A 57,338-nucleotide genomic window follows, 5' to 3' on the forward strand; every position below is an offset into this window, starting at 1 on the left:
GTATTGCAACATCGGCTTGAGCAGCGCCGGGCTCTGGATCTGCAGGCGGATCTGTTTGTGGCAGCACGGCGAGCACATGATGATCGAAGCGCCGGAACGAATGCCGGTGTGAATCGCATAGTCGGTGGCGATGTCGCAGGCATGCAACGCGATCATCACGTCCAGCTCGCTCGGCGCGACGCTGCGCACGTCACCGCATTTGAACACCAGCCCCGGATGCTCCAGCTTCGCGGCGGCGGTGTTGCACAGGCTGACCATGTCTTCGCGCAGCTCGACGCCGGTCACCTCGCCCTCGGCCTTCAGGGTGTTGCGCAAGTAGTCGTGGATCGCGAACGTCAGGTAGCCCTTGCCCGAGCCGAAATCCGCCACCCGCACGGGTTTGTCCAGCGCCAGTGGCGACGAAGTCAGCGCATGGCTGAAGACTTCGATGAACTTGTTGATCTGCTTCCACTTGCGCGACATCGCCGGGATCAGCTCATGTTGCGCGTTGGTCACGCCGAGGTCTTTGAGGAACGGCCGGCTCAGGTCGAGGAAACGGTTCTTCTCGCGGTTGTGCTCGGCGGACGGCACTTCGCGCAATTGCTGAGGTTTGCTCTTGAACAGCGAAGATTTACCCTTTTTGCTGTATTCGAGCTGGGCTTCGTCGGTCAATGACAGTAAATGCGCATTTTTGAACGATGCGGGCAACAGCGCGGCAATGGTCGCCAAGCCTTCCGTAATCGGCAGGTTCTTGGTGATGTCGCGGGTTTTGTAGCGGTAGACGAAGGACAGGCACGGCTGATCCTTGACCGTCAGTTGCTTGATGATCAGCCGCTGCAAGTCCGCTTCGCCACCGACGTACTTGGCCAGCACCAGTTTGATGAAGGCGTTCTGATCGAGGCTGGTTTGCAGCAAGTCGATGAACTGGGCGTGATGATCCGGCGCGAGGCTGGCGGGAGTGGCGGTGACAGACATGGGAAAAAACGGCCTCGGGCGGTGCGGATCGGGGAATGGTGGGTATTTTAGGGGGGATGGCCGTTCGGGACACGCAGTTATTTGCTGAACGGCGCGAATCCTGAGGCCAGTGAGCTCTTTGTGGCGAGGGGGCTTGCCCCCGTTGGGCTGCGAAGCGGCCCCCATGTGTCTTCAGTCGCACCGAGTTCTCTGGTTTGACGACTGCTTCGCAGCCGAACGGGGGCAAGCCCCCTCGCCACAAAAGCAGGTAGGAGCTGCCGAAGGTTCGGGCCGCGTTCGGACGATCTTTTGGTTTAGCTCAACACCACCAACCGATTCGGCAACTCATTGCGCACATGGGTCACCGGCACATGCACCTTGAGCAACTCGCCGCATGCCTCGATGCAAGTCACAAACCCCTGCAAGGTTTGCCCCTGTTTCACCTGCTGCGTAAACGCCGCCACAATCGCGTCCCAGTTCTTGTTGTCCAGTCGCTTGGAAATGCCTTCATCCACCAGAATCTCCACATAGCGCTCGGCCTCGGAGACAAAAATCAGCATGCCGGTGCTACCCACGGTGTGGTGCAGGTTTTGCTCCAGGAACTGCCGGCGCGCCAGGTTCGACGCCCGCCAGTGACGGACCGAGCGCGGGATCAGGCGCGTGGTGACTTTCGGAATACGGAACACCAGGCACAACACGATGAAGCTGAGCCATTGCACCAGCAACAGGCTGTGCATGGTCAGCCAGCCCGTCAGGTAATGCACGATACCCGGCACCACCAGCGCCAGCAGGCTGGCCCAGAGCAGCGGGATATACGCGTAATCGTCGGCGCGGGCCGCAAGCACCGTCACCAGTTCGGCGTCGGTATCGCGCTCGACCCGGGCAATCGCCTCGGCGACTTTGCGTTGTTCGTGTTCAGTCAGTAATGCCATGTTTATGAATGCCTGCTCGCTATTGTTGTTTTTACCTGCAGTATCACCAGCCGCCCGACGAACCACCACCCCCGAAACTGCCCCCGCCGCCGCTGAAGCCCCCGCCGCCGCCACCGCCAAAACCTCCGCCGCCCAAGCCCCCTCCCGAGCCGCCACGGCCTCCTCCGCTTGGCAGAATACCGAACATCTGGCCGATGAAGATCGTCAGGATAAACAGCAACACCAGGAACACGAATAACCCCGGATGCCGCCCAACGAAATCACTCTCCTGATCACCGCGCGATTCATACACTGTCGACGGCTCGTCCAGCGGATTGCCGCCCAGCACCACCAGCATCGCCGCGACGCCATCGCTGATGCCTTTGCTGAAGTTGCCAGCCTTGAACGCGGGCGTGATCACCTGATGGATGATCACCGAACTCTGCGCATCGGTCAGGCGCCCTTCCAGGCCATAACCGACTTCGATCCGCAGCTTGCGCTCGTCTCGCGCAACGATCAGCAGCGCGCCGTTGTTCTTGTCCTTCTGGCCGATCCCCCAGTAGCGCCCCAATTGATAACCGAAATCCGCGATGTCGGTGCCCTGCAAGTCCGGCAACGTCACCACCACCAACTGCTCGCCGGTGGTTTTTTCGTGGGCGTTGAGCTGTTGCGTCAGTTGCTCGCGCACCGCAGGCTCGATCATCTGGGCGTTGTCCACCACCCGCCCGGTCAATTCCGGGAACTTCAACTCGGCCTGGGCCGTCAGGGCAAACACCCAGAACAGCAGCACCAGGCCCACTTTCAACACGCGCATTGGCAACCTCATCCTTGGTGACGCTTCTAGCCCGTTCCGGCGCTTACTGGAACTTCACTTCAGGCGCTTTCTCGGCACCGGGGCTGGTGGCCTCGAAGGTTTCGCGGATTGGCAGATCGCTATACATCACGGTGTGCCACAGGCGACCGGGAAAGGTGCGGATCTCGGTATTGTATTTCTGCACCGCCAGGATGAAGTCGCGACGCGCCACGGCGATGCGGTTCTCGGTGCCTTCAAGTTGCGATTGCAGCGCCAGGAAGTTCTGGTTGGCCTTGAGGTCCGGGTAGCGTTCGGACACCACCATCAACCGACTCAGGGCGCCAGTCAGCTGATTCTGCGCCTGCTCGTACTGTTTGAGTTTTTCCGGATTATCCAGCGTGCTGGCATCCACCTGAATCGAAGTCGCCTTGGCGCGGGCTTCGATCACCGCGGTCAGGGTTTCTTGCTCATGCTGGGCATACCCTTTGACGGTTTCCACCAGGTTGGGAATCAGGTCGGCGCGACGCTGGTACTGGTTCTGCACCTGGCCCCAAGCGCCCTTGGCCTGTTCGTCGAGGGTCGGGATATTGTTGATGCCGCAACCGGCCAGCAGTGTTGTCAGCAACATCAAGGCTGCAACCTGCAGGCTCGACTGATAATGGTGTCGTACATTCATCTGGTTGATGCTCCCTTGCACATTCCGTTGATGAAACAACCTGCGAACTTTGAACCCGGCTCTTGGGGCATAATCTGCGCCGCTACTGGATTGCAACGAGCCAATGGGCTAAAAGATGGGCCCAGCGCTGACACACTGCACAAGTGTGTCTGCATTTACCTGAACAACAATAGTCGCTCCCTAAATTTTGGCTGACCGGCGCGTATTCACTGCCGTTTAGGCTTTCGAGAAAACTATTCATGAAGAAGCTGTGTTTGCTGGGCCTGTTCGTCAGCCTGGCCAGTCATACCGTATTGGCCGCCACGACGCCCGCACCTATAGAGAACAAGGACGCCTTCATCAGCCACCTGATGAAGCAAATGACCCTCGATGAAAAGATCGGCCAGTTGCGCCTGATCAGCATCGGCCCGGAAATGCCGCGGGAGATGATCCGCAAGGAGATCGCTGCCGGCAATATCGGCGGCACCTTCAACTCGATCACCCGCGCCGAAAACCGTCCTATGCAGGACGCGGCCATGCGCAGCCGGTTGAAGATCCCGATGTTCTTCGCCTATGACGTGATCCACGGCCATCGCACCATTTTCCCGATTCCGCTGGCCCTGGCCTCGAGCTGGGACATGGACGCCATTGGTCGCTCCGGGCGCATCGCCGCCAAGGAAGCGGCGGCTGACAGCCTCGACATCACCTTCGCGCCGATGGTCGACATCTCCCGCGACCCACGCTGGGGTCGCACGTCCGAAGGCTTCGGCGAAGACACCTACCTGGTTTCGCGGATCGCCGGCGTAATGGTCAAAGCCTTCCAGGGCACCGGTGCGAACGCGGCCGACAGCATCATGGCCAGCGTCAAGCATTTTGCCTTGTACGGCGCGGTCGAGGGCGGTCGCGACTACAACGTCGTCGACATGAGCCCGGTCAAGATGTACCAGGACTACCTGCCACCGTACCGCGCGGCGATTGACGCCGGTGCCGGCGGGGTGATGGTTGCGCTGAACTCGATCAACGGCGTGCCGGCCACCGCCAACACCTGGTTGATGAACGACCTGCTGCGCAAGGAATGGGGCTTCAAGGGCCTGGCGGTCAGCGACCACGGGGCGATTTTCGAGCTGATCAAGCACGGCGTCGCCGCTGACGGTCGCGAAGCCGCGAAGCTGGCGATCAAGGCCGGCATCGACATGAGCATGAACGACACCCTCTATGGCAAGGAATTGCCAGGGCTGTTGAAGGCCGGTGAGATCGAACAGAAAGACATCGACAACGCCGTACGTGAAGTACTCGCCGCCAAGTACGACATGGGCCTGTTCAAAGACCCGTACCTGCGCATCGGCAAGGCCGAGGATGACCCGGCCGACACCTACGCCGAAAGCCGCCTGCACCGTGCCGAGGCCCGTGATGTGGCGCGCCGCAGCCTGGTGCTGCTGAAGAACCAGGGCGACACCCTGCCGCTGAAGAAAACCGCAAAAATCGCGCTGGTCGGTCCACTGGCCAAGGCACCGATCGACATGATGGGCAGTTGGGCCGCTGCTGGCCGTCCCGAGCAATCGGTGACTTTGTTCGACGGCATGACCAATGCGCTTGGCGCGCAGTCGACGCTGATCTACGCCCGTGGCGCGAATATCACCAGCGACAAGAAGATCCTCGATTACCTGAACTTCCTCAACTTCGATGCGCCGGAAGTGGTGGACGATCCGCGCCCGGCCAACGTGTTGATCGATGAAGCGGTGAAAGCTGCCAAGGATGCCGATGTCGTGGTTGCCGCGGTTGGCGAGTCCCGAGGCATGTCCCACGAATCGTCGAGCCGTACCGACCTGAACATTCCGGCCAACCAGCGCGAGTTGATCAGGGCTTTGAAAGCCACCGGCAAACCGCTGGTATTGGTGTTGATGAACGGCCGGCCGCTGTCGATTCTCGAAGAGAACGAGCAAGCTGACGCGATTCTGGAAACCTGGTTCAGCGGCACCGAAGGCGGCAACGCCATTGCTGACGTGCTGTTCGGCGACTACAACCCGTCGGGCAAACTGCCGATCAGTGTTCCGCGCTCGGTGGGTCAGATTCCGACCTACTACAACCACCTGAGCATTGGCCGGCCGTTCACTCCGGGCAAACCGGGCAACTACACCTCGCAGTATTTCGAAGACACCACCGGGCCGCTGTTCCCGTTCGGCTTCGGCCTGAGCTACACCCAATTCAGCCTGACCGACATGGCCCTGTCTTCAACCACACTGAACAAGACCGGCAAGCTCGACGCCAGCGTCGTAGTGAAGAACACCGGCAAGCGTGACGGCGAAACCGTGGTGCAGCTGTACATCCAGGACGTGACCGGTTCGATGATCCGCCCGGTCAAGGAGCTGAAGAACTTCCAGAAAGTACTGGTCAAGGCCGGCGAACAGAAAGTCGTGCACTTCACCATCACCGAGGATGACCTGAAGTTCTACAACGCCCAGCTCAAGTACGCCGCGGAACCGGGCAAGTTCAACGTGCAGATCGGCCTGGACTCCCAGGACGTGACGCAGCAGAGCTTTGAGTTGCTGTAATTAGTCATACGCCACAAAACCTGTGGGAGCGGGCTTGCCCGCGATGAGGCCATAACATTCAGCATCTCTATTGATCGTTCCCACGCTCTGCGTGGGAATGCCTCTAGGGACGCTCCGCGTCCAGTGACGCGGAGCGTCACGGGCTGCATTCCCACGCAGAGCGTGGGAACGATCTGATGTAAGGCCGCCATCGCGGGCAAGCCCGCTCCCACATTAGGTTTAGGGTGTTGCGAAAATTGGGCTCAACCCCGCCGATCCAGCAGATTCACCACCAGCCGATCCACCCATCCCCATACCCTTTGCTTGACCCGCCGCCACAACGGTCGGCGCTTCCATGCTTCGAGGCTGACTTCCTGGCTCAGGGCAAAATCATTCTCGAAACTCGCCGCCACCGCCCGGGTCAGCCCGGGGTCCAGGGCTTCGAGGTTGGCTTCCAGATTGAAACGCAGATTCCAGTGATCGAAGTTGCAGGAGCCGATACTCACCCAGTCATCGATCAACACCATCTTCAGGTGCAGGAAACACGGCTGGTATTCGAAGATCTTCACCCCGGCCCTGAGCAATCGCGGGTAGTAGCGATGCCCGGCGTAGCGCACCGACGGGTGATCGGTGCGTGGTCCGGTCAGCAACAAACGCACATCGACGCCACGAGCCGCCGCCCGACGCAGTGAGCGGCGGACTTTCCAGGTCGGCAGGAAATACGGCGTGGCCAGCCAGATTCGGCGCTGGCCGCTGTTCAGCGCACGAACCAGCGATTGCAGAATGTCGCGGTGTTGACGGGCATCGGCATAGGCGACCCGGCCCATGCCCTCGCCCATGGCCGGCACTCGCGGCAGACGCGGCAAACCGAAGTGCGCAGTGGGTTTCCAGGCACGCCGATGACGGTTGGCGATCCATTGGCGGTCGAACAGCAACTGCCAGTCGATGACCAAGGGACCGGTGATTTCCACCATCACTTCGTGCCATTCGCTGGTGTCTTCGCCCGGGGTCCAGAACTCATCGGTGACCCCGGTGCCGCCGACCACCGCCAGGCATTGATCCACCAGCAGCAACTTGCGGTGGTCGCGATAGAAATTGCCTACCCAACGGCGCCAACTCAGGCGGTTGTAGAAACGCAACTCGACACCGGCGGCCATCAGGCGCTGACGCAAGGTCAGGGTGAATGCCAGGCTGCCATAGTCATCGAACAGGCAGCGCACCCGCACACCGCGTTCGGCAGCCTGAACCAGTGCCTGAACCATGGCCTCGGCGCAGGCTCCCGCCTCCACCAGGTACAGTTCCAGTTCGACTTGTTCTTCGGCGCGGGCAATCGCCACCAGCATTCGCGGAAAAAACTGCGGGCCGTCGATCAGCAGTTCAAAGCGATTGCCTTCGCGCCACGGGAAAATTGCGCCGCGCATCTCAGCGCGCCGTGAAAATCAGCACCGCACCCACCGGCACCGACAGACTGATGGCCGACAAACCGGCGACCTTGCGCAGGCTTTCCAGGCCCGGGGCCAGGTCGAAGTCTTCAGCGTTGATCACCAAAGGTTCGAGAGTCACCACTTGGAAGCGCCGGTCATCAAGACGGGTCGCCAGCAGTTCGGCGTTGTATTGGTGTTGTTTGCCATGCAGGTTGACGGTCAGCGGCAAGCGCAACTCCAGTTGCGCACCGGGCGCCAAGTCGTTGATCGGCCGTAGATCGATTTGCGTGGTGATCAGCGCTTCAGGGAACGTCTGGATATCGAACAGTTCCTTGCGCATGCGTTCGTCACGCAGCGGAATGCCGCTGTTGACCGACTCCAGCTCAACCTCTACCTCGGCCAACCCTTTGGGATCGACCTTGCCGTGCAGTACCAGAAAGCGCTGCACTTCGGAGATGTTGGCATTTTTAGTGCTGATGAACGACAGCCGCGAGGACTCGCCATCCAGGTACCAATTGGCCTGGGCCGACACGGTGACACCGGCCAGCAGCAGGGAGGCGAGGGTTTTAGAGAAGGACCGCTTGAACATAGAAACTCGGGGGCAGATAAACTTGCACGAACCTTAACTGGCCTGAGGCAGGTTGCAAACTCTAATGCCCCGGATCTTGAATCAAAGACATTCCCCTGTGGCGAGGGGGCTTGCCCCCGTTCGGTTGCGCAGCAGCCGCAAAACCTGTGTATGTGGACTGATTTTGGGAGTGCTTCGCCCTCCAACGGGGGCAAGCCCCCTCGCCACAAAAGCTCCCTCGCCACAAAAAAACTGACCGCTGTCAGGGCTGCAACCGACAGCCCTGCCGTTCACCAACCCAAACAGCGCTGTTGCTGCGCCCCATACCACCAACCGTCACGCGCTTGTTCGCGGCGTCATCGACGAACCCGCTGGTGGGCAAATACTGCTTCACATAGCCCTGGCAATACTCGGCCGGATTGTTCATCACATAACGGCACGAGCAGTATTCCTTGGCGGTGTAGGCGCTGATGATGTCCGGGAAAGCCCATAGCGCCACCCGCTCCTGCCAGCCCCAGCCAAGCAAGGCGATCAGCAGCACCAGCAACAGCGTGCTGAACGGCCGACGGCGAATAAAGCTGCGGCGGCTCATGGCTGCACCTGCATGGCAAATGCCTTGAGCGCGAGTCTGAGCAATTCGTTGTGCCGATAACTCCCATCGCGATCATCGCCGTAGCGCACGATCACCAGGTTTTCGCTGGGAATCACGTACATCGCCTGACCCCAATGGCCCAGCGCGGCGAAGGTGTCGACAGGGGCGTCGGGCCAGGGTTGTGTCGCGCCATCCACTGCGCGATTGAGCCACCAATGCCCGCCGGGCACGGCTTCATCCTGGTTGGCCTGATAGCGGGCGAAAGGCTCACGACTGAAGTCGACCCAATCCTTGGGCAGCAATTGCCGCTCACGCCAACGACCGTCGCGCGCCATCAACAGGCCGACCCGCGCCAGGTCCCTGGCAGTGAGATAGGCGTAGGACGATGCGACAAACGTGCCCGTGGCATCCGCTTCCCACACCGCACTGCGAATCCCCAAGGGTTCGAACAGCGCAGTCCATGGATAATCCGGATAACGGGCCGGGCCGACGATGGTTTTCAGCGCGGCGGACAGCAGGTTGCTGTCGCCACTGGAGTAGCGGAATGCCTGACCGGGTTTGGCGTATTCGTCGTGGTCGGCAGTGAACGCGGCCATGTCGCGGTGTCCACGGGTGTAGAGCATGGCCACCACCGAGGACTTCAACGGTGCGTATTCATAATCTTCCTGCCAGTCCAGTCCCGAGGCCCAGTGCAGCAGGTCGGCCATGGTCATGGCGGGGTGTTTTTCCAGCGGTGGATAGAACTTCTGCACCGGATCCTGGAGTTTGAACAGCCCTTCGCCATAGGCCACCCCGAGCACCGCGGCCATGAGGCTTTTGCTGATCGACCAGGTCAGGTGCGGCGTTTGCGCAGTGGTCGGGCCGGCGTAGCGTTCGTAGATCAGTTGGCCGTCGCGGATCACCAGCAAGGCATCGGTGCGAATGCCTTGGTGAGTGGCATCGTCGCGGGGTGGGAATGCGTAGTTCTCTAAAGCTTGAAGTGTCGGGCCAGTGACCTTCGGGCCGGGCGACCATTGCTCGGCCGGCCAGTTTTCGGCCTGGGCCGTGAGGCTGAGCAGCAACATGAAAATCAGGGACAAGCCTTTGAACATGAGGGGCGCTCGGAGGGATTAACCTGCAGAGCCTAGTCGAGCTAGATGACAGTTTTGGAATTTGCGTCGTCCCAGAGATCGCCTTCGCGAGCAAGCCCGCTCCCACATGATCTGCGTCGTACACAATATTTTGCACATCAGAGATCCTTGTGGGAGCGGGCTTGCTCGCGAAGGGTCCCTTCAGCCTTACAACAATCCCGCCAACGCCTTGGCCAACCGCTTGCCCCGCGCCCCTGCCGCCAAATCCATCACGGTCTGATCGCGCTGCCACATCGCCGCCCATTGTGGCGGGCCATCGGCCAGGGCCTGATTCACTTCAGCCTTGAGCCCGTCGAACTGCGCAAACAACCCGCCCAGCAACACATGCCCGGCCGGATTGTTCGGCGCCTGGCGGCTGACTTCCGCGCACCCGGCCAGCAGCGCCAGCAAGCGCAGTTGCAAGGTTTGCGGCCAGTCGCTGTCTTGGCCAACGCCAAACAGCCACGCAATCATGGCGCTCAGCACATAGATGTCTTCCAGGGTGCGGAACGGTTTGACGTAAGCATCCCAGCCATCCCCCGCCAGCAATTCACATAGCGCGTTGTCGAGAAACAACCGGCCGTGGCCTATGTCCGGCATCAGTGGCATGGGCGCGAGCTTTTCCAGACGCACACCCGGTTCGCCGGGGTAAACCACCGCAAGGTTCAAGCGCGGCACTTCGCCGGGCTCTTCACTGCGAGCAGCGACCAATAGCCAGTCGGCGGCATCGCCGGCGGTGACGAAATCCTTGCGCCCGTTCAGGCGCAGATCGCGCAGCCGGGTCTGCATGTCCGCCACCCGCAAACTGCGCTGTTCGGTCGCGCACAACGCGCCGAGGCTCAGCGGCGCGCTCGGCCAGAGCATGCGCAATGCCGCCTGATAACCCACCAGAAACGCCAGCCCCGGCGTCGCCATCAGCCGTCCGCCGGCCACCGCCAATTCGAACGGCGACACCGCACCCAACTGTTGCAACAAGGTGGCAAAGCCTTCACCCAGGTCAGGGTCGGCGGGCAGGCGATCGCGGCGTTTCAACAGGGATTGCCAGGGCATAAGAGGCTCCTCAAAGGCTGTCATATAAGCATCACCAAAGCTTCATGGCGATGACACCGGGGCTACATAGCCTGACTTTGCACAACACGGCTGCATAAAGAAAGTCGATCGGCTGCAACCCAAGACGGGTGGCCAGCCCGCACGGAGACTCACAATGACTCAGATCGCCCGCATCAGCGACACCGGCAATGAACGCCGCCTGCAAGCCGAACGCCTGGTGGGCGCCGAGGCGTTGCAGGAAGCCCAGGCCTTGCGCTTCAACGTGTTCAGCGGCGAATTCAACGCCAAGCTGAAAGGCGCGGAGCTGGGTCTGGACATGGATGACTATGATGTTCACTGCGCCCACATCGGCGTGCGTGACTTGAACACCGGGCGCCTGGTGGCGACCACCCGTTTGCTCGACCACACAGCGGCCAGCAGCCTGGGCAAGTTCTACAGCGAAGAAGAATTCAGCCTGCATGGCCTGGTCCATCTGAAAGGCCCGATCCTGGAAATCGGTCGCACCTGCGTCGACCCGGCCTACCGCAACGGCGGCACTATCGCTGTGCTCTGGGGTGAACTGGCCGAAGTGCTGAACCAGGGCGGCTACAGCTATTTGATGGGTTGCGCGAGCATTCCAATGCAGGACGGTGGCATCCAGGCCCACGCGATCATGCAGCGACTGCGCGAACGCTACCTGTGCACCGAACACCTGCGAGCCGAGCCGAAGAAGCCATTGCCGACGCTCGATATTCCGTCCAACGTCATCGCCGAAATGCCGCCGCTGCTCAAGGCCTACATGCGCCTGGGCGCGAAAATCTGCGGCGAGCCGTGCTGGGACGAAGACTTCCAGGTGGCCGACGTGTTCATCCTGCTCAAGCGCGACGAGCTTTGCCCGCGCTACGCCAAGCACTTCAAGGCGGCTGTGTAATGAGCCGCTTGCGGGTGTACGCGCGAATTGCGCGAGTGCTTTTGGTGGTGACGCTGGGCTTGAGCATGGCCAGTGTGTTCGGGTTGTTCGAGCGACTGGGGATTGCCCATTCGATGGTCCGTCGCCAGCGCTGGTCGCGGTTTTTCATGGCGCGGCTGAGCAATGCCTTGCCCTTTCGCGTCACCGTCCATGGTGAATTACCAAAGGCGCCAATGCTCTGGGTCAGCAATCATGTGTCCTGGACTGACATTCCGTTGCTGGGCATGCTCACGCCGCTGTCGTTCCTGTCCAAGGCCGAAGTGCGCACCTGGCCAGTGGCGGGCTGGTTGGCGGCCAAGGCCGGCAGCCTGTTCATTCGCCGTGGTTCAGGCGACAGTCAGTTGATCCGCAAACAAATGACCCGCCATCTGGAGCAGGAACATCCGCTGTTGATGTTCCCCGAAGGCACCACCACCGATGGCCGCTCGCTGCGTACGTTTCATGGTCGTTTGCTGTCCGCGGCGATCGATTCCGAAGTGGCGTTGCAACCGGTGGCGATTCGTTATCTGCGCGATGGCGAGCTCGATACCCTGGCACCGTTCGTTGGCGATGATGATTTGCTCTCGCACCTGATGCGCTTGTTCGCCAATGATCGGGGTGAGGTGGAAATTCATCTGCTCAAACCGATCGAATGCCAGGACCGGGAACGTGCGGCGCTGGCGTTCGAAGCGCAGCAGGCGGTGCAGAGGGCGTTGTTCGGGGCGATTCCGGAAATGCAGCAAGCCCCCATGCGACCCGCAATCGCGGCTTGAACACATATCCCCTGTGGGAGCGAGCCTGCTCGCGATAGCGAATTAACATTCAATGATGGTGCTGAATGTCACACCGCTATCGCGAGCAGGCTCGCTCCCACATTGCTTTATGTCGCCGGATAGTTTTGGACGAAATGCTGAAGCTGCGGATAGAACAACCGGAAATCCTCGCTCAACGGTTCATACAACCGCCGCAATTCCTGCATCGCCCCCGCCAACTCCTCCGGCCGGGTCAACCTGCGCGAAATCCCCCGTAATACCTGCTCAAGCACTTCGAATTCCTGATATGAACCCAGCCAATCATTGGCCACCATGTGCGGTGCAATCCGCGCCAGGCGCTCCGGCAGCTGCGGTTCGGCGGACAGCACCCGATAAACGTGCGCGGTGAACTGCTCAAGCGGTTGATCTGCGTAAAGCGTCCAGTCCCGCGCCAGGCAGTGGTCGAAAAACACATCGAGCACGATCCCGGCGTAACGCCGGCGCGTGAGGGAAAACCGCGACAAGGCGATGTCCACCAGCGGATGGCGGTCGGTAAACACGTCGATGCTGCGATGCAACTGGATGGCCGCTTCGATCTCCGGATCGAACTGCCCTTGCAGCCTTCCTTTGACGAAATCGCCATACAGACTGCCGAGCATTTGACCGGGACGCTGGCCACCGAGGTGCAGATGTGCGAGATAGTTCATGCGCGCAGCTTAACACTGCGCTATCCATATCGTTATAACCCGATATACCGATTCACGCGGTCATCAGACCAAAATCATATTGGTATATCGCGAAGTACCGATTTAAAGTTCGCCTCATCGCGATATAGCGTTTTACTCATCACGAGCCCAAACCATGACCATCGACCTCGACGAAATAATAAAAGCGCTGGCACACCCAGTACGCCGAGACATCCTCATCTGGCTGAAAGACCCCAAGGTCCAGTTCCCGGAACAGCTCCACAACCACGAGTACGGCATTTGCGCCGGACAGATCGATCAACGCTGCGGCCTGTCGCAGTCGACCGTGTCCGCCCATTTGGCGACCTTGCAACGGGCAGGACTGATCAGCAGCCAGAAAGCCGGTCAATGGCACTTCTTCAAACGCAACGAGGACGTGATTCAGGCGTTCCTCGACGCCATCGACAAGGAGCTCCGCGCTCCGACAAGGAACTGACAATGCCCCTCTCGCTACTCATTCTGGCCCTTAGCGCCTTCGCCATCGGCACCACCGAGTTCGTCATCATGGGCCTGTTGCCCGAGGTGGCGGCCGATCTCGGTGTGTCGATTCCCGGCGCCGGCTGGCTGGTGACCGGTTACGCCCTGGGCGTGGCCATCGGCGCACCGTTCATGGCACTGGCCACCGCCAGGCTGCCGCGCAAGGCCGCTTTGGTAGCGTTGATGGGCATCTTCATCATTGGCAACCTGCTCTGCGCCCTCGCCAGTGACTACAACGTCTTGATGTTTGCCCGTGTGGTCACCGCGCTGTGTCACGGCGCCTTCTTCGGCATCGGCTCGGTGGTGGCGGCAGGTCTGGTGCCGGCCAACAAACGTGCATCGGCCGTGGCCCTGATGTTCACCGGCCTGACTCTGGCCAACGTTCTCGGCGTGCCGCTGGGCACCGCGCTCGGTCAGGAAGCCGGCTGGCGTTCGACCTTCTGGGCGGTGACCGTGATCGGTGTGATTGCACTGATCGGCCTGATCCGCTTCCTGCCGGCCAAGCGCGACGAAGAGAAACTCGACATGCGCGCCGAACTGCGCGCCCTCAAAGGCGCCGGCATCTGGTTGTCGTTGAGCATGACTGCATTGTTCGCCGCCTCGGTCTTCACCTTGTTCACCTATGTCGCCCCGCTGTTGGGCGAGGTCACCGGAGTCTCGCCACGCGGCGTGACCTGGACCTTGATGCTCATCGGCTTGGGCTTGACGGTCGGCAACATCATCGGCGGCAAGCTGGCGGACAAAAGCCTGGCTGCGACGCTGATCGGTGTGTTCATCACCATGGCGGTCGTCTCCACCGTGCTGACCTGGACCAGCATTGCCGTAATCCCGACCGAAATCACCCTGTTCCTGTGGGCCACCGCGTGCTTCGCCGCCGTACCCGCGCTGCAAGTGAATGTTGTGACCTACGGCAAGGCAGCACCGAATCTGGTGTCGACCCTGAACATCGGCGCTTTCAACGTCGGCAACGCACTCGGTGCCTGGGTCGGCGGCAGCGTCATCGCCCACGGCTTCGGTCTCACCCGCGTGCCGCTCGCGGCAGCCGCGCTGGCGGTACTCGCGCTGCTGGTGACCCTGATTACTTTCCGTCAGAGCGGCAATGCCGAGCTGGCCCCTGTTACTAACTGATCTTTAACGAGGGTTGTATTAAATGACGACTATTTTCGATCCGATCAAACTGGGCGACCTCGAGTTGGCCAACCGCATCATCATGGCGCCGCTGACCCGCTGCCGCGCCGACGAAGGCCGTGTGCCGAATGCGCTGATGGCCGAGTACTACGTGCAGCGCGCCTCTGCCGGCCTGATCCTCAGCGAAGCCACGTCGGTCACGCCAATCGGCGTGGGCTACCCGGATACGCCCGGTATCTGGTCCAACGACCAGGTGCGCGGCTGGAGCAATGTGACCAAAGCAATCCACGGCGCGGGCGGCAAAATCTTCCTGCAACTGTGGCACGTGGGTCGGATTTCCCACCCCTTGTACCTGAACGGCGAAGCACCGGTCGCGCCGAGTGCCATCCAGCCTAAGGGTCATGTCAGCCTGGTGCGTCCATTGGCCGACTTCCCAACCCCGCGCGCCCTGGAAACCGCGGAAATCGCCGACATCATTGACGCTTACCGCGTGGGTGCCGAGAACGCCAAGGCTGCCGGTTTCGACGGTGTGGAAATCCACGGCGCCAACGGTTACCTGCTCGACCAGTTCCTGCAAAGCAGCACCAACCAGCGCACCGACAACTATGGCGGCTCCCTGGAAAACCGTGCGCGTCTGTTGCTGGAAGTGACCGATGCCGCCATCGAAATCTGGGGCGCGGGCCGCGTGGGTGTGCACCTGTCACCGCGTGCCGACCTCCATGACATGGGCGACGACAACCTGTCCGAGACCTTCACCTATGTCGCTCGCGAACTGGGCAAGCGTGGCATCGCCTTCATTTGCTCGCGCGAGAAAGAAGCTGGCGACAGCCTCGGCCCACAACTGAAGGAAGCCTTCGGCGGCCCGTACATCGCCAACGAACGCTTCACCAAGGACAGCGCCAACGAATGGCTGGCCAATGGCAAGGCTGACGCAGTGGCATTCGGGGTACCGTTCATTGCCAACCCGGACCTGCCGGCACGCTTGAAGGCCGATGCGCCGTTGAACGAGGTGCGTCCTGAATTGTTCTACGCCAAAGGCCCTGTGGGTTATATCGATTACCCGACGCTGTAAACGTCCGCCGTTGAAATGCAAAAGCCCCGACTCGAAAGAGCCGGGGCTTTGGCATTTCATAGGATCAAAAGATCGCAGCCTTCGGCAGCTCCAGGGTGAACGCCATTCGAATGTAGGAGTTTGTCAGCGCTTGCGCTGTCCCCAGGCGACCGCAAGACCGCTGAGGCAAATCACCGTGATCCCGATCACGCCGAAGCTGTCCGGGGTATGGTCGAAGATCAAATACCCGTATATCCCGGCAAACAGAATCTGCCCGTAACTGAAGGGTGCCAGCATCGCCGGCGCTGCATGGCGGAAGGCCTGGGTCAACAACATGTGACCGAGCATGCCACAAGTGCCCAGCCCGATCATGAACAGGCCGTGCAGCAACGTTGGCGTACTCCAGAAAAACGGCAACAACGCAGTCATGATCAGGCTGTTGAGAATACCGGTCAGAAAGTTACTGGTGGTCGGGCTGTCGATACCGCTGAGCAGGCGGGTGAGCAATTGATAGAAGCCAAAACACAGCGCCGAACACAGCGGCAGCAGAATCGCCGGGGTGAACAGCGCACCACCGGGCCGCACGACGATCAACACGCCGACAAATCCACCCAGCACCGCCAGCCACTGATTGCGGGTTACCCGCTCATGCAGCAACGGTACGGACAACGCAGTCACCAATAAAGGCGCAAGAAAAGTGACGGCTGTGGCTTCAGCCAAGGGGATGTAACGCAGACCGGTAGTGAAAAACAGGCTGGTGCCGATCAGGCACAGGGCGCGTAATAACTGCAAACCCGGACGCTTGGTGCGCACTACCACCGAGAAACCACTGCGTGGCACGAAAATCACCAGCATCAACAAGGTGTGCACCACGTAGCGTGCCCAAACCACCATCACGATCGGATAGAACCCGGACAGGTACTTGGACAAAGTGTCGTGACTGGCGAACAACAAAACCGCCAGGCAGATCAGCGCGATACCTTTTATCGGCTGCTCGGCGCCCTTGTAGCCCGGGTGGTTAACATTCATTCACACACTCGACACAAAATCCCTACAAAATACGTAGCTCGCTACCTATCAACCTGGCAAACGTACGTATATAAAAGCACCCCATTACAGAAAGGCGAGCGAAGCAGGGACATTCCCCCGCTTCAAGTCTTGACACAAACGGATCCAATTACGCATTTTGTTTCAATTGCGCAGGCTTGGACTCAAGCGCAGCATATCCAACGCTGTATCGACACAGCGCTCGGCTTCGGTGTGCAGTTGAAAACTGTCGGGAGCCAACAGCCACTGATACAGGATGCCATCGACGTACGCATGCAGACTGATGGCCGCGCGAGCAGTGTCGAGGTTTTCCGGCAACTGCCCGCGATTCACCGCATTACTCAGAGCCAGAGCGATTCGCACATTGCAATCGAGACTGGCCGTTCGGCGCTGCTGGCGCAGATCGCACATTTCATCGGTGAATTCGCACTTATGAAACAGAATCTCATTGATGCGTCGGGTTTTCGGGTCCAGGGCAACTTGATGAAACAAATGAATCAGCAGCTTGCGCATGCAGCCCAGCGGATCGAGTTCATCTTCGTTTTCACTGGCCTTGGCCATTTCATCCAGCGGCTCATGCAAGGTATCGAGCATCGCCTGCACCAGATCCGCCTTATTACTGAAATGCCAGTAGATGGCCCCGCGAGTCACGCCGGCCAGGGTCGCAATATCCGCCAGCGTCGTGCGGGCCACGCCGCGCTCGTAAAAGGCTTTTTCTGCCGCTTCGAGTATCTGGCTTCGGGTTTCTTGAGCTTCCTCTTTGGTACGACGGACCATGGCAGTAAAACCTCAATCAGGGGTGCTTCAGCGATGTCTGAATATCAGCTGAATAAAAGTGGGGCGAGCGCTCTCGGGCTTCGTCTGCGGCCTACAATTCAAACCTTTGGATGGCTTTTGTAACCGTGTGGATACACCGCCAAGCCTTTACAAACAACCATGAACGTAAGTATATTCCTTAGCAAGCTACTTATCCACCCGGAAAAATTTTTTAAAACCTTCCACATTTCTTGTGCGCAATTGCGCGCCTGACCCGAGGATCTTCATGCAATTCAAGCCAGCTGTTACCGCTCTGGTTACTGCCGTCGCCCTGGCATCGCTGCTCAGCGGATGTAAAAAGGAAGAGGCGGCACCTGCCGCACCAGCCCCTCAGGTCGGCGTCGTAACCCTGCAACCTCAAGCCTTCACCCTGACGTCCGAACTTCCAGGGCGCACCAGTGCGTTCCGCATCGCCGAAGTTCGCCCACAGGTCAACGGCATCATTCTCAAGCGACTGTTCAAGGAAGGCGGCGACGTCAAGGCCGGTCAGCAGCTTTATCAGATCGACCCATCGGTCTATGACGCGACCCTGAAAAGCGCCGAAGCCAACCTGCGTTCGACCAAGTCGATCTCCGACCGCTACAAGCAACTGGTCGACGAACAGGCTGTCAGCCGTCAGGAGTACGACACCGCGCAGGCCAACCGCCTGCAATCGGAAGCGTCCCTGCAAAGCGCCCAGATCAACGTGCGCTACACCAAGGTTTACGCACCGATCTCCGGTCGCATCGGCCGTTCGTCGGTGACTGAAGGTGCGCTGGTCAGCAATGGCCAAACCGACGCCATGGCCGTCATTCAGCAACTGGACCCGATCTACGTCGACGTCACCCAGTCTTCGGTGGAGCTGCTTGAGCTGCGTCGCGAACTGGAAAGCGGTCGTCTGCAAAAGGCTGGCGATAATGCCGCCGCGGTCAAACTGACGCTCGAAGACGGCAGCCAGTACAAGCTGGACGGCAAGCTCGAGTTCTCCGAAGTTTCGGTTGACCAGACCACCGGCTCCGTAACTCTGCGTGCCGTGTTCCCGAACCCTGATCACACCCTGCTGCCGGGCATGTTCGTTCACGCTCAGTTGCAGGCTGGTGTGGACAGCGCGGCGATTCTGGCCCCGCAACAAGGCGTGACCCGCGACCTCAAAGGCTCTCCGACCGCGCTGGTCGTCGGTCCGGACAACAAGGTCGAACTGCGTCAACTCAAGGCCAGCCGCACTGTCGGTAACCAATGGCTGATTGAAGACGGGCTGAAGGCAGGCGATCGCGTGATCACCGAAGGGCTGCAATTCGTCAGACCTGGCGTTGAAGTGAAAGCCACTGAAGCCACTAACGTTGCCGCAAAGAGCCCGGCCACCGCACAGGCAGCTAATACTGCTGCCGGCGGCAAAGGGGAGTAAACCATGTCGAAATTTTTTATCGACCGTCCGATTTTCGCCTGGGTAATTGCCCTGGTGATTATGCTGGTCGGGGCTCTATCGATTCTCAAACTGCCTATCAACCAATACCCGAGCATTGCGCCTCCAGCTATTGCGATCTCGGTGACCTACCCGGGCGCGTCTGCACAAACCGTGCAGGACACCGTGGTGCAAGTGATCGAGCAACAGCTCAACGGTATCGATAACCTGCGTTATGTCTCCTCGGAAAGTAACTCCGACGGCAACATGACCATTACCGCGACCTTCGAGCAGGGCACCAACTCCGATACCGCGCAGGTTCAAGTCCAGAACAAGCTGAACCTGGCCACCCCGCTGCTGCCACAAGAAGTGCAGCAACAGGGCATCCGCGTGACCAAGTCGGTGAAAAACTTCCTGATGGTCATCGGCGTGGTATCGCGCGACGGCAGCATGACCAAGGACGACCTGTCCAACTACATCGTGTCGAACATGCAGGACCCGATTTCGCGCACCGCCGGTGTCGGTGACTTCCAGGTCTTCGGTGCCCAGTACGCGATGCGGATCTGGCTGGACCCGGCCAAGTTGAACAACTACAACCTGACCCCGGTAGACGTGAAAACCGCCATCGCGGCGCAGAACGTCCAGGTCTCGTCCGGTCAACTCGGCGGCTTGCCTGCCCTGCCCGGCCAACAGCTGAACGCGACGATCATCGGCAAGACCCGTCTGCAGACCGCCGAGCAGTTCAAGGCGATCCTGCTGAAGGTCAACAAGGACGGCTCGCAAGTGCGTGTCGGCGACGTTGCGGAAGTCGGTCTGGGTGGCGAAAACTACTCGATCAGCGCCCAGTTCAACGGCGCCCCGGCCTCCGGCCTGGCGGTGAAACTGGCCAACGGCGCCAACGCCCTCGACACCGCAAAAGCCCTGCGCAATACCATCGACACCCTCAAGCCTTTCTTCCCGGAAGGGATGGAAGTGGTGTTCCCGTACGACACCACCCCGGTGGTGACCGAGTCGATCAAGGGCGTGGTTGAAACCCTGGTCGAAGCGATCGTGCTGGTGTTCCTGGTGATGTTCCTGTTCCTGCAAAACTTCCGCGCTACCGTCATCACCACGATGACCGTGCCAGTGGTATTGCTGGGTACGTTCGGGATCCTCGCGGCGTTCGGCTTCAGCATCAACACCCTGACCATGTTCGGTATGGTGTTGGCCATCGGCTTGCTGGTGGACGATGCCATCGTCGTGGTGGAAAACGTCGAACGGGTCATGAGCGAAGAAGGCCTGTCACCCAAGGAGGCCACGAAGAAATCCATGGGGCAGATCCAGGGTGCCCTGGTCGGTATCGCCCTGGTGCTGTCGGCGGTACTGCTGCCGATGGCGTTCTTCAGTGGCTCCACCGGTGTGATCTACAAGCAGTTCTCGATCACCATCGTTTCGGCCATGGCCTTGTCGGTATTGGTGGCGTTGATCTTCACCCCGGCGCTCTGCGCAACCATGCTCAAGGCGATTCCGAAAGGTGAGCACGGCACGCCGAAACGCGGCTTCTTCGGCTGGTTCAACCGCAGCTTCGACCGTGGCGTCAAAAGCTACGAGCGCGGCGTGGGCAATATGCTCGCGCACAAGGCTCCGTACCTGCTGGCGTACCTGATCATCGTGGTCGGCATGATCTGGCTGTTCACCCGTATTCCAACGGCGTTCCTGCCGGAAGAAGACCAGGGCGTACTGTTTGCTCAAGTGCAGACACCGGCCGGTTCCAGCTCCCAGCGCACGCAGGTGGTCGTGGACGAAATGCGCGAATTCCTGCTGCGTCCGAGCAAGGAAGGCGGCGAAGGCGATGCAGTTGCCTCGGTGTTTACCGTGACCGGCTTCAACTTCGCCGGCCGTGGCCAGAGTTCGGGTATGGCGTTCATCATGCTCAAACCGTGGGAAGAACGTAACGCCGACAACAGCGTGTTCAAACTCGCGGCCCGTGCCCAACAGCACTTCTTTACCTTCCGCGACGCCATGGTGTTTGCCTTCGCACCACCGGCTGTACTGGAACTGGGTAACGCCACCGGTTTCGACGTGTTCCTCCAGGACCGCGCCGGTATCGGTCACGAGAAACTGATGGAAGCCCGTAACCAGTTCCTCGGCATGGCGGCGCAAAGCAAGGTCCTGTCGCAAGTCCGTCCTAACGGCCTGAACGACGAACCGCAATATCAGCTGGAAATCGACGATGAGAAGGCCAGCGCTCTGGGCGTGACCCTCACCGACATCAACAACACCCTGTCGATTGCACTGGGCAGTAGCTATGTGAACGACTTCATCGACCGCGGTCGAGTGAAGAAGGTTTACATACAAGGCCTGCCTGGCGCTCGCATGAGTCCCGAAGACCTGAAGAAGTGGTACGTGCGCAACAGCGCCGGCACCATGGTTCCGTTCTCGTCGTTCGCCAAGGGTGAGTGGATCTACGGTTCGCCGAAACTGGCCCGTTACAACGGCGTAGAAGCGATGGAAATCCTCGGTGCCCCGGCGCCAGGCCATTCCACTGGTGAAGCGATGGCCGAAGTCGAAGCCCTGGCCAAGAAACTGCCGGCCGGTGTCGGTATTTCCTGGACTGGCCTGTCGTACGAGGAACGTCTGTCCGGCTCGCAAGCGCCCGCGTTGTATGCCTTGTCGCTGCTGATGGTGTTCCTGTGTCTGGCGGCGCTGTATGAAAGCTGGTCGATCCCGATCGCGGTGATGCTGGTGGTACCGCTGGGGATTATCGGTGCGCTGATGGCGACCAGCATGCGGGGCCTGTCCAACGACGTGTACTTCCAGGTGGGGCTGTTGACCACGATCGGCCTGGCAGCGAAAAACGCCATTCTGATCGTCGAGTTCGCCAAGGAACTGCATGAGCAAGGACGTAGCTTGCGCGATGCCGCGATCGAAGCCTGCCGGATGCGTCTGCGACCGATCATCATGACCTCGCTCGCATTCGTGCTCGGTGTGGTTCCGCTGGCCATTTCCACGGGCGCAGGTTCGGGTAGCCAGCATGCGATCGGTACCGGGGTGATTGGCGGTATGATCACAGCCACTGTGCTGGCGATCTTCTGGGTCCCATTGTTCTTTGTCACCGTGTCGTCCATGGGCCAGCGCAAAGTCGCCGACCAGGATGACGCCATTGAACCATCTAAAGAGGCTGGCTAATGAGCAAGTCGCTACTCTCCATCGCAGTCGCCGCCTTCGTGCTGAGCGGCTGCTCGCTGATACCCGATTATCAGCAGCCTGAAGCTCCGGTGGCGGGCCAATACCCGCAAGGCCCGGCCTATTCGCCGGCCCAGGCGCCTAACCAGGCCGCTGCCGAACAAGGCTGGAAGCAGTTTTTCCACGACCCGGCGCTGCAACAGCTGATTCAGACCGCGCTGGAGAACAACCGTGACCTGCGCGTCGCGGCGCTGAACATCGACGCTTATGCGGCTCAATACCGCATTCAGCGTGCCGATCTATTCCCGGCGGTTTCGGCCACCGGCAGCGGCAGCCGTCAACGAGTCCCGGCACGGGCCTCGCAAACCGGTGAAGCAGCCATCTCCAGTTCCTACTCGGCCACCGTCGGCATCAGCGCTTATGAACTCGACCTGTTCGGTCGGGTTCGCAGCCTGAGCGAAGAAGCCCTGCAGAAATACTTCGCCACTGAAGAAGCACGCCGCAGCACGCAGATCAGCCTGGTGGCCAGTGTGGCCAATGCCTATCTGACCTGGCAGGCTGACAAAGAGCTGCTGAAACTGACCCAGGAAACCCTCGGTGCCTTCGAGGAGAGCTACAAGCTCACCTCGCGCAGCAACGAAGTGGGTGTAGCCTCGGCGCTGGATCTGGCCCAGTCGCGTACCTCGGTGGAAAACGCCCGTGCACAACAGGCCAGATACACCCGTCAGGTTGCCCAGGATGAAAACAGCCTGGTGCTGCTGCTCGGCACCGGTATCCCGGCCAATCTGCAAGCGGCCAAGCCACTGTCGGACGACCTGCTGAGCGAAGTGCCGGCCGGCCTGCCGTCGGACTTGCTGCAACGTCGTCCGGACATCCTTCAGGCCGAGTACAACCTCAAGGCTGCCAACGCCAACATCGGCGCGGCACGGGCTGCGTTCTTCCCGAGCATCAGCCTGACCGCCAATGCCGGCTCCCTGAGCCCGGATCTGTCCGGTCTGTTCAAGGGCGGTTCGGGCACCTGGTTGTTCCAGCCGCAGATCAACTTGCCGATCTTCAACGCCGGCTCCCTGCGCGCCAGCCTGGATTACTCCAAGATCCAGAAAGACATCGGCGTGGCGAACTACGAGAAGTCCATTCAAACGGCCTTCCAGGAAGTCGCCGATGGCCTGGCCGCACGCCAGACCTACACCGAGCAGTTGCAGGCTCAGCGTGATTTCGTCAGCGCCAACCAGGACTACTACCGTCTGGCCGAGCGTCGCTACCGCATCGGTGTCGACAGCAACCTGACCTTCCTCGACGCCCAGCGCCAGTTGTTCAGCGCCCAACAAGCGCTGATCACCGACCGTCTGGCGCAGCTGACCAGCGCGGTCAATCTGTACAAGGCATTGGGTGGTGGCTGGAATGAACAGACGGCGAAGAACGAGCCGTTGAAAGAAGAAGCGCCGAAGATGAAGTTGTTCTGATAGCGCGGTAAAAACACGAAGCCCACCGATTGGTGGGCTTTTTGTTGGCGGCGGGAAAGCCAGATCAAAAGATCGCAGCCTTCGGCAGCTCCTATGCAGGTGCGCGATTTCATGTAGGAGCTGCCGAAGGCTGCGATCTTTTGATCTTTTGCCGTTCGATAATCGCCCAAAACCCGCCCTCGCCGATTGAACCGTTTAGTCCCTTTCCCTCACCATCTGTCGCACAAAACCAATAACAACAGGTTCGACACCATGTCCCCGCGCCCTGCCCTGTCCGGCTGACTTCGTCCTCGCTTTTCTGAATTCGACATCTTATGTCTGCAACCCAAACGTTGCGGCACCACCCTGTTTCACCTCCAAGAATTAGAGAGACCCAAGCCCATGACGCCTTCCACCACGCAGTATTTCTTTCCCAGCCTGATCGCCATCGCATTGGCCGGTGCGGCCCTGCCCGCCATGGCCGAGGAAGCCGGTTTTGTCGAAGGCGCCAAGGTCAACCTGAACCTGCGCAATTTCTACATCAACCGTAACTTCACCAACCCGACCAAAAGCCAGGGCAAGGCTGAAGAGTGGACGCAAAGCTTCATCCTCGACGCCAAGTCCGGGTTCACCCAGGGCACCGTCGGGTTTGGCATGGACGTGCTGGGTTTGTACTCGGTCAAGCTCGACGGTGGCAAAGGCACCGGCGGTACGCAGTTGTTGCCGCTGGATCACGATGGTCGTCCGGCAGACAATTTCGGTCGAACCAACGTGGCGTTCAAGGCCAAGCTGTCCCAGACCGAAGTGAAGGTCGGCGAGTGGATGCCGGTGCTGCCGATCCTGCGTTCGGACGACGGTCGCTCGCTGCCGCAAACCTTCCGTGGCGGCCAGATCACCTCGAAGGAAATCGACGGCCTGACGCTCTACGGCGGCCAGTTCCGCGCCAACAGCCCGCGCGATGACAGCAGCATGAATGACATGTCGATGACCGGCAAAACGGCGTTCACCTCAGACCGCTTCAACTTTCAGGGCGGTGAATATGCCTTCAACGGCAAACGCACCCAGATCGGCCTGTGGAACGCTGAACTCAAGGACATCTACAGCCAGCAATACGTCAACCTGATCCACACCCAACCGCTGGGCGACTGGACGCTGGGCGCCAATCTGGGGTTCTTCTACGGCAAGGATGACGGCAGCGCCCGGGCCGGCGAGCTGGACAACAAAACCTGGTCGGGCCTGTTCTCGGCCAAATATGGCGGCAACACCTTCTACGTCGGCCTGCAAAAACTCACCGGTGACAGCGCCTGGATGCGGGTCAACGGCACCAGCGGCGGCACCCTGGCCAACGACAGCTACAACGCCAGCTACGACAACGCGAAGGAAAGATCCTGGCAATTGCGCCACGACTACAACTTCGCCGCCCTTGGCGTGCCTGGCCTGACCCTGATGAACCGCTACATCAGCGGCGACAACGTACACACTGCAACCACCAGCGACGGCAAGGAATGGGGCCGCGAAAGCGAACTGGGCTACACCGTGCAGAGCGGCACGCTCAAAGACCTCAACGTCAAATGGCGCAACTCGACCATCCGCCGCGACTTCAGCAACAACGAGTTCGACGAGAACCGGTTGATCGTCAGCTATCCGATCAGCCTGCTGTAAACACAAAAAATGTGGGAGCGGACTTCTGTGGCGAGGGGGCTTGCCCCCGTTCGGCTGCGAAGCAGTCGCAAAGCTTTTGGGGCCGCTTCGCGCCCCAACGGGGGCAAGCCCCCTCGCCACAGAAGCCTGCTCCCACAGGAGTTGTGGTGGACAGTTACTCCCGCGATTCAACCCCCAACTCATCCCACACCGATTCAGCCAGGTGGAAGGTCGCATTGGCCGCAGGGATGCCACAGTAGATTGCACTCTGCATGATCACTTCCTTGATCTCGCCGCGGGTCACGCCGTTGTTGGCGGCGGCGCGCAGGTGCAGTTTGAGTTCTTCGTTGCGGTTCATGCCGATCAGCATCGCGATGGTGATCAGGCTACGGGTGTGGCGCGGCAGGCCCGGGCGGGTCCAGATGTCGCCCCAGGCGTGGCGGGTGATCATCTCCTGGAACTCCGAGTTGAACTCGGTCAGCGCATTCAGGCTGCGGTCGACATGGGCGTCGCCCAGTACTGCGCGGCGAACGTTCAGGCCCTCTTCGTAACGTTGTTTCTCGTCCACAACAATCCCCTCAATGAGCTGACAAAAACGCCAGTACTCGGTCGCTGAATGCAGCGCCGGCCTGGACGTTGGACAGGTGTGCGGCGTAGAACTCGGCGTACTCGGCACCTTGCACATGTTCCTGAATGAAATGCCCGCCGGACGGTGGTGTCACCGCATCTTCGCTGCCGGAAATCACCAGCAACGGCACCTTGATCGAGGACAACTGATCGCGGAAATCGGCATCACGTACCGCCGCGCAATTGGCCGCGTAACCTTCAGGCGAAGTCGCCGCGAGCATGTCGGTAATCCGCTTAACCGCTGCCGGATTGGCCTCGGCAAAATCCGCGGTGAACCACCGCGCAATCGACGCATCACGCAAGGCAACCATCGCCGCCGAGCCGTCACGCAGCACGGTTTCGATCCGTGGATTCCACACCGACGGATCACCGATTTTCGCCGCGGTGTTGCACACGATCAGTTTGTTCAATCGCTGACCGGCATTGATCCCCAGCCACTGGCCGATCAACCCGCCCATGGACAGACCACAGAAATGCGCGCGTTCGATGTGTAACGCATCCAGCAGTGCCAGCACGTCGCGGCCCAGTTGCTCGATGCTGTACGGCCCCGGCGTCACCAACGATTGGCCGTGACCACGGGTATCGAAACGCAGCACGCGAAAATGCTCGGTGAACGCAGGGATTTGCGCGTCCCACATGTGCAGGTCGGTGCCCAGTGAGTTGGACAGCACCAGCACCGGCGCATCCGCCGGTCCATCGAGTTGCGGCCCTTGAATTTGGTAGTGCAGTTCGCCCTCGGCGAGTTGTACGAATGCCACGGCAGTCTCCTTCAAGCTATCAACGCAAAATGTTCAGCCACCGCTCGCTCGACCCAGGTATGGGCCTGACCGAGGTAATGGGCGGGGTCCAGCAGACGATCGAGTTCAGCGTCCGACAGCTCGGCAGTCACCTGCGGCTCGTCACCGAGCACCGCGCGCAAATGACGTTGCTCGGCCACTGCGCGCTTGCAGCACTGCTCCAACAGATGGTGCGCAGTGTCGCGACCGACCCGTTGTGCCAGCACGATGCTCACGGCTTCGGCCAGTACCAGGCCCTGGGTCAGGTCGAGGTTGCGTGTCATGCGGTCGGCCTCCACTTCCAGTCCGTCGGCCACCAACAGCGCTTGCTGCAGGCTGCCTGACACCAAACAGCAAATCTCTGGCAGGGTTTCCCATTCGGCATGCCACAAGCCCAGGCTGCGTTCGTGCTCCTGCGGCATCGCGCTGAACAAGGTCGAGAGCAAACCCGGCACCCGCGTCGCCGCACCGATCAGCACCGCCGCGCCCACCGGGTTGCGTTTGTGCGGCATGGTCGAAGAACCGCCCTTGCCCGGCGCCGACGGTTCGAACACTTCGCCGGCCTCGGTCTGCATCAACAGGCTGATGTCGCGACCGAGTTTGCCGAGGCTGCCAGCGATCAGTCCGAGCACCGCGCCAAACTCCACCAGACGATCGCGCTGGGTGTGCCAGGGTTGTTCCGGCAAGGTCAGTTGCAGTTCTGCGGCCAAGGCTTCGGCAATCGGCATCGCCTGCTCGCCAAGGGCCGCGAGGGTGCCGGAGGCACCACCGAATTGCAGCACCAACAGGCGCGGTTTGAGTTCCAGCAGACGCTGACGGCTACGCGTCACCGCCCCCAGCCAACCGGCGATTTTCATGCCGAGGGTGACCGGCGTCGCATGCTGCAGCCAAGTGCGTCCGGCCATTGGCGTGGCGACGTAACGCCTGGCCTGGGTCGCGAGGGTTTCCCCCAGTTGCGCCAGATCAGCTTCGATCAATTCCAGTGCGCGGCGCAGTTGCAACACCAGGCCGGTGTCCATTACATCCTGGCTGGTCGCGCCCAAATGCACGTAACGCTCGGCTTCGGCATTGTTCTTTGCGATCTGTTTTCCCAACGCCTTGACCAGCGGAATCGCCGAATTGCCCGCCGTGGCAATCGCCTCACCCAGCGCGGCGAAGTCGTAATGCCCGGCCCGACATGCCGCGTCGATAGATGCGACAGCCGTCTGCGGAATCAGCCCAACCCGCGCCTCGGCCCGGGCCAGTGCCGCTTCGAAATCAAGCATGGCCTGAACCCGGCCCTGATCGCAGAACACCTCACGCATGTCGCGTGCCGTGAAGTAGGCATCGAACAATTGATTGCCCGGTCGCTGGTTCATAAACAGTCCTTGCAGGCGTGGGGCCGGTCAGGCCGACGCGTAGAAATCAAAGGTCGTTGTGCAGGCGCCAAAAGATCGCAGGCGACGCCAGCGCCTACAGGAACCATACCCCTTCCCGGCAGGAGCTGCCGAAGGCTGCGATCTTTTGATCTTGATTTCAATAATCGAAGAACACCGTCTCGGCATCCGTACCCTGCAGAACCACATTCCACTGATAAACACCCGCAGCATCCCGCTTCGCCAGCAAGGTGTTGCGGCGCTCTGCTGGCACGCACTCCAGCAACGGGTCCGCCACGTTGGCCGGTTCGCCATCAAAGTAAATCCGCGTCAGCAAGTGCTTCACCAACCCGCGAGCAAACACCAGTACCACCAAATGAGGCGCCTGGGTCGTGCCCTTCAGGCCTTCCACTGTGCCCGGTTTGATCGTGGTAAATCGAAAGCGCCCTTCTGCATCCACCGGCACCCGGCCAAACCCTTCGAAATTCGGGTCCAGGGGTTTGTCCTGATCGTCTTCGGGATGGTCGTACTTGCCGGCGGCGTTGGCCTGCCAGACTTCGAGCATCGCGTCGTTGACGAAGTCGCCATTACCATCGACGACTTGCCCGGTGATCGCCACGCGCTCGCCGAGGGTCTGTGCAACGGTCAGGTCTTCACGGTTCAGCCAGGTCAGGCCGATGTGGTAATACGGCCCGACGGTGTGGGACGTGGTCGCGTTCAACGTCATCTTATTTCTCCATCGGCGTGGCTTCGCGGCCGCGCAAGACGATGTCCCAGCGATAACCGAGGGCGTAGGAAGGGATGGTTTTTTCCAGGTCGAAACGGGCGATCAGGCGCTCTTTGGCACTCGTATCGGGCACGCAGTTGTAGATCGGATCGTAGGCCAGCAACGGGTCGCCCGGGAAATACATCTGCGTCACCAGACGCGTGAGAATACTCGGCCCGAACAGTGAGAAATGGATGTGCGCCGGGCGCCAGGCGTTGTGATGGTTACCCCACGGATAGGCGCCAGGCTTGATGGTCTGGAACTGATACCAGCCATCGGCGTCGGTCACGGTGCGGCCGGTGCCGGTGAAGTTCGGGTCCAGCGGCGCGTCGTGCAGGTCACGCGCATGGTTGTAGCGACCGGCGGCGTTGGCCTGCCAGATCTCCACCAGAATACCTGGCACCGGCAGACCGTTTTCATCCAGCACGCGGCCGTGAATTATGATGCGCTCGCCGAGCGGTTCGCCCTCGTGCTGCGCGGTCAGGTCGTTGTCCTGCTCCTGGATGCGCTCGGCGCCGATGGTCGGCCCGGTGATTTCCGACAGCGAATGAGGCAAAAACACCAACGGCTTGGACGGCGAGCGAAGGTTGGTGGATTGATAAGGAGGGTGCAGGTATTCCGGCTGAGTGCCCGCCTGCGGGCGACGGTAACCAGGCTTGTCAGTCATTACGCTTTCCTCAGTTCTTATTAGTCGACGCTTTATTCACAGCCAAGCGTGTCAGACCCGTTCGATCGCCAAGGCCAGACCCTGGCCGACACCGACGCACATGGTCGCCAGACCTTTCTTGCCTCCGGTTTTTTCCAGCTGATGCAACGCGGTCAGTACCAGACGCGCGCCGCTCATGCCCAGCGGATGGCCCAAGGCAATGGCGCCACCGTTCGGGTTGACTTGGGCCGAGTCGTCAGCCAGCCCCAACTCACGCAGCACGGCCAAGCCTTGGCTGGCGAAGGCTTCGTTGAGTTCGATCACGTCGAAATCGCTGACGGCCAGGCCCAGGCGCTCGGTCAACTTACGCACCGCCGGCACCGGGCCGATGCCCATCACCCGCGGTGCAACACCGGCGCTGGACATGCCGAGCACTTTGGCGCGGGCGGTCAGACCGTGCTTTTTAACTGCTTCGGCCGAGGCCAGAATCAACGCCGCTGCACCGTCGTTCACACCGGAGGCATTGCCAGCGGTGACGGTTTTGTCCGGGCCATTGACCGGTTTGAGTTTGGCCAGGGTTTCCAGTGTCGTGTCAGCACGGGGATGCTCATCCTGCGTGACCACGCTTTCACCCTTCTTGTGGGCAATGCGCACTTCGACGATTTCTTCGGCGAAAAATCCGGCGGCTTGCGCGGCGGCCGTGCGCTGCTGACTGCGCAGGGCGAACGCATCCTGATCGGCGCGGGAAATACGGTAATCGTCGGCTACGTTATCGGCAGTCTGCGGCATCGCATCCACACCGTATTGAGCTTTCATCAACGGGTTGATGAAACGCCAGCCGATGGTGGTGTCTTCCAGTTTCATGTTGCGCGAGAACGCCGCATCGGCCTTGCCCATCACGAACGGTGCGCGGGACATCGACTCGACGCCGCCGGCAATCGCCAGCTCCATCTCGCCGCTGGCGATGGCCCGAAACGCCGTACCGATCGCATCCATGCCCGAAGCGCACAGGCGATTGAGGGTGACCCCGGGAATGGTTTCCGGCAGGCCCGCCAACAACAACGCCATGCGTGCCACGTTACGGTTGTCTTCGCCGGCCTGGTTGGCGCAACCGAGGAACACCTCGTCCACCGCGCTCCAGTCCACCGAGGGGTTGCGCGCCATCAATGCCTTGATCGGCACGGCGGCCAGATCATCGGCGCGAACCGTCGACAGGCCGCCGCCGAAGCGGCCGATGGGGGTGCGAATGGCGTCGCAGATATAAACGTCACGCATCAGGCTTCTCCGGGTGCTTGGCCGTGGGCGGCAGCTGTGCGGGCTTCCAGATCGCGCAGCGCCGTCAACTCGACATCGGTTGGCTCGGCGGTGTTTTCCACCTGATCGGCAAAACGAATCGCCCAGCCGGTGGCGGCAATCACTTGCTCGCGAGTCACGCCTGGGTGCAGCGCGGTCACCACGAATTCATGAGTATCCGCTTCGGGTTCCATGATGCACAGGTCGGTAATGATGCCGACAGGACCGGCACCCGGCAGGCCGAGACGCTTGCGTGAATCACCGCCCTCGCCATGGCCGACCGAGGTGATGAAGTCGAGCTTGTCGACAAAGGAGCGCGCCGACTGCTTGAGAATAATCAGTACGCTTTTGGCGGAACCGGCGATCTCCGGCGCGCCACCGGCACCTGGCAGGCGAACTTTCGGCTGATGGTAGTCACCCACCACCGTGGTGTTGATGTTGCCGAAACGGTCGACTTGCGCGGCGCCGAGGAAACCGACGTCGATGCGCCCGCCCTGCAACCAGTAGCGAAAAATCTCACCGGTCGGGACGACAGTGTCGGCGGTTTCCGCCAGTTCACCGTCACCGATCGACAATGGCAGTACGCTCGGCTTGGCACCGATCGGACCCGATTCATAGATCAGGACTACATCTGGCGAGGAAGTCAGACGTGCCAGGTTGGCGGCTTTCGACGGCAGGCCGATGCCGACGAAGCACACGGAACCGTTTTTCAGACGGCGGGCGGCGGCGACGGTCATCATTTCATTGGTGGTGTAAGTCATTACTTGGCCTCCGAAGCAGCGGCCAGCTTGGCCTGGAACTCACTGAAGTCAGCGCAACCGTGGATGTACTCGTTGATCCACGCGGTGAAGGTTTCACGGTCGCGGGCAATCGGGTCCCAGGCTTGATAGAAGCGGTTGTCGCGTTCGGTGTAACCGTGGGCGTAGGACGGATGCGCGCCCCCCGGTACATGGCAGACCGCGCTCAAGGCCCAGGTCGGCAGCACGCAAGCGTTCATCGGTGCGTTGAGGTCGTCGACGATTTCTTCAACAGTGACGATGCAGCGCTTGGCGGCCAGCGCCGCTTCTTTCTGCACGCCGAGAATGCCCCAGAGCAGCACGTTGCCTTTGCGATCGGCTTTCTGCGCGTGAATCACGGTGATGTCCGGACGCACCGACGGCACCGCCGCCAGCACTTCGCCGGTGAACGGGCACGTGACGGTTTTGATCAGCGGGTTGACCTTCGGCAGGTCGGAGCCGGCGTAGGCACGCAGCACCGCGAACGGTAAGCCCGAAGCGCCCGCGACGTAGGCATTGGCCAGGTCGGCATGGCTGTGCTCTTCGATTTCCAGCGCATGCGGCCACTGCCTTTCGACCGCGTCACGCAGACGGTGCAGCGAGCCCACACCTGGGTTACCGCCCCAGGAGAAAATCAGCTTGCGAGCACAACCGGCACCGATCAATTGGTCGTAGATCAAGTCGGGCGTCATCCGCACCAGGGTCAGATCTTTCTTGCCCTGGCGGATGATTTCGTGACCCGCCGCCGTAGGAATCAGGTGAGTAAAGCCTTCGAGCGCGACGGTATCGCCGTCGTTGACGAACTGCTTTACCGCGTCATGCAGCGAAAGGATTTCAGCCATGGGGCAGGCTCCCGTTTTGTTATGAACCGACAGTGGTAGAAAAAGGCGCGAGGTTCGGCGCCGGAATGACTGAAGGTTAAGCCCCTGAAAAACGCTAAACAATCCGATAATCGACTGAGTGTTCGTTTATCGAACAGATTGTTGTCTCGCTACCGATCTCCTGCGCCGATCGTTCCCACGCTCCGCGTGGGAATGCAGCCCGGGACGCTCCGCGTCCCAGAAGCGGACGCAGAGCGTCCGTTGAAGCGTTCCCACGCTGAGCGTGGGAACGATCACATACCGTCAGGTCGCATCCGCATGGCTGACCATGCCCTTGATCACCACCGCCGTGGTCGCCAACGCGGCCGGAATCACCAGCGCCGTCAGCACCTGTTCGAAGTTCCAGCCCAGGCCCAGCAACGTTGCGCCCATCCACGCACCGAGGATCGCGCCGAAGCGGCCAATCCCGAGCATCCACGACACACCGGTCGCCCGCCCTTGAGTCGGATAAAACCGCGCCGCCAAAGACGGCATCGCCGATTGCGCGCCGTTGACACACATCCCGGCCACCAGCACCAGGGTCGCCAGCAATGTGATGCTGCCCAGGCTCTGCCCTACCGCGTAGGCAAATACCCCGGCGAATAAGTAGAAAATGCCGATGACCTTGTGCGGATTGAACCGGTCCATCGCCCAGCCCACACCCACTGCGCTCAACACCCCACCGAACTGGAACAGCGCACCAATGAACGCCGCCTGCTCCATGCTCGCGCCGCTGTCACGCATCAGAGTCGGCAACCAACTGGTCAGCAGGTAAACGATCACCAAGCCCATGAAGTACGTCAGCCACAGCAACAACGTGCCGGTGCTGTAGGTGCCGGAGAAGATCACCGCAAACACATTGCGCGCCTTCACGGTTTTCTGTTCCGGCACGCTGAAGCTCGAAGCCTGTGCCACCACCGTCGGGTCGATCGGCGCCAAGGCCTTGCGCACTTTGTCCGTGCCACGATTGCGCACCACCAGGTAACGCGCCGATTCCGGCAACCAGAACAGCAAGACGACAGCGAGGATCAGCGGCAGAACCCCGCCGATCATCAACAGACTGTGCCAGCCGAAGGCCGGAATCAGTTTGGCCGAGATGAACCCGCCACCGGCCATGCCGAGGTTGAAGCCGCAGAACATGCTGGTCACCAGCAGGGATTTTTTGCGCTCCGGGGTGTATTCGGACAGCAGCGTGGTGGCGTTCGGCATGCCGGCGCCCAGGCCCAGGCCGGTGAGGAATCGCAGTACCAGCAGTTGATCAACATTGGTGCTATAGGCCGACGCCAGGCTGAAAGCGCCGAACACCAACACCGCGCCCACCAGTACGACTTTTCGCCCGAAGCGGTCAGCCAATGGGCCGGAACCCAAAGCGCCGAAGACCATCCCGATCAACGCCGCACTCATCACCGGGCCGAGACTGGCGCGATCGATGCCCCAGTCCTGGGACAGTGCCGGCGCGATAAAACCCATGGCCGCTGTGTCGAGGCCATCGAGGAAAACAATCAGGAAACATAGAATCACCACCCGCCATTGGTAGCGCGAAATGGGTTGAGTGTTGATGAAGGACTGCACGTCGAGGCAGTTTCCTACAGCAGACTGAGGCTGGTTCATTATTTTTATTCCACGCAAAGAACGCAGTCGAACAGGTGCCAGCCGGGGCTGACGCTATTACAAGAAAGGAGGTCGGGATCAGGCAATCCGGTTTCGGCAGCTAAACCGATGGGAACAGCGACAGTCGGGAAACGTGCGCATGACGATGCCTCTTCTCATTATTATTGGGGCGTGATCCGGCGACTGACTGAAGACCCGTAGTGCCGGATGACGCTGCCGCGACATTAATGATCCGAGGGAAAGAGCGTCAATTCGATAAACGCGACTCTGTGCGTTTATCGAACAGCTTAGGCAAAGAGCTGCGCGCTCAGGTCACGACTGGCACTTAGCAGGCCGGGCAAGAAACGTTGTTCCAGCTCGTTGCGACTGACCCGGCCGGCGTGGGTGCTGACGTTTAAGGCCGCCACCACTTGGCCAGAAGCGTCGTACACCGGCACGGCAATTGAGCGCAGTCCCTGCTCCAATTCCTGATCAACGATGCACCAGCCTTGCTGCCGTACCTCTTGCAGGCATTCGAGCAACGCCTCGGGGGTATGCAACGTGCGACTGGTCTTGGCTTGCAGCTCTGCATGGTCGAGGTATTCGCGCAGTGACGTGTCGTCCAGCGCGGCGAGAAGAATCCTGCCCATGGACGTGCAATAGGCCGGCAATCGCCCGCCCACCGAAAGGTCGACGGAAATCAGCCGCTGGGTGGTCGCCGAGCGCGCGATGTACAAAATGTCATCGCCCTCCAGCGTGGCCATGTTGCAGGCCTCATGCAATTGCTCGCTCATGCGGTCCAGATACGGCTGGGCAGAAACCGCCAATGGCGTCGACGACAAATAGGCATGGCCCAGGGTCAGTACTTTGGGCAACAGCGAATAGGTGCGTCCGTCGGTGGTGGCGTAGCCGAGCTTGATCAGGGTATGTAGGCAACGTCGCACAGCGGCGCGGGGAATTTCCGTGCGATGGCTGATCTGCGCAATGGTCAAGTGCCGCTTGCGCTCCTGGAACGCTTGCACCACCGCCAATCCACGGGCCAGGGAGGTCATGAAATCCGGGTCACCGGTCAGCGCCTGGATTCGCTTGGCGGGCGAGGCAACGATCGGCGGTGCCACTGAAGCGAAGGAATTGCGCATTTGATCGTTCATATCGGTTGTTTCCCACACGGATCAGCGACTATTACAAGCGGCTCCCGGTCTGATATACAAGCCACCGGCCACCAAGATTGGGCGATTATCGAACCATGGGCCGATAATCGCAATCAGTGGTTGCTTATAGTGAGCCCTACTGCTTTCATCCTCCTGCAATATGTTTGTTATTTTCGGTCACGTTTTAAAGAAGCTCCGGTGTACTAATTCGTTCGGCTTAATGGCGCCAGAAAGTCACCGCTGTAACTGGCATCACGGCACCGTAGTTACCGGTAAAAGTTTGCGAGTAACAAAACAATCACACACCAGGAACTACTTTTAACTCTCAAGAGATAGTGTTCTTCGGATCGACCGCTATAATGCACATCAGTGGCGACCGGTTTTTTACGTGCCGATTTCGCCAACCGGCAGCGCAATATCCATTGCCGCTGTCCGCAGCAAGCGCCTGACGCTCATTTCATATGCTCCGCCAACGCGCTCGCTGAAACAGGAGACTGATGCTACGTCAGCTGTTTTTCTCTGGTGCCGTGGCCGCCTGCAACAAGGACGAATTGATTGCTCCGAGGGAACGATGCCGTGCCAGGCATTGTCCCTTCAATGAGCGTGGTCAATAAATCCATGCAGCGCGTTTCACCAGAATTAATCTCAACTCAATCAGGTAGCACTGTGACGAAAGACGAACTGCGCGCGGAACTTGAGCGCCAGGAACAACGTTACAAGGAAGTTTACGGCGGGGAAGTCACCACCTACGCCGCTCAGCCCGAACCCGAACGCAAACCCTGGCGCAAACGCGCCACCGTTCAGGACCAGGCCTTCTCCCAGGAATTGCAGAAGATGGAAAAGGAACTCAAAGCCGAAGAGCCATGACTGCCTCGGTTTGAATTCTTTCAAGAGCCTGCATCTACACCTGCTAAAAGCGGGTTGTATCGATGATGCTTTTCGCGCCCGCTACAAGCGGGCGGCGGTCCCCTCATCCATTGGATGAGGTAAATGGCTCCTGTCCGACCTTCTTCTCAGATATTTCATACACGCGTTCAAGCCTCTCGCGCTGCCGGGAGAAACCCTTGTGGCTACAGCCTTTGCAAGTAAATTCAATGACTTGTAAAACCCCGAAAAAACCTGAGGCCTGGGGGATTGCCACAAATTAATTCGTTGAAGAATGTAACCGATGAGCAGCTAGTGCATCGATTACCCATCTTTTCTGGCATAATCGCGCCCCCTTACGACCGGGTCAGAAAACCTTCATGATCGATTTATTCAGCGGACTGGATGCTTGGGTGCTTGTGAGCCTCTTGCTCGCCCTGGCCTTTGTCCTCGCCTTCGAGTTCATCAACGGCTTTCATGACACCGCAAACGCGGTGGCCACTGTTATCTACACCAAAGCCATGCCGCCTCATCTGGCGGTGTTCTTTTCCGGTGTGTTCAACTTCCTCGGCGTGCTGCTGGGCGGTGTGGGCGTGGCGTATGCCATCGTCCATTTGCTGCCGGTAGAACTGCTGATCAATGTGAACACCGGTCACGGACTGGCCATGGTGTTCTCGTTGCTCGCCGCCGCCATCACCTGGAACCTGGGCACCTGGTACTTCGGTATCCCCGCCTCCAGCTCTCATACGCTGATCGGTTCGATCCTCGGTGTCGGCCTGGCCAACGCCCTGATCAACGATATTCCGTTGGCTGATGGCGTGAACTGGCAGAAGGCGATCGATATCGGTGCGTCCCTGGTGTTCTCGCCGATGGCTGGTTTCCTGATCGCAGCCCTGGTGCTGATCGGCCTTAAATGGTGGCGTCCGCTGTCCAAGATGCACAAGACACCGGAACAGCGCCGCAAGATCGACGACAAGAAACACCCGCCGTTCTGGAACCGTCTGGTGCTGGTGATTTCGGCGATGGCAGTCAGCTTCGTGCACGGCTCGAACGATGGCCAGAAAGGTATCGGCCTGATCATGCTGGTGCTGATCGGTATCGTGCCGGCGCAGTTCGTTCTCGACCTGAACAGCACCACCTACCAGATCGAACGTACTCGCGATGCGACCCTGCACCTGAGCCAGTTCTACGAGCGCAACCGCGAATCCCTGGGTGAGTTCCTGGCACTGGGCAAAAGCGTGAAAGGCGATCTTCCGGAGAAATTCCGTTGCAACCCGCAACAGACCGAACCGACTATTTCAGCGCTGCTGGGCACCCTTAAAGGTGTAGCCGACTACCATTCGTTGCCGTCGGAAAGCCGCATCGAAGTACGTCGCTACCTGCTCTGCCTGGACGACACCGCGAAGAAAGTCGCCAAGCTGCCAAGCCTCGCTGCCCGTGAAAAGGCTGACCTGGACAAACTACGCAAGGACCTGACCACCACCACCGAGTATGCCCCGTTCTGGGTGATTCTGGCGGTCGCACTGGCCCTCGGCCTGGGTACCATGGTCGGTTGGAAACGCGTGGTCCTGACCATCGGCGAGAAAATCGGCAAGCAAGGCATGACCTATGCCCAAGGCATGTCGGCGCAGATCACCACAGCGTGCATGATCGGCGCGGCGAACATCTTCAGCCTGCCGGTTTCCACCACCCACGTCCTGTCTTCAGGCGTGGCCGGTACGATGGTCGCGAACAAAAGCGGCCTGCAAGGCGGCACCGTCAGAACCATCCTGCTGGCCTGGGTCCTGACCCTTCCCGCCACCGTGGCCCTGTCGGCCGGCCTGTTCTGGCTGGCATCGAAGGCACTGGGTAGCTGATACATAGCGGCACAAAAAAGGCGCGTTCCGTGAGGTTCGCGCCTTTTTTATTGCATTTCGGTATTAGATCGTTCCCACGCTCTGCGTGGGAATGCAGCCCGGGACGCTCCGCGTCCCTTTCGAGAGCTGGAGCGCGGAGCGTCCCTTGAGGCATTCCCACGCAGAGCGTGGGAACGATCGGACAAAAAAAAAGGGCGACCGAAGTCGCCCAAAATGCCTTGCGTGCTCATTGCTCCAGAAAGACCCTACGGTTTTTTCCGCTTATGCGAATCCTTCCAGATAAAAAATCCAAACCCTGCAAAAAACAGAACCATGAGGCCGACAGTCAGCACTCCGGCGATCACCACGTTGTCGAAAAACATGACTGGCCTCCTGCACTTGCCCTGTTGCGATGGGGCTAAGTTAACCAATCGGGCAGGAGAGAAAATTGACCGGGATCAATGCCGCCCGAGACAGGCGTAAAAGGAAGGGAAATAACTGACCTGCATCAACCGATGCAGGGTGTTTCAACGCTTTTTCGGTTTGTTCTTCGGCTTTTTCTTCGCTTTGCCCAACGGCATCGCCTGCTCGAACGCCTGGCGTACTTCGTTCAGGCGCTTTTCATTAAGGTCATGAACCCGCTTGGCGCGTTCGGCGTTGAGGTCGATCAGCTTGTCATCTTGGCTCATGGTGTTCAGTGCATCGCTTGGAAATGAATTCAACTGCCGGTAAAGGCGACAGGATTACGCCAATAATGCGGTCTGGCGCGGGCGCTGACCAGTGATCTGACACTTCAGATCTCGATATCGACCCACAACCCCTGACGTGGCTGATCCTCCATCAACGGCACCACCGGTACGGTGTTGTCGGCATTGAGCTCATTACCGGGAATCGCCAGGTGCTCTTCAGGATCCTCATCGGCCTCACGACGACGGCGCTCGCGCTCCTGTTGCCGACGCTGTTCCTCGCGCAGTTGCAGGCCCGCCTCTTCCGGATCGCGTTTTTGCAGGTCGATGGTGCTTTCGTTGGAGCTTTCCTGCACCGGCACCACGGGCGGAATATCCGGGCGCTGGCGAATCGGATCCTGCTGTGAAGTGATTGGTACGGCGCTCAAGGGGAGCATCGGTGGCAACATATTAATTAGTCTCCTGTCAGCAGGCTGTCGGCTGCGGGGGTGACGACTTGAGCCATCGGTCGCAAACTTGTGCCCCCCTGGCACCGTAGGATCTGGCGCAGCCTGCGATCTTTTGATCTTCATCTCCCGAAAAGTTCGCATCCTCCATCAGCGCGCGCATGTAATCCTTTGGTCCTGAAGGCTCATTCCGTTAAGATAGCCCGCTTTTTCAAGGTGGGAGTCAGGCAGCATGGCGCAGCAGTATCAACCGGGGCAACGCTGGATCAGTGACAGCGAAGCCGAGCTGGGTTTGGGCACCGTTCTGGCACAGGACGGCCGCTTGTTGACCGTGCTCTACCCGGCCACTGGCGACACTCGCCAGTACGCGCTACGGAATGCGCCCCTCACCCGCGTGCGGTTTTCGCCGGGCGACAGCATCACTCACTTCGAAGGCTGGAAACTGACCGTCCAGGAAGTCGACGACGTCGACGGCTTGCTGGTCTACCACGGCCTCAACGCGCAGAACGAAGTGGTCACCCTGCCGGAAACCCAGCTATCGAACTTCATTCAATTCCGTCTGGCCAGCGACCGTCTGTTCGCCGGCCAGATCGATCCGCTGGCCTGGTTCTCCCTGCGTTATCACACTCTGGAACACACCAGCCGCCAGTTGCAGTCCTCCCTTTGGGGCCTGGGCGGCGTGCGTGCGCAACCGATCGCGCACCAGCTGCACATTGCCCGTGAAGTCGCCGACCGCATCGCGCCGCGGGTTCTGCTGGCAGACGAAGTGGGCCTGGGCAAAACCATCGAAGCCGGTCTGGTAATCCATCGCCAACTGCTTTCGGGCCGCGCCAGTCGCGTATTGATCCTGGTGCCGGAAAACCTCCAGCACCAATGGCTGGTAGAGATGCGCCGCCGCTTCAACCTGCAAGTCGCGCTGTTCGACGAAGAACGCTTCATCGAAAGCGATGCCGCCAACCCGTTCGAAGACACCCAGCTCGCACTGGTTGCACTCGAATGGCTGGTAGATGACGAGAAGGCCCAGGACGCGTTGTTCGCGGCCGGCTGGGATTTGCTGGTGGTCGACGAAGCGCACCACCTGGTGTGGCACGAAGATCAGGTCAGCCCTCAGTATTCGCTGGTGGAGCAACTCGCCGAAGTCATTCCCGGCGTCTTGCTGCTGACCGCGACTCCGGAACAACTGGGTCAGGACAGTCACTTCGCGCGTCTGCGCCTGCTCGACCCGAACCGTTTCCATGACCTGCACGCCTTCCGCGCCGAGAGCGAAAACTATCGCCCGGTGGCCGAAGCCGTTCAGGAGCTGCTGGACAAAGGGCGTCTGTCGCCTGAAGCGCACAAGACTATCCACGGTTTCCTCGGCAACGAAGGCGAAGCCCTGCTGACTGCCGTCAATGATGGCGACACCGAAGCCAGCGCCCGTCTGGTCCGCGAACTGCTGGACCGACATGGCACCGGCCGCGTGCTGTTCCGTAATACCCGCGCCGCCGTGCAGGGTTTCCCGGAGCGCAAACTGCACCCGTACCCGCTGCCGTGCCCGGCCGAATACCTCGAACTGCCATTGGGCGATCACGCCGAGCTGTACCCGGAAGTCAGCTTCCAGGCCCAACCGGACGCCAACGAAGAAGAGCGCTGGTGGAAATTTGACCCGCGTGTCGAATGGCTGATCGACACCCTGAAGATGCTCAAGCGCACCAAAGTGTTGGTGATCTGCGCCCACGCCGAAACCGCCATGGACCTGGAAGACGCCTTGCGCGTACGTTCTGGCATTCCGGCCACGGTCTTCCACGAAGGCATGAACATCCTCGAGCGCGACCGCGCCGCCGCCTACTTCGCCGACGAAGAATTTGGTGCTCAGGTACTGATCTGCTCGGAAATCGGCAGTGAAGGTCGCAACTTCCAGTTCTCGCACCATTTGGTGCTGTTCGATCTGCCGTCGCACCCGGACCTGCTGGAGCAGCGTATCGGTCGTCTCGACCGGATCGGTCAGAAGCACATCATCGAGCTGCACGTGCCGTACCTGGAAACCAGCCCGCAAGAGCGGCTGTACCAGTGGTATCACGAAGCGCTGAACGCGTTCCTCAACACCTGCCCGACCGGCAACGCCTTGCAGCATCAGTTCGGCCCGCGCCTGCTGCCGCTGCTGGAAAACGCCGACGATGGCGAGTGGCAGGCGCTGATCGACGAAGCCCGCGCCGAACGTGAGCGTCTGGAAGCCGAACTGCACACCGGTCGCGACCGCTTGCTGGAACTCAACTCCGGCGGTGCTGGCGAAGGTGATGCGCTGGTCGAGGACATCCTCGAACAAGACGATCAGTTCGCCCTGCCGATCTACATGGAAACCCTGTTTGACGCCTTCGGCATCGATAGCGAAGACCATTCGGAAAACGCGCTGATCCTCAAGCCAAGCGAAAAAATGCTCGACGCGAGCTTCCCGTTGGGCGACGACGAAGGCGTGACCATCACCTACGACCGCAACCAGGCGCTGTCTCGCGAAGACATGCAATTCATCACCTGGGAACACCCGATGGTTCAAGGCGGCATGGATCTGGTCCTGTCCGGCTCGATGGGCAACACCGCCGTGGCGCTGATCAAGAACAAGGCGCTGAAACCGGGCACCGTGTTGCTGGAACTGCTCTACGTCAGCGAAGTAGTTGCTCCGCGCTCGCTGCAACTGGGCCGTTACCTGCCGCCGGCCGCCCTGCGCTGCCTGCTCGACGCTAACGGCAACGACCTGTCGACCCGGGTGTCGTTCGAAACCCTGAACGACCAACTGGAAAGCGTACCCCGGGCCAGCGCCAACAAGTTCATCCAGGCCCAGCGCGACCAGCTGACGCCACGGATCAACGCCGGTGAAGAGAAAATCACCCCGCGTCACGCCGAGCGCGTCGCCGAGGCACAACGTCGTCTGGCGGCGGATACCGACGAAGAACTGGCACGCCTGACCGCGTTGCAAGCGGTCAATCCGACCGTACGCGACAGCGAACTGGTTGCCCTGCGCAAGCAACGTGAGCAAGGCTTGGCCATGCTCGACAAAGCGGCGCTGCGACTGGAAGCGATTCGGGTGTTGGTGGCGGGTTAAGCCCCTGCTCCACCGCTGAAACAAGAAGGCCCGCAGCGATGCGGGCCTTTTTTGTCTGCTGATCGTTCCCACGCTCTGCGTGGGAATGCAGCCCGGGACGCTCTGCGTCCCTTTCGAGAGCTGGAACGCGGAGCGTCCCTTGAGGCATTCCCACGCGGGGCGTGGGAACGATCATTACGCCGTGACCGCAGCCCCCGCAGGCTCAACCACAGCCACCAACCCTTCCTTCATCCGCTTGGCATCGCGTACAAAACACCGCGAGGCCAAAAACAGAAACACCATGGTGAAAAACAACGCCACCGGAATCAGGTACATCGCGTCATGCAGGCCGACCGCCTTGAACGCTTCAGTCATCTGCTCGGCGCCGGCCGACAACATGGCCGTTTGCGCAAAGTGATCCGACAATCCGCCCACCACCACCGGCCCCAATCCCCCACCCAGCAAATACAGACCGGCAAAGAACAACGCCATCGCCGTGGCCCGCAAACGCGGTTCGACCACGTCCTGGATCGCCGTGTACACGCAGGTATAGAAGTTATAGGCAAACAACCAACCCAGGCTGAACACCGCGACAAATACCCCGATCTCGATCCGTCCGGCGTGCAACGCCCAAGCCGTGCACAAAGTCGAGATGATCAGGCTGAATGCCGCGAACAGCAGCCGCCCATTGGCCACGCGTTGGTGAATCTTGTCGGCGATCCAGCCGCCGAGCGTCAGGCCGAACAGCCCGGTCACCCCGACGATCACCCCGGTCGCCACTGCGGCCTCCTGCAATGGCATCAGGAAATATCGCTGCAGCATCGGCACCAGAAACGAGTTGCAGGCATAAGTCGCGAAGTTGAAACACAGGCCCGCCATCACCAGCCACAGGAAAGTCGGCACCGCCAGCACTCGACGGATCGGCCGGTCCACGCGTTCCTGAGACACTTGCACGCTTTCCGCCGCGCCGCGTTTTGGCTCTTTGATGAAGAACATGAACACCGCCAGGATCAGCCCCGGCACTGCCGCTATAAAGAACGGCGCGCGCCAGCTGTCGAACGTCTTGACCATCCAGCCGATGGTGAAGAACGCCAGCAGTAACCCCAGCGGAAGACCCAGCATGAAAATGCCCATGGCCCGAGCCCGACGATGAGCCGGGAACAAATCGCCGATCAGCGAGTTGGCGGCCGGCGCGTAACTGGCTTCACCGATGCCGATGCCCATGCGCACGATCAGGAAACTCCAGAAACTGCCCACCAGCCCGTTGACCGCAGTCAGCCCGCTCCATGCTGCCAGGCCCCAGCCCATCAGTTTGCTGCGCGAACCGGTATCGGCCAATCGCCCAAGGGGCAGGCCAGCAATGGCGTAAACGATGGTGAATGCGGTGCCGATGATCCCCAATTGAAAGTCGCTGAGGTGCCATTCCATGCGGATCGGCTCGATGATGATGGCCGGGATGGTGCGGTCGAAGAAGTTAAACAGGTTGGCCAGGAACAGCAGGAACAGAATGCGCCAGGCATTCGCCGCTTGGGTCGAGTTCTGCATGGGTCCGTCTCTTTTATTGTTATGAAGGCGTCGCTGCCCCCGGAAACTGCAATCTAGTCAGGCGCGCGCGGCGTGTCTGTCATCATTCGCCAGCCTGATATCAGCCCATGGCAACCGAACCCTCCCAAACGCCACAATACCTTGTGGGAGCGGGCTTGCTCGCGAAGGCGGTGTGCCTGCCTACGATGATGCCGACTGACACGCCGCCTTCGCGAGCAAGCCCGCTCCCACAGGGGAATTGCGGTGTTTTCCATGGCCCGACCGACCATTGAAAAATACCTCTGTGCCCCCCCTTCCCAAGCCCAAGGCAAAGCCTAGAATAGCGGCCTTGTCTGCCCACCGTGTCCCCCATCCCTCTTTGACTATCGCCCATGTCCGAAGCCAGTCCGTGTCTGAATTGCGGTGCCTGCTGTTCTCATTTTCGCGTGTCTTTTTTCTGGGGTGAATGCATCTCGGCAGGGGGGACGGTGCCCGATGAACTGGTCGCGCCCATCAGTCCCAGCCGGGTGGCCATGCTCGGCACAGACTGCAAACCGACCCGCTGCGTCGGGCTGGTGGGTGAGGTGGGCAGCACCGTGCAGTGCTCGATATACGATCAGCGCTCCAGCACCTGCCGGGAGTTCGACGCCTCGTGGGCCAATGGTGAGGTGAACGTGGATTGCGACGCGGCCCGGGCCGCGTTCGGGTTGCCAGCCCTGCAACCGGAGTTCGAAATGCCTTATGAACGGAGCGCTTGAGACTTAGCGCCAATCGCTATCACGCTAATACCAAAATTATTGGCGTCACCGTGCCATCACCTCTTGCGCTCCGTGCAAGGCCTCTATACTGCAAGCATTCGCCAGCGCGCATGGCGCAGGCCAGGATGATTCAGAGATGGGGCATGCTATGGAGTGGCTTGGTTTGCATTTCATGACCGGGCTGCCAGAGAGCGGACAGGTCATACTCGATTGCACCCATAACCCTTTTCTGGTGTTGCTGGCCTATCTGGTGGCCTGTGCGGCCGGCTTCGCCACGCTGGACATGACCGAGCGGGTCGGCCATGTGGAAAAATCCGCCTCCCAACGACTCTGGCGCTGGGTCGGTGCCGGGTGTCTGGCGGGCGGTATCTGGGCCATGCATTTCATCAGCATGCTGGCGTTCCAGGCGCCGATCGAAATCCATTACCACTTGCCCACTACCCTGCTCTCGCTGTTGTTCGCCCTGACCGCCTCGTGGCTGGCCATGCACACCCTCAGTCATCCGCAGCTGAATTTCTGGCAATACCTGCGGGCCGCGGTGTGGATCGGCCTGGGCATCGCAACCATGCATTACGTGGGCATGGCCGCCCTGCGATCGAATGCGATGGCCTACTACCAACCCGTCCTGTTCGGGCTTTCCATCGTGATCGCCATCAGTGCCAGCCTGGCCGCCCTGTTGATTTCCAGTCACCTGCGCGATGGCACCGGCGTGTTTCATCAATTGCTCAAATACACCGCCAGCCTGGTGCTCGGAGCCGGCATCGTGAGCATGCATTTCACCGGCATGGCGGCGTTCAGCCTGGTGCTGCCCGTTGGCAGCCTTGAGCCCCTGCCCAGCGACAACAATCACCTGCAACTGGGGCTGACGGTAGCGGTAATGACGCTGCTGATCATCGGCAGCGTCATCAGCGCTGCATGGGCGGACAAGAAACTGCAACACAAAGAGCATGACCTGCAACGGGTCAACGCCCTGCTCAGCCAACTGGATCAGGCACGCATGTCGCTGCAACAGGTGGCGCATTACGACCCCTTGACCAACCTGATCAACCGACGAGGCTTCAACCAGATCTTTGCCGAGAAACTCATCGAGAAAACCAATGAAGGCGGCATGCTGGCGGTGATGTTCCTCGACATCGACCATTTCAAGCGGATCAATGACAGCCTCGGCCATGACGCCGGTGACGAATTGCTCAAAGTCCTGGCCAGCCACATCAAGGCCTCGGTGCGCAGTCATGAAGACGTGGTGGCGCGCTTCGGAGGCGACGAATTCTGCATCCTCATCACCCTGTATGACCGTGAAGAAGCGCGGCAAATGGCCCAGCGCATCATGCTGAAAATGAAGGAACCCATCGAGTTGTCCGGACGGCGCATGGTCATGACCACCAGCATCGGCATCAGCCTGTTTCCCGAAGACGGCAAGACCTGCGAAGAACTGCTGAAAAACGCCGACCTGGCGCTCTACCAGTCCAAGGATTGCGGTCGTAACTCCCTGCATTTTTTCAGTTCAAACTTGAAAACCCGCGCCACCCTGGAGTTGCAACTCGAAGAAGAACTGCGTCATGCCCTGCGCGAAGACACCGGGTTGATGCTGTATTACCAACCGATTTATGACCTGAGAATCGGCCAGGTCACCAAACTTGAAGCGCTGATTCGCTGGCAACATCCGGTTCACGGATTGCTCACGCCGGATCGGTTCATCGCCATTGCCGAAGCCAACGGCCTGATTGCCGATCTGGACCATTGGGTGCTGCGCAAGGCCTGCGAGGACTTGGGCGAGCTGTCCCGACACGATTGCGAAGAACTCAAAATCGCGGTGAATTGCTCACCCCTGAACCTGGCGCGAGAAGAACTGGCCAATGAAATCGAACACGCCCTGCACGCCTTCGGGGTGGCACCACACCGGCTGGAACTGGAAGTGACCGAGAATGCGTTGATGGGCAATATCAGCAACACCCTGGTGTTGCTGCGCCAGATTCGTGCCCTCGGGGTCTCGTTGTCGATTGATGACTTCGGCACCGGCTATTCATCCCTGGCCTACCTCAGGCGCCTGCCATTAAACACGTTGAAGATCGACCGCTCGTTCATTCAGGACATCCCCAAGGCCACCCAGGACATGGAAATCGTCCAGGCCATTATCGTCATGGCTCATACCCTGCATCTGCAGGTCGTCACCGAAGGCGTCGAAACCTTCGAGCAATACGATTTTCTCGAACGCCATGGCTGCGATTTCGTTCAGGGCTACCTGCTCAGCCGCCCGGTGCCGCTGGCCGAGTTGCGTCCAGTACTGGCGGATATCAATCAGCGCAAGCACATGCACACCGTCAATCCTTTGAGTCTGGCTCGCGGTATAACTGCACTAGCGTCGACGGATCCTTTTCCAGGAAGCCCTGCCCCCCATGGAGGCGCATCAGTTGTGCGGCCAATCCGCTGATCGGTGTGGCCGAACCCTGTTCGCGGGAAAATTTCACGGCGGTGTCCAAATCCTTGAGCAGCGTGCGTACGTGCCACTTCACCGGTTCGAAACGGCTGTCGGCCATTTGCGGCGCAAGAATCTGCAGCGGTTTTGAATCGGCGAAGCCACCGGCGAGCGCCTCGGCGATCAAGCGGGCGTCGACCCCGGAACGCTCGGCCAAGGCCACAACTTCGGCAATCACCAAGGCATTGCACGCCACGATCATCTGATTGCAGGCCTTGGTCACCTGCCCCGCACCGACGGCGCCCATGTGGGTCACGCGCTGGCCAAGGGTCAACAACACCGGTCGCACGCGCTCAAGGTCTGCCGCCTCGCCGCCGACCATGATCGCCAGGCTGCCGGCCTCGGCGCCGACCACCCCGCCGGAGACCGGCGCATCGAGCCAACTCATACCGGTTTTACTGGCCAATGAGTTCGCCATTTCCCGCGTCGCGGTGGGCTCCAGGCTGGAAAAATCCACCAGTAGCTGGCCGCTTTTCGCCCCCTCGGCAACGCCTGCCGCGCCAAACACCACCTCACGTACAACAACTGTGTCGGCCAAGCACAACATCACCAGGTCCGCGTGTCGGCACAGTTCGGCCGGTGTCGCCACTTGCCGCGCGCCGGCCTCGACCAGCGCTGCGCACTTGTCAGGGTTACGGTTCCACACCGTCAGCGGATAACCCGCCGCCAACAGGCGTCGGCACATTGGCAAGCCCATCAAACCGATTCCGGCAAACCCCAGCGCTGGCAACGTTGCCATCATTTAGCCTCCCTTTGATTAAAGATCATCGAATATTGGCCGATTCATCATGACTAAGGAAAGGATTCCCCCGAGCGATGCACAGGCCAAGACCCTGACGCTTGGGCCACATTCGCGCTGCAAAAAGACGCGAGATCTCATTCCGTGATGACTCGATGACACTTGTCGCCGAGCCGACCAGTCCAGGTATATGGCGCACAATGACTTCTAAAAATAATCCGGCCACCGCGGTATCCGACCTGACCCTGAGCCCCGCGGCGAACAGCCCCTCATCGTCGAAGCCATTGACCCCGTCGCGTCCGCTGGCGACTCAGCAATACCTGTACTTCACCGAAACCAATACCGACCGCATCCTCGACAACCTCGACGGCCTGCGCGACATGGTGTTCCCGCGCCCGCCCCATCTGGAAGGCGACAACGAACAACACAGCGATCAGGAATTCCCTTCGGTGTGCCTGATCGGCCTGGGCCGCTGTGGTTCGAACATCGCGCTAGACGTCGCGGAACTGGTGTACAACGCCCGCAAGTTCTACCTCAACGAATTCAACAACGAAGACCGTCTGTCGCCGGACAAACGCTACGCCGAAAAGGGCTACAGCCCGGCTCAGTGGATCCGCAACAACCTGCGCCTGGGGACGAACAAGGCCAGCAAACCGGTGTTTCTGGTCGAGCCGCTGGTAATGCTCGGCGACCTGGACAAGGACATCGCCGGTCGCATCCGCTTCTCGCGCAAGGGCGAAAAAAGCGGCTTTTTGCGCGACTACAGCAAAATGAAAATCATGGACTTGTCGGAAGTCCACGCCGGTGGCGCCGGTAACGCGCCGATCCTCGGCCAGTACTTGGCCAAGATTATCCTGAACAAGGACACCCAGCGCTTCTCCAGCCCTGACTGGAAGATGATTCACTCGTACCTGATCGACAGCTGCGGGATCAAGGCCAACCAGTCGCGCCTGTATTTCTCGATCTTCAGTGCCGGCGGCGGTACCGGTTCGGGCATGGCCTCGGAGTTCGGCCTGGCCCAGCAGCACTCGTACATGAACAAAACGTTCGACACCAAGCCGATGGACGAGCACGACGGCAAGAGCGGTCATTCCTTCGTCTTCGAGCCGATCTTCACCAGCGGTATTTGCGTACTGCCAAACATTTCCGATCACCGCAGCGAAATGTCCGAGGCGCTGCACATCAACGCCGGTCGCCTGCTGTGCAAATACCTGTCGGAAGAATGGGACTTCTCCTACAACTTCGCCAACGAAGACAGCAGCGAAGCCAGCGTCATGGGCCGTATCCGCCCATGGAACGCGATGATGCTGATCTCCAACGACATCATGCGTTACGCCGAAGAAAGCGATGACGGCAACATCCAGAACATTGATGTCAATGCCATGGAAAAGCACGCCAACCAATACATCTCACAGCAGATCTTCAACATTCTGACAGCGCAGGCGGTGACCACCGACTACGACCAGAACTATTTCCGTCGCGCCGGCATCGACATTGGCGAAACCATTCGCCTGGACGCCAACGACCTGTTCATGAGCCTGGCCGGCCCCGTGGCGATTGCCTACGCCGAGTCCGTCGTACCGGAAACCCCGCCGCCGAGCAGCGACAAGTTCAAGGTGTTCGAAAAAGAGCCGCAACGCCTGAACATCGACGACCTGTTCTTCCGCTCGATCGACCTGCCGCACTTCAACAAGGTCACGCAGGCAATCGAAGGCATCAGCCTGTTGCCGATCGAGTCCAAGCGCTATCGCGCCTCGCTTGAGCAGTACAAGAACTCGGGCTATGACGCGGCCGCGTTGCACGACCTGCACTTCTTCAAGAACTGCTCGTCGGTGGTATCGATTGTGTCCTTGCCCAAGGACTACAAGCTGTCCTACATGGACCTGAACCGGTTGAAGACCCACCTCAACAGCCTGTTCCCGAACACCACGCTCAAGCGTTATGCGCTGGTAATCGGCGCCTCGGCCAACTTGTCGCTGACCACCCTCATCGCCAAGAGCCCGTGCCTGTCGGACGACTTTTTGACCCTGATCGTGGCCTTCATCAAGCGCTGCTTCGCGAAAAACCCCTACCGCTTCGACGAGACGCTGGACAACTCGATCCTGGACTTCATCATCAATGAAGACTTCGACGAAAACCGGATCGATGAACTGCTCAACGAATTCGAAAACCCGGCGAAAATCCTCGATACCAACTGGTACGCGATCAAACCGATGTACGAGAAAAAGTACCGCGAGCTGATCAACGACAAGGACAAGTTTGTCTCGATCAATGACATTCGTTTGTCCCGGGATTGCGTGAAGAAGGCGATCAAGTATCTGCGCGAGATTTACCGTCACCGGATTGGCAAGACCAAGGTTATTTCGCTGAATAACCATACGGGCAAGACGGCTTAATTCACCTACTGTCGATCGTTCCCACGCTCTGCGTGGGAATGCCTCAATGGACGCTCTGCGTCCGCTTTGGGACGCAGAGCGTCCCGGGCTGCATTCCCACGCGGAGCGTGGGAACGATCACAATTAAGCAGCCAATCGGCTGCTCAATAAACTGTTCCCGTTACGTTTACGTCACCCTCGCCAAGACCCTTCTGTGGCCTTTCTCTACGGCAACATGCCATCACGCTACTCGGCTACACACTTTTAACCGGCAGCGCAGCGCACCAATTAAGTGCAAACGCTCAGCTCGTCGCCCTTTCCTGGATCAGAATCCACGGTGAAACCACCACGGCCCACAGCTCGGGATCGCGCTCGAAAAGATCCAGCGCCCGCGTTTCAGACAGCTTGGCGACCTTGTCGGCGGCCAGCCAGGCAGCGACTTTCTCGCCTTCATCGGTTGCCACCGCTTCTGCCGCAGCGATCAAATCCAGGCCTGGATCGACCCACAATAGGGCACCCCTGGCAAAGAACGGCTCCAACTCTTTCCAGGTAATAGATGCGGTCTCACCAAGCAGCTTGGCATAGAGGGTGCTAGGTTCTTGAGTCATGGGTTTCTGTCCGCAATGAAAAACGACGTGAATGATAACGTCGGTATTGCGCCAGAAAAACCCGGATGCAATTGCGTTACCGATCGAGAAATGCAGGAAAGCCAGGGAATGCTGCTGAATCCAAGTATTAGCCAGCTAACATCCCGCCGTGATTCTGTCTTTTTCTTTCAATAAAGCGACACCCTCAGGTTTTGCCCCCCGGCGCTGCCTTCCCAGGCTAACAATCGGCGCTCTACACTGTACCGGTACAGTTGCCGGGGGCATTTTCCGGAGGATATCAACGATATCTGACCCGGTTCTGCTGCTACGGCGCCAGGACTATAAAAACTACAACAGTAAGAGTGGAGCACTATGACTAAGGCTACTAAGCAGATTTCAAAACTGTTTGCCGCTATGGTTCTGGCCGGGGTTGCCAGCCATTCGTTCGCCGCTGACACCATCAAGATCGGCATCGCCGGCCCTAAAACCGGTCCTGTAGCCCAATACGGCGACATGCAGTTCAGTGGCTCGAAAATGGCCATCGAACAAATCAACGCCAAGGGCGGCGTCGACGGCAAGAAGCTCGTCGCCGTTGAATACGACGATGCCTGCGATCCAAAACAAGCGGTTGCTGTTGCGAACAAAGTCGTCAACGACGGCGTCAAGTTCGTGGTGGGTCACCTGTGCTCCAGCTCCACTCAACCGGCGTCCGACATCTACGAAGACGAAGGCGTGATCATGATCACCCCGGCTGCCACCAGCCCGGACATCACCACTCGCGGCTACAAAATGATCTTCCGTACCATCGGTCTGGACAGCGCCCAGGGCCCTGCCGCCGGTAACTACATTGCCGATCACGTCAAACCGAAAATCGTTGCTGTGCTGCACGACAAACAGCAATACGGTGAAGGCATCGCCAGCGCCGTTAAAACCACCCTCGAGAAGAAAGGCGTCAAGGTTGCCGTGTTCGAAGGCATCAACGCCGGCGACAAGGACTTCTCTTCGATGGTCTCCAAGCTCAAGCAAGCCAACGTCGACTTCGTCTACTACGGCGGTTACCACCCGGAGCTGGGTCTGCTCCTGCGTCAATCCCAGGAAAAAGGCCTGAAAGCCAAGTTCATGGGTCCGGAAGGCGTGGGTAACGACTCCATTTCGCAGATCGCCAAGGAAGCTTCCGAAGGCCTGCTGGTGACCCTGCCGAAATCCTTCGACCAGGATCCGGCCAACATCGCCCTGGCTGACGCGTTCAAAGCCAAGAAAGAAGACCCGAGCGGTCCGTTCGTGTTCCCGTCCTACTCGGCTGTGACAGTGATTGCCGAAGGCATCAAGGCTGCCAAGAGCGAAGACCCTGCCAAAGTGGCTGAAGCCATCCACGCAGGCACTTTCAAAACCCCGACCGGCGACCTGAGCTTCGACGCCAAGGGCGACCTGAAGGACTTCAAATTCGTGGTTTACCAGTGGCATTTCGGCAAACCTAAAACTGAAGTTTCGCCTCAGTAAGGCCTGGCCTGACTGACTGCCAATAAAGCCCACGGCGTGCCGTGGGCTTTGTTTTACGAACGTATTGGGCCGCGCTGGCGTGATCCGCCAGTCTCCCCACCTGAAAATCTCAAAACCGTCATCAGCGGTTCGCTGGCAAACCTCGAATTCGAAGTGGATGCAGATCCACGGGGCTCGAGCGGGAAAATGACTCCACCAGTGAAATGCGTATCAGGTTTTTAGGAGCGCTGTAATGCCTGACATCTATCACTTCTTCCAACAGCTGGTTAATGGTCTGACCATTGGCAGCACGTATGCCCTGATCGCCATCGGCTATACGATGGTTTACGGCATCATTGGAATGATCAACTTCGCCCACGGCGAGGTGTACATGATCGGCTCTTACGTGGCGTTCATCGCCATCGCCGGGCTGGCCATGCTGGGACTCGACAGTGTCCCTCTCTTGATGACCGCGGCTTTCCTCGCGACCATCGTCGTGACCAGTGCCTACGGTTACAGCATCGAACGGATCGCCTACCGCCCCCTGCGCGGCAGCAACCGTCTGATCCCGCTGATTTCCGCCATCGGCATGTCGATCTTCCTGCAGAACACGGTTCTGCTGGCGCAAGACTCCAAGGACAAATCCATCTCCAACCTGATCCCTGGCAACTTCGCCATCGGGCCAGGTGGCGCACATGAAGTGCTGATTTCCTACATGCAAATCGTGGTGTTCGTGGTGACCCTGGTCGCCATGCTCGGCCTGACGCTGTTCATCTCCCGTTCTCGCCTGGGCCGCGCCTGCCGCGCCTGTGCCGAAGACATCAAGATGGCCAACCTCCTGGGTATCAACACCAACAACATCATCGCCCTGACCTTCGTCATCGGTGCGGCACTGGCGGCCATCGCAGCCGTGCTGCTGAGCATGCAATACGGCGTGATCAACCCGAACGCCGGTTTCCTGGTCGGCCTCAAGGCCTTCACCGCAGCAGTATTGGGCGGTATCGGCAGCATCCCCGGCGCGATGCTCGGCGGGCTGGTGCTTGGGGTGGCGGAAGCCTTTGGTGCCGATATCTTCGGCGACCAGTACAAGGACGTCGTGGCGTTCGGTCTACTGGTTCTGGTGTTGTTGTTCCGGCCAACCGGCCTGTTGGGCCGTCCGGAGGTTGAGAAAGTATGACTAGGAATCTTAAACAGGCGTTGTTCAGCGCCTTGCTGGTGTGGGCGGTTGCCTACCCGGTACTGGGTCTGAAACTGACCATTGTCGGCATCAACCTCGAAGTCCATGGCACCAGCACTGCAACGCTGATCACCATCGCCGTGTGCTCGGTGCTGATGTTCCTGCGGGTGCTGTTCGACCAGCAGATCAGCTCGGCCTGGAAAGCCTCGCCCAACCTGCCGGTGATCCCGGCCAAGGCCAGTACCTTCCTGACCCTGCCGACGACTCAACGCTGGATCATCATCGCGTTGATCATCGGTTCTCTGGTCTGGCCGTTCTTCGGCTCCCGCGGGGCGGTGGACATCGCCACCCTGGTGCTGATCTACGTGATGCTCGGCCTGGGCTTGAACATCGTGGTCGGCCTGGCTGGCCTGCTCGATCTCGGTTATGTCGGCTTCTACGCCGTGGGCGCCTACAGCTACGCGCTGCTGTCGCACTACTACGGCCTGAGCTTCTGGATCTGCCTGCCGATCGCCGGGATGATGGCGGCCACGTTTGGCTTCCTGCTCGGTTTCCCGGTACTGCGTTTGCGCGGTGACTACCTGGCAATCGTGACCTTGGGTTTCGGTGAAATCATCCGTCTGTTCCTGCGTAACCTGACCGACCTCACCGGCGGCCCGAACGGCATCAGCAACATTCCCAAGCCCACGCTTTTCGGGCTGAGCTTTGATAGAACTGCCGCAGAAGGTCTGCAGACCTTCCACGAGTACTTCGGCCTGGAATACAACTCGATCAACAAGGTGATCTTCCTTTACCTGATCGCAGTGTTGTTGTCGTTGTTCGCGCTGTTCGTCATCAACCGCTTGCTGCGCATGCCCCTGGGCCGTGCCTGGGAAGCGCTGCGTGAAGACGAAATTGCCTGCCGTGCACTGGGTCTCAATCCAACGGTCATCAAGCTGTCGGCCTTCACCCTCGGTGCCTGCTTCGCCGGTTTCGCCGGTAGCTTCTTCGCCGCGCGCCAAGGCCTGGTGACACCGGAGTCCTTCACCTTCATCGAATCGGCCACCATCCTCGCCATCGTGGTGCTGGGCGGCATGGGCTCGCAACTGGGCGTCGTACTCGCCGCCACGGTGATGATCCTGTTGCCGGAAATGATGCGTGAGTTCAGTGAATACCGCATGTTGATGTTCGGCGCCTTGATGGTGCTGATGATGATCTGGCGTCCACAAGGTCTGCTGCCGATGCAACGCCCCCACATGGAGCTGCGCAAATGAGCCGTGAGATCCTGAAAGTCACCGACCTGAGCATGCGCTTCGGCGGCCTGTTGGCGGTCAACAGCGTGGCCCTGACCGTCAAAGAGAAACAAGTGGTATCGATGATCGGCCCCAACGGCGCCGGCAAGACCACCGTGTTCAACTGCCTGACCGGTTTCTACCAGCCAACCGCTGGCAGCATCGTGCTGGACGGCGAACAGATCCAAGGGTTGCCGGGCCACAAGATTGCCCTCAAAGGCGTGGTGCGCACCTTCCAGAACGTGCGGCTGTTCAAGGAAATGACAGCGGTCGAGAACCTCTTGATCGCGCAACACCGTCACCTGAACACCAACTTCCTGGCCGGTCTGTTCAAGACCCCCGCGTTCCGCAGAAGCGAACGCGAGGCCATGGAATACGCCGAGTACTGGCTGGAAAAGGTCAACCTCAAGGAGTTCGCCAACCGTCCGGCCGGCACCCTGGCCTACGGTCAGCAACGTCGCCTGGAAATCGCTCGCTGCATGATGACCCGCCCGCGGATCCTCATGCTCGACGAACCGGCTGCCGGTCTCAACCCGCGGGAAACCGAAGACCTCAAGGCACTGATCGGCATCCTGCGTGAAGAGCATGATGTGACCGTGCTGCTGATCGAACACGACATGAAACTGGTCATGAGCATTTCCGACCACATCTTCGTGATCAACCAGGGCACGCCTCTGGCCAACGGTACGCCGGAACAGATCCGCGACAATCCTGAAGTGATCAAAGCCTACCTGGGGGAAGCGTAAATGCTGCAGTTCGAAAACGTTTCCACCTTCTACGGCAAGATCCAGGCGCTGCACAGCGTCAACGTCGAGGTCCGCCAGGGCGAGATCGTGACCCTGATCGGCGCCAACGGTGCCGGCAAGTCGACCCTGCTGATGACCCTCTGCGGTTCGCCGCAGGCCCACAGCGGCAGCATCCGCTACATGGGTGAAGAGCTCGTCGGCCAGGACTCGTCGCACATCATGCGTAAAAGCATCGCCGTGGTCCCGGAAGGTCGTCGGGTGTTTGCCCGTCTGACCGTAGAAGAGAACCTCGCCATGGGCGGATTCTTCACCGACAAGGGCGATTATCAGGAACAGATGGACAAGGTCCTCGGACTTTTCCCACGCCTGAAAGAACGCTTCGCCCAACGCGGCGGCACCATGTCTGGCGGCGAACAGCAAATGCTCGCCATCGGCCGTGCGCTGATGAGCAAGCCCAAGCTGTTGCTGCTCGACGAGCCGTCGCTGGGCCTGGCACCGATCATCATCCAGCAGATCTTCGACATCATCGAACAACTGCGCAAGGACGGTGTGACGGTGTTTCTGGTGGAGCAAAACGCCAACCAGGCGTTGAAAATTGCTGACCGTGCTTACGTTCTGGAGACCGGCCGGGTGGTGATGACAGGCACTGGGGAAGCGCTGTTGACTGATCCGAAAGTGCGTGAAGCGTACCTTGGCGGTTAAGCGATTGCGGTAAACAAAAAAACGGCCTTCGCAGGCCGTTTTTTTTGCCTGCCACAACCATAATGAAAATCCCCTGTGGGAGCGAGCCTGCTCGCGATGGCAATTTCACATTCAACCGAGATATTGACTGACTTACCGCAATCGCGAGCAGGCTCGCTCCCACAGGTTTTTTGGGGTGTTTGGGAGAACGTGTTTAATCAGTGTCAGCGTTACTTCCTGCAAGCTACACATCCTAACGCCTGACGTAACCGGTTCGCCCTCGTAGGAGCTTCGTATTCACAATACAAGCTTGCCCTACAGATACATTTTTCATATATTTGTACCTACAGACCAAATCAAAGTGATCGCCATGACAGCAACCTCCCTGGCACAAGCATTCAGCAAAGACCAGTGCGTGACTGGTTTGCGAGCGGCTGTCGGCATACTCGAAAAGTGGCAAGCGTCGAGCGATCAGGCCTGTCGTATCTTGCGCATTTCCCGCAGTACGTATTCCCGGGCAAAGCAGCGCGATCCCGATTGGTCCGTAAGCCTGGATTCAGACCAGATGCAGCGCATCAGTTTTATTCTCAACATCCATGCCACCCTGCGCCTGGTCTTTGATAACCCTGAAAACGTCTATGGTTTTGCGGCGATGGGGAACGAGAACGAGTTCTTCAACGGGCGTAGCCCACTCGAAATCATGTCTCAAGGGGATATGATTTCCCTGTACGAGACGTTTCGGCGGATCGACATGCTGCGAGGCGCACAATGGTAACGGTGAGCCAGTTGGCTGTATTGGCCGGTGAGCAGTTGCAGGCCTACCGGTTGATCAATTCAAAATTTCCGCCCATTGCGCTGTTTGACGACGTGGCAAACGCGGACGAATTTGATGTGCTGTATCAGATCCAGGCCCTCACCAATCCGAGGCTGCACAATGAAGTCGGCCGGCTTGAGCTGATACCGCGTGCGCAGATTCCCTTCGGCATCCCCGGGTGCTCTTACGCAATCGCTCCTTTCACCCACATCAACCCAGCGGGTTCGCGTTTCAGCGATGGCAGTTTCGGCGTGTTGTACCTGGCTGCCTCGATGGAAACCGCACTGGCTGAGGTGCAGCATCATCAGAATCAGTATTGGTCGAAAGTCCAGGGGCTCAATTACGAGAGGTTTGTTTTCCGGGGGTTATCCTGCACTTTCGTTGACGAAGCCATGAGGGATGGCGTATCCATTCCGATGGACGATCCTGTCTACGATCCCGTCGATTACACGCACTCCCATCGCTTGGGAAAGGCCATCAAGAATGCTGGGGTCCCTGGTCTGCGGTACAACTCCGTGCGCATGCATGGGAGCTACTGCTGGGCACTGATGACCCCCAGCCCCCTCTCATCAATCACTCAAACAGCCCACTACGAGATGATCTGGAACGGTCAGATCACCAGCGTCAGTAAAATCAGCATTGCCTGACGACCTTATCGGCAAAAAATTTTCGGGTGGCCTGTAACGCATCGCCCTGTCGTTTCTCTAGAGCAGTAAGCAAGCACAAACGCTTGCCAACCCAAGCTCAATTCCGGAGAAACATCATGACTGCTACCACCCGCACCCTGTCCGCCACCGCCCTGGTTCTGGCCCTCGGTTCTGCCCTGAGCATCGCCGCTGTCT

Annotated in this window: 53 protein-coding genes (1 of these 53 running past the window's edge); 25 read left to right on the plus strand and 28 right to left on the minus strand. The window is 59.7% G+C overall.

The window, feature by feature from the left end; translation table 11 throughout:
- The 4 genes from ACQKPC_RS17640 to ACQKPC_RS17655 all read right to left on the minus strand — a co-directional run.
- Positions 1-954: class I SAM-dependent methyltransferase (locus tag ACQKPC_RS17640; protein WP_427625716.1), on the minus strand; the 954-nt coding region annotated here is incomplete at its 3' end.
- Positions 955-1,247: 293 nt separating this feature from the next.
- Positions 1,248-1,865, minus strand: a complete 618-nt coding sequence (locus ACQKPC_RS17645) for a TPM domain-containing protein (RefSeq protein ID WP_007903764.1) — start codon at positions 1,863-1,865, stop codon at positions 1,248-1,250.
- 43 nt (positions 1,866-1,908) lie between these two features.
- Positions 1,909-2,658: a TPM domain-containing protein gene (locus ACQKPC_RS17650; RefSeq protein ID WP_427625717.1), complete on the minus strand. Its 750-nt coding sequence runs from the start codon at positions 2,656-2,658 to the stop codon at positions 1,909-1,911.
- A gap of 43 nt (positions 2,659-2,701) precedes the next feature.
- Complete coding sequence (locus ACQKPC_RS17655) at positions 2,702-3,313, minus strand: LemA family protein (RefSeq protein WP_427625718.1); 612 nt, start codon at positions 3,311-3,313, stop codon at positions 2,702-2,704.
- Positions 3,314-3,552: 239 nt separating this feature from the next.
- Here ACQKPC_RS17655 and bglX point away from each other — a divergent pair, with 239 nt between their 5' ends.
- A complete protein-coding gene (gene bglX, locus ACQKPC_RS17660) occupies positions 3,553-5,844 on the plus strand; it encodes a beta-glucosidase BglX (RefSeq protein WP_427625719.1) in 2,292 nt (763 codons plus the stop codon).
- Positions 5,845-6,086: 242 nt separating this feature from the next.
- Here bglX and ACQKPC_RS17665 read toward each other — a convergent pair whose 3' ends face one another.
- From ACQKPC_RS17665 to ACQKPC_RS17685, 5 genes are all read right to left on the minus strand, one after another.
- A complete protein-coding gene (locus tag ACQKPC_RS17665; RefSeq protein WP_008010850.1) occupies positions 6,087-7,244 on the minus strand; it encodes a phospholipase D-like domain-containing protein in 1,158 nt (385 codons plus the stop codon).
- A 1-nt stretch (position 7,245) separates the two neighbouring features.
- A complete protein-coding gene (locus ACQKPC_RS17670; protein ID WP_427625720.1) occupies positions 7,246-7,836 on the minus strand; it encodes a YceI family protein in 591 nt (196 codons plus the stop codon).
- 241 nt (positions 7,837-8,077) lie between these two features.
- Positions 8,078-8,407, minus strand: coding sequence for an amidase (locus ACQKPC_RS17675; RefSeq protein WP_427625721.1), 330 nt, complete (start codon positions 8,405-8,407; stop codon positions 8,078-8,080).
- Complete coding sequence (locus tag ACQKPC_RS17680) at positions 8,404-9,498, minus strand: serine hydrolase domain-containing protein (protein WP_427625722.1); 1,095 nt, start codon at positions 9,496-9,498, stop codon at positions 8,404-8,406. The genes ACQKPC_RS17675 and ACQKPC_RS17680 overlap by 4 nt, the downstream gene beginning before the upstream one ends.
- 186 nt (positions 9,499-9,684) lie before the next feature.
- The gene (locus ACQKPC_RS17685; protein WP_427625723.1) at positions 9,685-10,566 is read right to left on the minus strand and encodes an acyl-CoA dehydrogenase; all 882 of its coding nucleotides are present in this window, start codon (positions 10,564-10,566) and stop codon (positions 9,685-9,687) included.
- Positions 10,567-10,720: 154 nt separating this feature from the next.
- Here ACQKPC_RS17685 and olsB point away from each other — a divergent pair, with 154 nt between their 5' ends.
- Both olsB and ACQKPC_RS17695 read left to right on the plus strand, forming a co-directional pair.
- A complete protein-coding gene (gene olsB, locus ACQKPC_RS17690; RefSeq protein WP_007903792.1) occupies positions 10,721-11,476 on the plus strand; it encodes an L-ornithine N(alpha)-acyltransferase in 756 nt (251 codons plus the stop codon).
- Entirely contained in the window at positions 11,476-12,267 is a 792-nt protein-coding gene (locus tag ACQKPC_RS17695) for a lysophospholipid acyltransferase family protein (protein ID WP_427625724.1), read from the plus strand. The genes olsB and ACQKPC_RS17695 overlap by 1 nt, the downstream gene beginning before the upstream one ends.
- A gap of 107 nt (positions 12,268-12,374) precedes the next feature.
- Here ACQKPC_RS17695 and ACQKPC_RS17700 read toward each other — a convergent pair whose 3' ends face one another.
- Positions 12,375-12,953, minus strand: a complete 579-nt coding sequence (locus tag ACQKPC_RS17700; protein WP_427625725.1) for an ACP phosphodiesterase — start codon at positions 12,951-12,953, stop codon at positions 12,375-12,377.
- A gap of 154 nt (positions 12,954-13,107) precedes the next feature.
- Here ACQKPC_RS17700 and ACQKPC_RS17705 point away from each other — a divergent pair, with 154 nt between their 5' ends.
- Genes ACQKPC_RS17705 through ACQKPC_RS17715 form a run of 3 tightly spaced genes read left to right on the plus strand, consistent with a single transcriptional unit; the run spans position 13,108 to position 15,669 of the window.
- Positions 13,108-13,428, plus strand: coding sequence for an ArsR/SmtB family transcription factor (locus ACQKPC_RS17705; protein ID WP_007903797.1), 321 nt, complete (start codon positions 13,108-13,110; stop codon positions 13,426-13,428).
- Positions 13,429-13,430: 2 nt separating this feature from the next.
- A complete protein-coding gene (locus tag ACQKPC_RS17710; RefSeq protein ID WP_008010859.1) occupies positions 13,431-14,597 on the plus strand; it encodes an MFS transporter in 1,167 nt (388 codons plus the stop codon).
- 22 nt (positions 14,598-14,619) lie between these two features.
- Complete coding sequence (locus ACQKPC_RS17715; RefSeq protein ID WP_427625726.1) at positions 14,620-15,669, plus strand: alkene reductase; 1,050 nt, start codon at positions 14,620-14,622, stop codon at positions 15,667-15,669.
- Positions 15,670-15,792: 123 nt separating this feature from the next.
- On the opposite strand, the gene ACQKPC_RS17720 is transcribed toward ACQKPC_RS17715, so the two are convergent.
- Together ACQKPC_RS17720 and emhR are read right to left on the minus strand one after the other, a co-directional pair.
- Positions 15,793-16,677: a DMT family transporter gene (locus ACQKPC_RS17720; RefSeq protein WP_427625727.1), complete on the minus strand. Its 885-nt coding sequence runs from the start codon at positions 16,675-16,677 to the stop codon at positions 15,793-15,795.
- A gap of 162 nt (positions 16,678-16,839) precedes the next feature.
- Complete coding sequence (gene emhR, locus ACQKPC_RS17725) at positions 16,840-17,472, minus strand: efflux system transcriptional repressor EmhR (protein WP_427625728.1); 633 nt, start codon at positions 17,470-17,472, stop codon at positions 16,840-16,842.
- A 265-nt stretch (positions 17,473-17,737) separates the two neighbouring features.
- Here emhR and emhA point away from each other — a divergent pair, with 265 nt between their 5' ends.
- From emhA to ACQKPC_RS17745, 4 genes are all read left to right on the plus strand, one after another.
- Positions 17,738-18,895: an efflux RND transporter periplasmic adaptor subunit EmhA gene (gene emhA / locus ACQKPC_RS17730; RefSeq protein ID WP_427625729.1), complete on the plus strand. Its 1,158-nt coding sequence runs from the start codon at positions 17,738-17,740 to the stop codon at positions 18,893-18,895.
- A 3-nt stretch (positions 18,896-18,898) separates the two neighbouring features.
- Complete coding sequence (gene emhB, locus ACQKPC_RS17735; RefSeq protein ID WP_427625730.1) at positions 18,899-22,060, plus strand: efflux RND transporter permease subunit EmhB; 3,162 nt, start codon at positions 18,899-18,901, stop codon at positions 22,058-22,060.
- Positions 22,060-23,520, plus strand: coding sequence for an efflux RND transporter outer membrane subunit EmhC (gene emhC, locus ACQKPC_RS17740; protein WP_427625731.1), 1,461 nt, complete (start codon positions 22,060-22,062; stop codon positions 23,518-23,520). Before emhB ends, emhC begins: the two co-directional genes overlap by 1 nt.
- 381 nt (positions 23,521-23,901) lie before the next feature.
- On the plus strand, positions 23,902-25,161 hold the full coding sequence (locus tag ACQKPC_RS17745) for an OprD family porin (RefSeq protein ID WP_427625732.1): 1,260 nt from the start codon (positions 23,902-23,904) through the stop codon (positions 25,159-25,161).
- 154 nt (positions 25,162-25,315) lie between these two features.
- On the opposite strand, the gene pcaC is transcribed toward ACQKPC_RS17745, so the two are convergent.
- The 10 genes from pcaC to pcaR all read right to left on the minus strand — a co-directional run bounded on the left by pcaC (position 25,316) and on the right by pcaR (position 34,980).
- Positions 25,316-25,708: a 4-carboxymuconolactone decarboxylase gene (gene pcaC / locus ACQKPC_RS17750; protein WP_427625733.1), complete on the minus strand. Its 393-nt coding sequence runs from the start codon at positions 25,706-25,708 to the stop codon at positions 25,316-25,318.
- Between the two features lie 10 nt (positions 25,709-25,718).
- Positions 25,719-26,525 (minus strand): 3-oxoadipate enol-lactonase, encoded by an 807-nt coding sequence (gene pcaD, locus ACQKPC_RS17755; RefSeq protein WP_427625734.1) that lies wholly within the window; start codon positions 26,523-26,525, stop codon positions 25,719-25,721.
- 11 nt (positions 26,526-26,536) lie between these two features.
- A complete protein-coding gene (locus ACQKPC_RS17760; RefSeq protein WP_427625735.1) occupies positions 26,537-27,901 on the minus strand; it encodes a 3-carboxy-cis,cis-muconate cycloisomerase in 1,365 nt (454 codons plus the stop codon).
- A 157-nt stretch (positions 27,902-28,058) separates the two neighbouring features.
- A complete protein-coding gene (gene pcaG / locus ACQKPC_RS17765; RefSeq protein WP_063342712.1) occupies positions 28,059-28,625 on the minus strand; it encodes a protocatechuate 3,4-dioxygenase subunit alpha in 567 nt (188 codons plus the stop codon).
- A gap of 1 nt (position 28,626) precedes the next feature.
- The gene (gene pcaH, locus ACQKPC_RS17770; protein WP_063342711.1) at positions 28,627-29,331 is read right to left on the minus strand and encodes a protocatechuate 3,4-dioxygenase subunit beta; all 705 of its coding nucleotides are present in this window, start codon (positions 29,329-29,331) and stop codon (positions 28,627-28,629) included.
- Positions 29,332-29,382: 51 nt separating this feature from the next.
- Entirely contained in the window at positions 29,383-30,588 is a 1,206-nt protein-coding gene (pcaF, locus tag ACQKPC_RS17775) for a 3-oxoadipyl-CoA thiolase (RefSeq protein ID WP_427625779.1), read from the minus strand.
- The gene (locus ACQKPC_RS17780) at positions 30,585-31,364 is read right to left on the minus strand and encodes a CoA-transferase subunit beta (RefSeq protein ID WP_008005876.1); all 780 of its coding nucleotides are present in this window, start codon (positions 31,362-31,364) and stop codon (positions 30,585-30,587) included. Before ACQKPC_RS17780 ends, pcaF begins: the two co-directional genes overlap by 4 nt.
- Complete coding sequence (locus ACQKPC_RS17785; RefSeq protein ID WP_007903838.1) at positions 31,364-32,221, minus strand: CoA transferase subunit A; 858 nt, start codon at positions 32,219-32,221, stop codon at positions 31,364-31,366. The genes ACQKPC_RS17780 and ACQKPC_RS17785 overlap by 1 nt, the downstream gene beginning before the upstream one ends.
- Before the next feature lie 282 nt (positions 32,222-32,503).
- Positions 32,504-33,850: an MFS transporter gene (locus ACQKPC_RS17790; RefSeq protein WP_427625736.1), complete on the minus strand. Its 1,347-nt coding sequence runs from the start codon at positions 33,848-33,850 to the stop codon at positions 32,504-32,506.
- Positions 33,851-34,137: 287 nt separating this feature from the next.
- Positions 34,138-34,980, minus strand: a complete 843-nt coding sequence (gene pcaR / locus ACQKPC_RS17795) for a pca regulon transcriptional regulator PcaR (protein ID WP_008074568.1) — start codon at positions 34,978-34,980, stop codon at positions 34,138-34,140.
- Positions 34,981-35,646: 666 nt separating this feature from the next.
- On the opposite strand from pcaR, the gene ACQKPC_RS17800 reads away from it, so the two are divergent.
- Both ACQKPC_RS17800 and ACQKPC_RS17805 read left to right on the plus strand, forming a co-directional pair.
- A complete protein-coding gene (locus ACQKPC_RS17800; protein WP_007903846.1) occupies positions 35,647-35,847 on the plus strand; it encodes a hypothetical protein in 201 nt (66 codons plus the stop codon).
- Between the two features lie 377 nt (positions 35,848-36,224).
- Positions 36,225-37,700 (plus strand): inorganic phosphate transporter, encoded by a 1,476-nt coding sequence (locus tag ACQKPC_RS17805; protein WP_427625737.1) that lies wholly within the window; start codon positions 36,225-36,227, stop codon positions 37,698-37,700.
- A 245-nt stretch (positions 37,701-37,945) separates the two neighbouring features.
- Here the strand turns inward: ACQKPC_RS17805 and ccoM are convergent, their stop codons facing one another.
- The 3 genes from ccoM to ACQKPC_RS17820 form a co-directional block, all read right to left on the minus strand.
- The gene (ccoM, locus tag ACQKPC_RS17810; RefSeq protein ID WP_007906619.1) at positions 37,946-38,062 is read right to left on the minus strand and encodes a cytochrome c oxidase subunit CcoM; all 117 of its coding nucleotides are present in this window, start codon (positions 38,060-38,062) and stop codon (positions 37,946-37,948) included.
- A 144-nt stretch (positions 38,063-38,206) separates the two neighbouring features.
- Entirely contained in the window at positions 38,207-38,368 is a 162-nt protein-coding gene (locus ACQKPC_RS17815; protein ID WP_008074569.1) for a hypothetical protein, read from the minus strand.
- Positions 38,369-38,472: 104 nt separating this feature from the next.
- Entirely contained in the window at positions 38,473-38,814 is a 342-nt protein-coding gene (locus tag ACQKPC_RS17820; RefSeq protein ID WP_052966937.1) for a hypothetical protein, read from the minus strand.
- Between the two features lie 229 nt (positions 38,815-39,043).
- Between ACQKPC_RS17820 and rapA the strand changes: the two genes are divergently transcribed.
- Positions 39,044-41,890 (plus strand): RNA polymerase-associated protein RapA, encoded by a 2,847-nt coding sequence (rapA, locus tag ACQKPC_RS17825; protein ID WP_427625738.1) that lies wholly within the window; start codon positions 39,044-39,046, stop codon positions 41,888-41,890.
- Positions 41,891-42,064: 174 nt separating this feature from the next.
- On the opposite strand, the gene ACQKPC_RS17830 is transcribed toward rapA, so the two are convergent.
- On the minus strand, positions 42,065-43,414 hold the full coding sequence (locus ACQKPC_RS17830; RefSeq protein WP_427625739.1) for a spinster family MFS transporter: 1,350 nt from the start codon (positions 43,412-43,414) through the stop codon (positions 42,065-42,067).
- 371 nt (positions 43,415-43,785) lie between these two features.
- Between ACQKPC_RS17830 and ACQKPC_RS17835 the strand changes: the two genes are divergently transcribed.
- Together ACQKPC_RS17835 and ACQKPC_RS17840 are read left to right on the plus strand one after the other, a co-directional pair.
- Entirely contained in the window at positions 43,786-44,151 is a 366-nt protein-coding gene (locus ACQKPC_RS17835) for a YkgJ family cysteine cluster protein (protein ID WP_033036882.1), read from the plus strand.
- 148 nt (positions 44,152-44,299) lie between these two features.
- Positions 44,300-46,582, plus strand: a complete 2,283-nt coding sequence (locus tag ACQKPC_RS17840) for a putative bifunctional diguanylate cyclase/phosphodiesterase (protein WP_427625780.1) — start codon at positions 44,300-44,302, stop codon at positions 46,580-46,582.
- Here ACQKPC_RS17840 and ACQKPC_RS17845 read toward each other — a convergent pair.
- Positions 46,473-47,369 (minus strand): NAD(P)-dependent oxidoreductase, encoded by an 897-nt coding sequence (locus ACQKPC_RS17845; protein WP_427625740.1) that lies wholly within the window; start codon positions 47,367-47,369, stop codon positions 46,473-46,475. The genes ACQKPC_RS17840 and ACQKPC_RS17845 overlap by 110 nt on opposite strands.
- A 197-nt stretch (positions 47,370-47,566) precedes the next feature.
- Here ACQKPC_RS17845 and ACQKPC_RS17850 point away from each other — a divergent pair, with 197 nt between their 5' ends.
- The gene (locus ACQKPC_RS17850; RefSeq protein WP_427625741.1) at positions 47,567-49,762 is read left to right on the plus strand and encodes a hypothetical protein; all 2,196 of its coding nucleotides are present in this window, start codon (positions 47,567-47,569) and stop codon (positions 49,760-49,762) included.
- A 281-nt stretch (positions 49,763-50,043) separates the two neighbouring features.
- Here ACQKPC_RS17850 and ACQKPC_RS17855 read toward each other — a convergent pair whose 3' ends face one another.
- Entirely contained in the window at positions 50,044-50,349 is a 306-nt protein-coding gene (locus ACQKPC_RS17855) for a DUF2288 domain-containing protein (protein WP_007906642.1), read from the minus strand.
- A 27-nt stretch (positions 50,350-50,376) separates the two neighbouring features.
- On the opposite strand from ACQKPC_RS17855, the gene ACQKPC_RS17860 reads away from it, so the two are divergent.
- The 9 genes from ACQKPC_RS17860 to ACQKPC_RS17900 form a co-directional block, all read left to right on the plus strand.
- Positions 50,377-50,523: a hypothetical protein gene (locus ACQKPC_RS17860; RefSeq protein WP_157173008.1), complete on the plus strand. Its 147-nt coding sequence runs from the start codon at positions 50,377-50,379 to the stop codon at positions 50,521-50,523.
- A 177-nt stretch (positions 50,524-50,700) separates the two neighbouring features.
- Complete coding sequence (locus ACQKPC_RS17865) at positions 50,701-51,828, plus strand: branched-chain amino acid ABC transporter substrate-binding protein (protein WP_427625742.1); 1,128 nt, start codon at positions 50,701-50,703, stop codon at positions 51,826-51,828.
- 232 nt (positions 51,829-52,060) lie between these two features.
- Positions 52,061-52,984, plus strand: a complete 924-nt coding sequence (gene livH, locus ACQKPC_RS17870) for a high-affinity branched-chain amino acid ABC transporter permease LivH (protein ID WP_008074580.1) — start codon at positions 52,061-52,063, stop codon at positions 52,982-52,984.
- A complete protein-coding gene (locus ACQKPC_RS17875) occupies positions 52,981-54,237 on the plus strand; it encodes a high-affinity branched-chain amino acid ABC transporter permease LivM (RefSeq protein WP_427625743.1) in 1,257 nt (418 codons plus the stop codon). Before livH ends, ACQKPC_RS17875 begins: the two co-directional genes overlap by 4 nt.
- Complete coding sequence (gene livG, locus ACQKPC_RS17880) at positions 54,234-55,001, plus strand: high-affinity branched-chain amino acid ABC transporter ATP-binding protein LivG (protein WP_008074582.1); 768 nt, start codon at positions 54,234-54,236, stop codon at positions 54,999-55,001. The genes ACQKPC_RS17875 and livG overlap by 4 nt, the downstream gene beginning before the upstream one ends.
- Entirely contained in the window at positions 55,002-55,703 is a 702-nt protein-coding gene (locus ACQKPC_RS17885; RefSeq protein WP_427625744.1) for an ABC transporter ATP-binding protein, read from the plus strand. It abuts the gene before it with no gap.
- A gap of 349 nt (positions 55,704-56,052) precedes the next feature.
- Positions 56,053-56,457, plus strand: coding sequence for an antitoxin Xre-like helix-turn-helix domain-containing protein (locus ACQKPC_RS17890; RefSeq protein ID WP_427625745.1), 405 nt, complete (start codon positions 56,053-56,055; stop codon positions 56,455-56,457).
- A complete protein-coding gene (locus tag ACQKPC_RS17895; RefSeq protein ID WP_427625746.1) occupies positions 56,451-57,143 on the plus strand; it encodes an RES family NAD+ phosphorylase in 693 nt (230 codons plus the stop codon). Before ACQKPC_RS17890 ends, ACQKPC_RS17895 begins: the two co-directional genes overlap by 7 nt.
- 116 nt (positions 57,144-57,259) lie before the next feature.
- Positions 57,260-57,338, plus strand: the beginning of a protein-coding gene (locus ACQKPC_RS17900; RefSeq protein WP_427625747.1) for a DUF2282 domain-containing protein. The gene runs 227 nt beyond the window's last position; only the first 79 of its 306 coding nucleotides appear in the window; the start codon lies at positions 57,260-57,262; its stop codon lies off the right edge, out of view.

It is taken from the genome of Pseudomonas sp. NPDC089918, from assembly GCF_050280605.1.
In the GTDB taxonomy this organism is placed as follows: domain Bacteria; phylum Pseudomonadota; class Gammaproteobacteria; order Pseudomonadales; family Pseudomonadaceae; genus Aquipseudomonas.

Coding starts and splice junctions, on each gene's coding strand:
- pcaG (WP_063342712.1), bottom strand. CDS start 28,625: ATGACGTTGAACGCGACCACGTCCCACACCGTCGGGCCGTATTACCAC.
- ACQKPC_RS17670 (WP_427625720.1), bottom strand. CDS start 7,836: ATGTTCAAGCGGTCCTTCTCTAAAACCCTCGCCTCCCTGCTGCTGGCC.
- ACQKPC_RS17885 (WP_427625744.1), top strand. CDS start 55,002: ATGCTGCAGTTCGAAAACGTTTCCACCTTCTACGGCAAGATCCAGGCG.
- ACQKPC_RS17820 (WP_052966937.1), bottom strand. CDS start 38,814: ATGTTGCCACCGATGCTCCCCTTGAGCGCCGTACCAATCACTTCACAG.
- emhC (WP_427625731.1), top strand. CDS start 22,060: ATGAGCAAGTCGCTACTCTCCATCGCAGTCGCCGCCTTCGTGCTGAGC.
- ACQKPC_RS17710 (WP_008010859.1), top strand. CDS start 13,431: ATGCCCCTCTCGCTACTCATTCTGGCCCTTAGCGCCTTCGCCATCGGC.
- ACQKPC_RS17815 (WP_008074569.1), bottom strand. CDS start 38,368: ATGAGCCAAGATGACAAGCTGATCGACCTCAACGCCGAACGCGCCAAG.
- ACQKPC_RS17760 (WP_427625735.1), bottom strand. CDS start 27,901: ATGAACCAGCGACCGGGCAATCAATTGTTCGATGCCTACTTCACGGCA.
- ACQKPC_RS17700 (WP_427625725.1), bottom strand. CDS start 12,953: ATGAACTATCTCGCACATCTGCACCTCGGTGGCCAGCGTCCCGGTCAA.
- emhB (WP_427625730.1), top strand. CDS start 18,899: ATGTCGAAATTTTTTATCGACCGTCCGATTTTCGCCTGGGTAATTGCC.
- pcaR (WP_008074568.1), bottom strand. CDS start 34,980: ATGAACGATCAAATGCGCAATTCCTTCGCTTCAGTGGCACCGCCGATC.
- olsB (WP_007903792.1), top strand. CDS start 10,721: ATGACTCAGATCGCCCGCATCAGCGACACCGGCAATGAACGCCGCCTG.
- ACQKPC_RS17855 (WP_007906642.1), bottom strand. CDS start 50,349: ATGACTCAAGAACCTAGCACCCTCTATGCCAAGCTGCTTGGTGAGACC.
- ACQKPC_RS17790 (WP_427625736.1), bottom strand. CDS start 33,850: ATGAACCAGCCTCAGTCTGCTGTAGGAAACTGCCTCGACGTGCAGTCC.
- ACQKPC_RS17875 (WP_427625743.1), top strand. CDS start 52,981: ATGACTAGGAATCTTAAACAGGCGTTGTTCAGCGCCTTGCTGGTGTGG.
- ACQKPC_RS17715 (WP_427625726.1), top strand. CDS start 14,620: ATGACGACTATTTTCGATCCGATCAAACTGGGCGACCTCGAGTTGGCC.
- ACQKPC_RS17745 (WP_427625732.1), top strand. CDS start 23,902: ATGACGCCTTCCACCACGCAGTATTTCTTTCCCAGCCTGATCGCCATC.
- ACQKPC_RS17830 (WP_427625739.1), bottom strand. CDS start 43,414: ATGCAGAACTCGACCCAAGCGGCGAATGCCTGGCGCATTCTGTTCCTG.
- ACQKPC_RS17720 (WP_427625727.1), bottom strand. CDS start 16,677: ATGAATGTTAACCACCCGGGCTACAAGGGCGCCGAGCAGCCGATAAAA.
- ACQKPC_RS17895 (WP_427625746.1), top strand. CDS start 56,451: ATGGTAACGGTGAGCCAGTTGGCTGTATTGGCCGGTGAGCAGTTGCAG.
- ACQKPC_RS17850 (WP_427625741.1), top strand. CDS start 47,567: ATGACTTCTAAAAATAATCCGGCCACCGCGGTATCCGACCTGACCCTG.
- livH (WP_008074580.1), top strand. CDS start 52,061: ATGCCTGACATCTATCACTTCTTCCAACAGCTGGTTAATGGTCTGACC.
- livG (WP_008074582.1), top strand. CDS start 54,234: ATGAGCCGTGAGATCCTGAAAGTCACCGACCTGAGCATGCGCTTCGGC.
- ACQKPC_RS17890 (WP_427625745.1), top strand. CDS start 56,053: ATGACAGCAACCTCCCTGGCACAAGCATTCAGCAAAGACCAGTGCGTG.
- ACQKPC_RS17645 (WP_007903764.1), bottom strand. CDS start 1,865: ATGGCATTACTGACTGAACACGAACAACGCAAAGTCGCCGAGGCGATT.
- ACQKPC_RS17675 (WP_427625721.1), bottom strand. CDS start 8,407: ATGAGCCGCCGCAGCTTTATTCGCCGTCGGCCGTTCAGCACGCTGTTG.
- ACQKPC_RS17665 (WP_008010850.1), bottom strand. CDS start 7,244: ATGCGCGGCGCAATTTTCCCGTGGCGCGAAGGCAATCGCTTTGAACTG.
- ACQKPC_RS17705 (WP_007903797.1), top strand. CDS start 13,108: ATGACCATCGACCTCGACGAAATAATAAAAGCGCTGGCACACCCAGTA.
- ACQKPC_RS17650 (WP_427625717.1), bottom strand. CDS start 2,658: ATGCGCGTGTTGAAAGTGGGCCTGGTGCTGCTGTTCTGGGTGTTTGCC.
- ACQKPC_RS17845 (WP_427625740.1), bottom strand. CDS start 47,369: ATGATGGCAACGTTGCCAGCGCTGGGGTTTGCCGGAATCGGTTTGATG.
- ACQKPC_RS17840 (WP_427625780.1), top strand. CDS start 44,300: ATGGAGTGGCTTGGTTTGCATTTCATGACCGGGCTGCCAGAGAGCGGA.
- ACQKPC_RS17865 (WP_427625742.1), top strand. CDS start 50,701: ATGACTAAGGCTACTAAGCAGATTTCAAAACTGTTTGCCGCTATGGTT.
- emhA (WP_427625729.1), top strand. CDS start 17,738: ATGCAATTCAAGCCAGCTGTTACCGCTCTGGTTACTGCCGTCGCCCTG.
- pcaH (WP_063342711.1), bottom strand. CDS start 29,331: ATGACTGACAAGCCTGGTTACCGTCGCCCGCAGGCGGGCACTCAGCCG.
- ccoM (WP_007906619.1), bottom strand. CDS start 38,062: ATGTTTTTCGACAACGTGGTGATCGCCGGAGTGCTGACTGTCGGCCTC.
- ACQKPC_RS17655 (WP_427625718.1), bottom strand. CDS start 3,313: ATGAATGTACGACACCATTATCAGTCGAGCCTGCAGGTTGCAGCCTTG.
- ACQKPC_RS17685 (WP_427625723.1), bottom strand. CDS start 10,566: ATGCCCTGGCAATCCCTGTTGAAACGCCGCGATCGCCTGCCCGCCGAC.
- ACQKPC_RS17780 (WP_008005876.1), bottom strand. CDS start 31,364: ATGACTTACACCACCAATGAAATGATGACCGTCGCCGCCGCCCGCCGT.
- bglX (WP_427625719.1), top strand. CDS start 3,553: ATGAAGAAGCTGTGTTTGCTGGGCCTGTTCGTCAGCCTGGCCAGTCAT.
- ACQKPC_RS17805 (WP_427625737.1), top strand. CDS start 36,225: ATGATCGATTTATTCAGCGGACTGGATGCTTGGGTGCTTGTGAGCCTC.
- emhR (WP_427625728.1), bottom strand. CDS start 17,472: ATGGTCCGTCGTACCAAAGAGGAAGCTCAAGAAACCCGAAGCCAGATA.
- ACQKPC_RS17695 (WP_427625724.1), top strand. CDS start 11,476: ATGAGCCGCTTGCGGGTGTACGCGCGAATTGCGCGAGTGCTTTTGGTG.
- ACQKPC_RS17785 (WP_007903838.1), bottom strand. CDS start 32,221: ATGGCTGAAATCCTTTCGCTGCATGACGCGGTAAAGCAGTTCGTCAAC.
- ACQKPC_RS17680 (WP_427625722.1), bottom strand. CDS start 9,498: ATGTTCAAAGGCTTGTCCCTGATTTTCATGTTGCTGCTCAGCCTCACG.
- rapA (WP_427625738.1), top strand. CDS start 39,044: ATGGCGCAGCAGTATCAACCGGGGCAACGCTGGATCAGTGACAGCGAA.
- ACQKPC_RS17835 (WP_033036882.1), top strand. CDS start 43,786: ATGTCCGAAGCCAGTCCGTGTCTGAATTGCGGTGCCTGCTGTTCTCAT.